Here is a 56,339-nt window from a genome sequence, read left to right as displayed (position 1 = left end):
TGCTCGATGTAGTCGAAGTCGAGGATCAGGTTGAACACCGCCAGGCCGACGCCGATCGCGGAGATCAGCAGCAGGAAGATCAGGTTGCCGCCGGAGAACAGGAAGCCCATGCCGAACATCGACAGGATGAAGTTGAGGAACAGCACGCCCGCATAGGCCATGGTGCCGATCATCACCATCTTGCGGAATTTGCTGGTGACCTTGATCCGGAAGAATTTGTAGGCCCCGAGCGTGGCCGCGGCGGTCACCAGGGTCGCCATCACGGCGGCCGGGACGATGCCGTTCCACGCGTACTCGTAGACCTTGCTGACCGCACCGATGAAGACACCCTCGATGGCGGCATAGGCGAGCACGGCACCGGGGTTGATCACCCGGCGAGCCGAGACCACCAGCACGGTGATGAAGCCGACGATCGCACTGACGATCAGCGCCGGGAACAGGAACCTCGCCGGCATGAACATGAAGGTGAGCGCCGCGGTCGCGATGACCGTGCCCATGGTGATCGCCGACTTGGTGATCACGTCGTCGATCGTCATGACCCCCTGGGCACCCGGAACGGGATCCTGCGGGTAGTACTGGCCGGGGTAGGGCTGGCCCGGCTGCTGGTAGCCGAACTGACCCTGCGGCGGCTGACCGTACTGCTGGTACGGATTCGTCTGCTGCTGCGGGGTGAAAGCATCCGGCCTCGAGAGAACGGGGTTGGAGCTACGCATGTGAGTTTCTTTCTCCTCGTGGATGTGGGTCCATACTAGGCAACGCATCCATCGCCGCGAAGCTTCCCGCCCCCCGTTCATCCCTGATTCGAAGCAAGCGCACAGGTTCGGACGCCTCGCGCACAGGCGCTTGGGCTCACACACGCGCAGCAACTCACCGCACTCGGCAATGGCGTAGTGCCCAGCCAGGCCGCATGCAGCCTGAAGGCTCTGGCTGAGGCGATGGCAGCGTAGCGCGAGAGGATGTCTTCGAGCCCTTAGCTTGGGGCACGCCGGAGTCGATCTCGGCTGGTCGGTGGCCGATCAGGGAAAGGTCTGCGCGACCCGGGCCAAGATGCTCTCGCGCCAGATTCGCTCGGCGGCCCGTGGCGAACCGAGCAGCCCGCGCAACTCTAGCGCGGCGTGGCCGTGCACGGTGGCCCACAGCCCCTTGGTGATCCGCTCCGCGGCGCGTACGTCGAGGTCGCGCAGCGCAAGCGCTCGGCGTACGGCGTCCATGACCCGTGCCATGCAACGCCACATCAGCGCAAGCAGCTCTTCAGGCGGTCGGTACGTCGGCACGCTGCGCTCATAGATCAGCCCGTAGCTCTCCGGGCGGGCCAGCGCCGCCGCGCGATAGGCAAGTGCCAGCGGCAGGATCTCGTCCGCACCATCGGGCTGGACCCGAATGGCCTCATGTCTGGCGACCATGTCCTCCGCACCGGCCCGGAACAGCTCGCTGAGCACTCCATCCATCCCGTCGAAGACGCTGTAGATCGCACGGGTTGTGGTGCCGACCTCTGCAGCCAGCCGCCGGGCGCTCAGCGCGCCGATACCCTCCTCATCGACCAGGTGGGCGGCTGCCGCGAGGAGCGCCGCCCGTGTGTTCTCGTCGTGCTCTCGGGGTCGTCCCATGCTGGACAGCGTATCAAAACAACGTTACGATACAATGTATCGTAACGTTGTGTCGAAAGGTACTCCCATGTACGACGTGATCGTGGTTGGCGGTCGAGTCGCCGGTTCGGCGCTGGCCCTCCGGCTCGCACGGGAGGGCGTGCGGGTCCTGATCCTGGATCGAAGCCACTTCCCCAGCGACACGCTCTCAACCCACCAGCTGCAGGTGGCCGGCGTGAGTCGGCTGGCCGAACTCGGCGTCCTCAACCGGGTGCTGTCCGCCGGAACGCCGCCCACCAGGCGGGTCCGGTTCCAGGCCGGGCGGTCGGTGATCGACGCCGCCATTCCCCGGTTCGGCGAGGCCGACTACATGATCAGCCCGCGGCGAACCGTGCTCGACGCCTGCCTGGTCGAAGCGGCCCGCGAGGCCGGCGCCGAGTTCCGCGAAGGCATCGCGGTCGAGGAGCTGCTGCGCGACGGCCAGCGTGTGGTCGGTGTTCGCGCGGTCGGGCGGTCCGGCGGAAGGGTCAGCGAGGAGCACGCACGGCTCGTCGTCGGGGCCGACGGGAAGCGATCGACCGTCGCACGGCTGGTCGGCGCCCGCGAGTATGGCGCCCGGCCTGCCGCGACGGTGGCGTCGTACGCCTATTGGGATGGGTTCCCGACACAGGATGGTGAGGTGCACACCGGCGCTGGATGGGCTGCCTCGGCCTGGCCGACCAATGACGGGCTTACCCTCACCTACTGCGCACGGCCGCTAGCCGAATGGAAGACTGTACGGCGAAACCCAGAGGCCGCCCTGCTTGAGACTCTCGATCGGGTCGAGGAGCTCGGCGAGCGCACGCACCAGGCAAAGCGGGTCGGCTCAGTGCGGAGCACCAACGACACTGGCGCGACGTTCCGACAGGCCGCAGGCCCCGGCTGGCTGCTCGCCGGCGATGCGGGGCTGGTCATGGACCCGATCACCGGGCTCGGGATGTCGCACGCGCTTCGCGATGCGGAACTCGTGGCCGCCGCGATGGCGACGATCCTGGGAGGTGGCGACGAGCGCCGGGCGGGTCGCGAGTACGGCCGGGCGCGGGATCGTGAGACTAAGGCGATTTACGACTTCACCGCCGGACTAGCGGCATTGCGCGGCACCACTCCGGCGGAGGAGCGACTGTTCTCAGCAATCGCGATGGATCCGATCGCGGGAACCCGGTTCCTCGCCGTGATCTCCGGGGCCGCTCCGCTAGCCGAGCTGTTCTCGCCACCAGCACTGGTCCGGCTGGTCGGAGTCCGCGGCTTCCTGTCGTTGGCTCGGTCGCGCCCTCGCTAGGAGGCCTTGCGAGGCTCCGTTTGCGGTGCTCCTCCTCATCGGCACCGCCGTCTGGCTCGTCCACCGCCGAGCGACGTAGGCACTGAAATGCTCATGCTCATCGACCTCCGACTCACGGGAAAGCGCCCCATCGACGATGACCTCGCCGCCCGTCTATGGGTCGCATCGTCTTGATTGATGGAATGGCCCACCAGTGCTGCTCGCGGGGACAGCCAATGACGGTGCCCGATGACCGGCTACGCCCCGCTACTCGCGCGAACGCAGGCTTCCCGTGTGGTGCGTGATGCTGCCAGGTGCGGTGCATTGGGTGCCCCCGGCGGGGTTCGAACCCGCACTGGGGCGGGTTTAAGCCGCCTGCCTCTGCCGATTGGGCTACGGGGGCACGGCCCTGATCCTAACGCCACGATGCCCCAGCCCGACCAGAACGAGCGGGCAATCGCCGGTCAGGCCTGCAGCAGGCCGAGGGCGATGCCGTCCAGGATGTCGGACTCGCTGACGGTGAGGTCGACGCTGACGCGGCGTCCGACCCGATCGGCGATCAGTGCCCCGGCGCAGATCACGTCAGCCCGCTTGGGATGCATGGACGGCAGCTCGCGCACCTCCGCGACGCTCGCGGCCAGCAGTCGCTGGGTCAGCGCGGCGAGATCGTCGCGGGTGATGGTCGAGGCATGCACCTTCGTCCGGTCGTATTCGGGCAGCCGCTGGTTCACAGCGGAGAGCGAGGTGGCGGTGCCGCCGACCCCGATCCAGGTGACGACATCGGCGAACGGCACACCAGAGCCGTCGAGCAGCGAATCGATGTAGGCGGACGCCTCGGCGATCTGGTCGGCGCTGGGCGGGTCGCCGGCCAGGAACCGCTCCCGCACCCGGACGCTGCCGATGTCGAGGGAGACTCCGTGATCAATGCGCGGGGTGGCACCGCCGCTGCCCAGGACCAGTTCGGTGGAGCCACCGCCGATGTCCATCACGAGCGCCGGCGTCGCCACGTCGGGCAGCGCCGTGAGCGCGCCGCGGAACGACAACGCCGCCTCCTCGTCGCCGCTGATGATCTCGGCGTCGATGCCCAGCAGCTCGCGGGCCCCGGCGAAGAACTCGTCGCGGTTGGACGCGTCCCGCGCCGCGGAGGTGGCCACCAGCCGCACCCGCTCAGCACCCAACGCGCGGATCACCCCGGCGTATTCGGCGAAGGCGTCCAGGGTGCGCGCCAAGGCGTCCGGGTGGAACCGGCCGGTGGCGTCCACCCCCTGCCCGAGCCGGGTCAGGATCAGCCGCCGTTCCAGGTCGACCAGCCCGCCGTCCGGGCCCGCCTCGGCCACCAGCAGGCGCACCGAGTTCGTCCCACAATCGATCGCCGCTACCTTCATCGCGCCCCCAGACATTCGCCGAACGGAAATTCTCGCAACAACTCCACCGCCTCGTCGCCGAGCGGGTTCACCCCTGGCCCGGCGGCGAGTGCGTGAGCGACCAGAACGTGCAGGCACTTCACCCGGGTCGGCATGCCACCGGCGCTGACCCCGTCGATCTCGGCCACCTCGCCCAGCGTCCGCCGATCGGCCAGGTAGGCCTCGTGGGCGGCGGCGTAACGTGCGGCCAGCTCGGCGTCCCAGCTCAACCGTCGGGTCATCTCGGCCATCACACCTTGTGCCTCCAGCGTCGAGCAGCCGGCGACCGCCTTCGGACAGGTGAGGTAATAGGTGGTCGGGAACGGGGTCCCGTCGGGCAGCCGCGGTGTGGTGACCACCACGCCGGGGTGGCCGTCCGCGCATCGCCAGGCAACCCTGATCAGGCCTCGGGGCAGGCGTCCCAGCTGCTCCTCGATCGTCGCCAGGTCGGCAGGATCGATCAGGGACGCGGGCATGGCTGTCATTCTGCCTGCTGGCCGGTGGGGCTGTCGAAGCGCCGCCCGCGGCCGGCATACCGCCATGCGCGACGAGCGGTACGAAAAGAACCGTCCCCGGCGTACCACGAGGGGACGGTCGTCCTGGGTATCGTCATCCCGGCGTCCGCCGGGATGACGGGGTTGTGATGACGGGGTATTGACGGGCGTGGGCCGGGATGAGGCAGGGCGCTGTCGGGTCAGCGGCCGACGCGACGGGTGGGGTTGTCGGCGGTCTCGACCGAACCCCAGAGCCGGTCGAACCACATCGCCGGATGCTCGCCGGGCGGCAGTTCGTTGCTGGAGTCGAGGACGACGCCGGTGCCGAGCGGTTTGCCGTCCGGGCCGATCACCCGGTAGCCGGTCTCGCCGGGCAGCAGCCAGCCGAGCCGCTCACGCGCCTGCGCCTTGACGAACGCCGGATCATTCCAGCGCTGCAACTCGTCTTCCAGTTGCCCGATCCGCTGGGTGCGCTCCTGGATCTGCTTATTGGCCTCGGCCAGGTCGCCCTGCTGATCGATGTAGATGCGCAGCGAGTTGGCGTACGACAACGCCAGCACCACCAGGACGCTGAGTACGGCCAGCGCACGTCGAGTCAGACCGATCCGGTTCGGCAGCCGGCGCGCCGCCTTCTGCTGACCGGCGTCGGTCGCGGACGCCGCGGACGACGGGGCGGCGTCCGAACGCGCTCCGGACGCGCGCGAGCCGGCCCGTGTGCGTGTGGAACGACCCGGGCCGGCTGGCGATGTACGTGCTGGCCGCCTCTCGCGAGCCATCAGACCTGATCTTTCATCAGGTCAATCGTACGGTCAGTTGGCGCTGAACCTCGGGAAGGCGGCGGCACCGGCGTAGCGTGCCGCGTCTTCCAGGTCCTGCTCGATGCGGAGCAGCTGGTTGTACTTGGCGACCCGCTCGGTGCGCGCCGGGGCACCCGACTTGATCTGGCCACAGCCCAGGGCGACGGCGAGATCGGCGATCGTGGTGTCCTCGGTCTCGCCGGAACGGTGGCTCATCATCGTGGAGTACTTGGCGTGATGGGCCATGGTGACGGCGTCGATGGTCTCGGTCAGCGAACCGATCTGGTTCACCTTCACCAGCAGCGCGTTGGCGGTGCCGGAGTCGATGCCCCGCTGGAGCCGCTCGACATTGGTGACGAACAGGTCGTCGCCGACCAGCTGCACCTTGTCGCCGAGCTCGTCGGTCATCTTCTTCCAGCCGTCCCAGTCCTCTTCGTTCAGCGGATCCTCGATGGAGACCAGCGGGTAGTTGGCGACCAGGTCGGCGTAGTAGGCGACCATTTCCTCCGCGGTCTTCGACTGGCCCTCGAAGGCGTACGTGCCGTCCTCGTTGAAGAACTCGGACGCCGCCACGTCCAGCGCGAGCGCCACGTCCTTGCCGGGGGTGAAGCCGGCGTTGCCGATGGCCTCGACGATCAGGTCGAGCGCCGCCCGGTTGCTCTCCAGGTTCGGGGCGAAGCCGCCCTCGTCGCCGAGGCCGGTGGCCAGTCCGCGGCCCTTCAGCACGGCCTTCAGGGCGTGGTAGACGCCGGCGCCCATCTCGAGCGCCTCGGCGAAGGTCTCCGCGCCGATCGGGGCGATCATGAACTCCTGGATGTCGACGTTGGAGTCGGCGTGCGACCCACCGTTGAGGATGTTCATCATCGGCACCGGCAGCAGGTTGGCGGTCGGGCCACCCAGGTACTTGTAGAGCGGCAGTCCGGCCGACTCGGCGGCGGCATGCGCCACGGCCAGCGAGACGCCCAGAATGGCGTTGGCGCCCAGCTTGCTCTTGTTGGGCGTGCCGTCAAGCTCGATCATGGCCTGGTCGATGGCGCGCTGGTGGGTCGCGTCGAAGACGTTGGCGATCTCGGCGGAGAGCTGCTGCTGAACGTTCTCGACGGCCTTCAGCACACCCTTGCCGCCATAACGGCTCTTGTCGCCGTCGCGCAGTTCGGCGGCCTCGAAGGCGCCGGTGGAGGCGCCGGACGGTACGGCCGCGCGTCCTTGCGAGCCGTCGTCGAGCTCGACCTCGACCTCGATGGTGGGGTTGCCGCGAGAATCGAGGATTTCGCGGGCGTCGACGAATTCGATGCTTGCCACGATGCAGTGCCTTTCGGGTGGTGGAAACGTCGTTTCTCACCCTAGCGGTCAACGCTGCCGAGCGGACCTGGGGAAACGAGGAACGAACGCCGATCTCACGCGGCAATGTCGCCGATCGCGAGATCGATCGGTCAGTCCGCCAGCTCGGCGGCCACGATGCGTTGTTCGAGACGGCGGACGGCCGCCCTGACGGCCTGTTCGGCGTCCACTCCGCGGGCATGAGCCTCCGCGGCCAGGGCGAGGATCCGGTCGCCGAGATCGTCGCCATCGGTCTCCAGCTGGACGGCGACGCCGTGCCGCTCGCTGCGGGCAATCACCTTCGCGGCGCGGGTCAGCGCGGACATCCGATCCGGGATGCCGTCCAGCGCCGACGTCCGTCTCTTCTCGGCGCGCTTGCGCTGCTCCCAGGTGGCCAGCATGTCGTCCGGCACCGGCTCGGACCCGAACACGTGCGGATGCCGGGCCACCAGCTTGTCGGCGATTCCGCGGGCGACGTCCTCGATGTCAAAACGTCCCTGCTGTGCTGCGATCTCGGCATGGAAGGCGACCTGCAGCAGCAGATCGCCGAGTTCCTCGACCAGGGCGCCGTCGGTGCCGGCCTCGACTGCCTCGACCACCTCGAGGGTCTCTTCGACGAGGTAAGGGACGAGGGACTCGTGGGTCTGCTCGGCGTCCCACGGGCATTGCCGGCGCAGGGTGTGCATCACCTCGATGAGGCGATCCAGGTGTGGGTGCGGCATCGGCTCAGGCGGGAGCGCTCGGCTTCGTCCAGGGCAGAGACAGCTGCCCGCCGGACTGGACGACGCCTGCCGACTCGGCCGACCACGAGCCGTACCGCGGGTTCACCTGCACCGATGTCGCAGCCACCCTTGCCAGGACGGCAGCCTGGCCGACCCGGCCGACCACCAGGTTCAGGTCGACGAAGTCGTCCACCAGGCTGGAGGCCTGCGGATTGTCGCCCAACGAGGCCAAGTCCTGGTCCTGCGCGAGCAGCGCCGTCCGCGGCTCACCAGTGAGTTGAATGCCCTGCTCGGAGGCCAGCCCGCGGGCGATCTCGCCAAGAATCGCGTAAGACAGCACCCTCGCGTTCACCTCGGCCACTTGCCCGCCGGCGCCGATCACCTGCGCCGGTCCTTCGACCCGATCCACCGGGATCGCCACCCCGTTCACCGTGGCGGCCACGTTGGCCCCCGGATTCGAACAGCCCGACAGCACCAGCAGACCAGCCACGATCGCAGCCAGCACCCAACGCACGCTCTTCATTTACCCTCCAGATTTCCCCAGCGATCCTAGTACCCCGGCCACCGTCCGTCCGATCACACCGATCTCGCCATCGGTGACCGCTGTCAGGTTCCGTGACTGCTTTCGTGTCATTACCCGAAAGTCGTCACCGAAGCTGAAGCCAGTCACCGATGGCGAGATCGGCAACCACGGACGAGCCCGAGCTCGACACGCTCGCCCGGTGTCTGAACGGGCCGGCGGAATCGCCCGTCCCCGAGGTCGACAGGCTCGACCAACGGTGAGGGTCAGAAGATGTCCTCCAGCACAGCCGTTGCCCATTTCAGCAGAGGCAGGTCGACGATCGGCTGGCCGGCAATCGGGCGGGTCATCGGACGCGGGATCAGCACGTGCCTGGCGGCCTTGCGGATCTGCGAACCGGGATAGAGCCGGTTCAGCCGCAACTGCTTCGATTCCGGAAGGTCGGCCGGAGAGAACCGGACGAAGGTGCCGGCCATGATGATCTCGGTGATGCCCTTGGACTTGGCCAGCAGCCGGAATCTGGCGACGGCCAGCAGCGCCTCCGCCGATTCCGGCACTGGGCCGTAGCGGTCGACCAGTTCGTCGCGCACCTCGGCGATGCCGGCCTCGTCCTTGACCAGCGCCAGCCGCTTGTACATCTCCAGCCGCAGCCGCTCGGATTCGACGTAGTCGACCGGCAGGTGCGCCTCGACCGGCAGCTCGATCTTCATCTCCGGCTCGGGCTCGGCCTGTTCGCCGCGGAAGTCGGCGACCGCCTCGCCGACCAGCCTGATGTACAGATCGAAACCGACCTCGGCGATGTGCCCGGACTGCTCGCCGCCGAGCAGGTTGCCGGCACCGCGGATCTCCAGGTCCTTCATCGCGATCGCCATGCCTGCACCCAGATCGGTGTGGGCGGCCATGGTGGCCAGCCGGTCGTGCGCGGTCTCGGTGAGCGGCTTGTCCGGCGGGTACAGGAAGTAGGCGTAGCCGCGCTCGCGACTGCGTCCGACCCGTCCGCGCAACTGGTGCAACTGAGAGAGGCCGAGCAGGTCGGCGCGTTCGATCAGCAGGGTGTTGGCGGTGGAGATGTCCAGCCCGGCCTCGACGATCGTGGTGCAGACCAGGACGTCGGCGCGGCGCTCCCAGAAGTCGACCATCACCTGTTCCAGGGCGTGCTCGTTCATCTGCCCGTGGGCCACCGCGACACGCGCCTCGGGCACCGCCTCGGCGATCCGCTTGGCGGTCTTCTCGATCGAGTTGACCCGGTTGTGGATGTAGAACACCTGGCCTTCGCGGGCCAGTTCGCGGCGGATCGCGGCCCGCACCTGGGCGGCGTCCCACGGTCCGGCGAAGGTGAGCACCGGATGCCGTTCCTCGGGCGGGGTCGCGATCACGCTCATCTCGCGGATGCCGGTGATCGCCATCTCCAGCGTCCGCGGGATCGGGGTGGCGCTCATCGACAGCACGTCGACGTTCAGCCGCAGCTTCTTCAGCGCCTCCTTGTGCTCGACGCCGAAGCGCTGCTCCTCGTCGACGATGACCAGGCCGAGATCTTTGAACTGGACGCTGCTGGCGAACAGTCCGTGTGTCCCGACCACGACGTCGACGGTGCCGTCGGCGAGCCCGGCGATCACCTTCGTGCGCTCGGCGTCGGTGGAGAACCGGCTGAGCGCCGCCACGGTCACCGGGAAACCGGCGTAGCGGTCGGCGAAGGTAGCGTGATGCTGTTGCACGAGCAGCGTGGTGGGCACCAGCACGGCGACCTGCTTGCCGTCCATCACCGCCTTGAACGCGGCCCGGACGGCGATCTCGGTCTTGCCGTAGCCGACGTCGCCGCAGATCAGCCGGTCCATCGGGATGACCTGCTCCATATCGGCCTTGACCTCGGTGATCGCCGCCAGCTGGTCGGGGGTCTCGACGTAGCTGAACGCGTCCTCGAGTTCGCGCTGCCAGACCGTGTCGGGTCCGAACGCGTGTCCCTTGGACGCCTGTCGCGCCGCGTACAGCTTGATCAGTTCGGCGGCGATCTCACGGACCGCCTTGCGGGCCCGGGACTTGCGGCGCGACCAGTCGGCTCCCCCCATCTTGTCCAGGCTGGGGTTCTCGCCGCCCACGTAGCGGGTGACCAGGTGCAGCTGGTCCATCGGCACGAACAGCCGGTCACCGGGCTGCCCGCGCTTGGACGGCGCATACTCCAGCACCAGGTACTCGCGGGTGGCACCCTGCACGGTGCGCTGCACCATCTCGACGTAGCGTCCGACGCCGTGGGTCTCGTGTACCACCGGGTCCCCGGCGGTCAGTTCCAGCGGGTCGATGGTGTTCTTGCGCCGCGCCGGCATCCGGCGGGCCGATTTGTCGACGTCGCGCTGACCGGCCAGGTCGGCGGCGGTGAACACGGCCAGACCGACGCCGGGCAGGGTGAAGCCGTGCCGCAGTTCGGCGACCACGACGGTGGCCAGGCCGGGTTCCGGCGGGGTCGTCAGGTCGATGGCGCCCTTGGCGGCGACCCCGCCCTCGGTGAGCACCTCGCCCATCCGAGTCGCCAGGCCGGGGCTGTCGGCGACCAGCAGCACCCGGTCGCCGGCGCTCACCCGAGCCCGGACGGCGGCCAGTCCGGCCTCGGCGTCGCCGCGGAACACCTCACCCTCGCGGGCCTCGACGGTGCGGGACTCGACCCCGGCCAGGTCGGCCTCGCCGATACCCAGGTCGATCGGCTCGTCCCAGTCGTCGGCCGGCGGTGCGGCCACCGGGTCGGGAGCGGCCGCCCAGGGCGACAGCGACCACCACAGCTGGCCGCGGTCCAGCGCCCGGGTCCGGACGTCGGCCAGCTCCCGGTAGGCGCCGGCGGCTAGGTCGATCGGCGCCTTTCCCCCGGACGCCGCGGCCGCCCAGGTCGCCTGCAGGAACTCCTGGCTGGTGGTGACCAGTTCCCGGGAGCGGGCCCGGACCCGGTCGGGATCGGCCACCAGCACCACGGTGTCGGCGGGCAGCACGTCGATGAGCAGTTCCAGGCCGTCGACCAGGGCCGGCGAGAGCGCTTCCATGCCGTCGACGGCGTGCCCCTGGGCGATCCGCTCCAGCAGCTCGGACAGGTTGCCCTCGATGCTGCTGGTCTGTTCGGCCAGTTCGGCGGCGCGGGCCTTCACGGTGTCGGTGATCAGCAGTTCGCGGCAGGGGGAGGCGACCACCTCGGCCAGCGGCTCGCCGAAGGAGCGCTGATCGGCGACCGCGAAGGTGCGGATCTCGTCCACCTCGTCGCCGAAGAAGTCGACCCGGATCGGGTGCTCCTCGGTGGGCGGGAAGACGTCCAGGATGCCGCCGCGGACGGCGAACTCGCCGCGCCGCTCGACCAGGTCGACCCGGACGTAGGCAGCATTGACCAGGGCTCGCGCCACCTCGCCGAGGTCATGCGAATCACCGGCCCGCAGCGCGACTGGAAGCAACTCCCCCAGCCCGCGCACCTGCGGCTGCAGCACCGAACGGACCGGGGCGACGATCACCCGGGGAGCCGGACGCTCGTCGTTGCCGGCCAGCCGGCGCAGCACCTCGAGCCGGCGTCCGACGGTGTCGGAGCGCGGACTCAGCCGCTCGTGCGGCAACGTCTCCCAGGCCGGGTAGTAGGCGACCTCGTCCTCGCCGAGCAGCGACTGCAGCGACGCAGTCGCGGCCTCCGCCTCGCGGTAGGTAGAGGTGATCAACAGCGTGGAGCGTCCCGACCCGGTCGCCAGCGCGGCCACCAGCACCGGCCGCAGCGCCTCGGGCGCGGTCAGATCGAGGGCCCGCGGACGTCCGAGCCGGGCGTCCGCGACGGCCGGAGCGATGGTGGGGTCGGAGGCGACGAGTTCAACCAGTCCCGACAAAGTCACCGGGCAACCTTAATACCCCTGCGGCAGCGCCTCCGCCCTCGAAGAAGTGCGGCGGTTCGCTGGTCGAGCTTGTGGAGACCTGACGTGGGTGCGCTTGCGGGGGTTTCGACACGCTCAACCAGCCCGCGTCCGGTCGTGCCTGCATGAGCTGCCGCAACTGCCTGCGCGGCAACCTGGCGTACTGCCTCAACGTGCAGCTGATGGCGTTCGCCTACGACGGCGACTGGGCGGAGTATGTGCTGTCGAACGCTCTCGGCACCACGCGGGTGTGCCCGACGTGGTACCGCTGGATCAGGCGGCAATCTCGGCTGATGCGGTCTCCACTTCGCTCGGCGCAGTGATGCGCACCGCTCAGGTCCACCTGGGCAACCCAGTGGGAGTCTGGGACGTGGGCGGCGTCGGCACGCATCTGGTGCAACTATCGAAGCTGGCCCGTGATCGCCGCGGACGTCCTGGACGCAGCCCTGGAGCGGGCGCTGCGCGTCGGCACAGACTATGCGTTCCGAGCCGACGATCCGGAGCTGACGGCCAAGATCACCGCCGCGACGGGCGGACGGATGATCGACGTCGCGTTCGACGCCGTCGGCATCGCCACGACCACACACCAGGGGTGGCCCACTTGGACAACAACGGCAATCCGATCCGGATCCTGGCACAGCCCTGAGCGCGTCGGTCGAGCTTGTCGAGACCCTGCCCATCACTGCGCTGATTAGGGGTTTCGACAGGCTCAACCAACGGTGGTTCGGTGCGCGTCGATCAGCACCTGCCTGGAGGGTCAGCTGTTGAAGGAGTTCTGTGCCGCTTCCAGGCCACTGTTGATGAGCGCCTCGACCGCGTCCGCGGCTCGGTCGATCTCGAGAGCGAGTTCTTCCCGCACTGAGGCAGGGAACGGCGACAGCACGAAGTCGGCGGGAGCCTGACGGCCGGGCGGACGTCCGATGCCGATCCGGACCCGGAGGAAGTCGCCGGTGCCGAGCGAGGAGCGGATCGACTTCAGCCCGTTGTGACCGTTGTCGCCGCCGCCGAGCTTGAGCCGGAGGCGTCCGAAATCGAGATCGAGTTCGTCGTGGACGGCGATCACCTGGGCCGGCTTCACCCCGTAGTAGGCGCACGCCTTGGCGACGGCGGCGCCGGAGTCGTTCATGTAGGTGCGCGGCTTCAGCAGCACCACGCGCTGGGCGTCCGCGCCGATGCCGCCGATGCCGGCGGCGGTCATCCGGGTCTCGCAGATCTCGCCGCGCATGCCGCGCGGCGCGGTGAAACCGGCAGCGGCGCGCCGAGCGAGTTCGTCGGCGACCATGAAGCCGACGTTGTGCCGGTGAGACGCGTAGGTCGGGCCCGGATTTCCGAGCCCGACCAGCAGCCATACAGCCATGCGCGGGTGTTACTCGCCGTCGGCGGCAGCTTCCGCCGGTGCGGACTCGCCGTCGCCGGCCTCGGCCACGGACGCGTCCAGCTCGGCATCGATCTGCGCCTGGGTCTTGGCGGCGGCGATGCTCAGGATCAGGTCGTCGGGCTCACCGGGGAACACCGCGCCCTCGGGCAGGTTCAGGTCCTTGGCGGCGATCGAGTCGCCGATCTCCAGGCTGGTCACGTCGATCTCGACGGCGGCCGGAATGTGAGTGGCCTCGGCTTCCAGGGTGATCGTCTGCTGATCCATCACCACGATGCGGTCGGGACGGTCGTCGGCGCCGAGCACCACCAGCGGCACCTCGACGGACACCTTCTCGCCCCGCTTCACGATCAGCAGGTCGACATGCTCGATGCTGCCCTTGACCGGGTTGCGCTGCACCTGCTTCGGCAGTGCCAGCTGCGGGGCGGCACCGTCGATGCTGATCGCCAGCAGCGCGTTCGCGACGCGCAGGGCCAGCAGGGTCTCGTGGCCCGGCAGCGACACGTGCACCGGATCGGCGCCGTGGCCGTAGAGCACGGCCGGGACCTGGCCGGCGCGGCGCGCACGGCGGGCGGCACCCTTACCGAATTCGGTCCGGGCGATCGCGGGAATCTTGACTTCAGCCATGGATGGCCACTCCTCTTTACCTCGTCTGCAACTCGAAAAACTCGGACGAGGGAGGGCGCGCACATCGCGCACACCTTGTCGATCACGGGCCCTGGGCCCCTCGCCGAGGCAACCTGGCGATCCTACCGCGGTGGACCTAGCGGCACGAAATCGGTCACGGACGACGGACTCAGTTCGCGTCGTCCAACAGGACCACGCGGCCGTCCCGGACGCCGACCGGGATCGGGTCGATGATTCCGCTCAGGAAGTCGCCGTCCGGCCCGTCGTGGCGGAAGGCCAGGAACATCTGCTGCCCGGACCGGTCGGCGAGGATGCGTCCGACGTAGTGGCGCCGGTCGGCGAGCAACTGGGCGCCGGCGATGTCGTAGGGACCGAGCGGTCCGGCGGACGGCGCCAGCCAGACTCCGCCCGGCGTGCCGGTCGCCCGCCGGGCGTCCGACACATGCGTGTCGAGGCAGTTGAACAGCAGGTAGTTGCGTCCCTCGATCACCACCGGGACGGGCACTTCGAGCTGGCCGAAACCCTGGCCGGGCTCGGACAGCGGCGGCTGCGGCGTCCAGGTGCGCAGGTCCGGCGAGGTGGCATGCCCCACCACGCCGCGCTCGTCGGCCGGGCCATGGTTGGCCCGCGCCGTGATCAGCAGGTGCCAGCCATCGCCGTCCGGGTCGCGGAGCAGGTACGGGTCGCGAAACGCCTCGTCGCTCCACAGGCCGTCGGAGAGCCGTTCATACCAGCGCGGATCGGCCCTGAGCACGGGTCCGGGCGCCTTCGTCCAGTCGTACAGGTCGGACGAGGTGGCGTACGAGATGGTCTGCACGTTCGACCCGTCGGGGGCCGCGGTCGCCGAGGTGTAGAACATGTACCACTGCCCGTCCGGACCCTTGGCCACCGAGCCGGTCCAGGTGGCCAGGTCGTCCGCGGCCGGCGGGTCCGAGCGGACCAGGGCGTCCGTCACCCGCGTCCAATCGGTCAGGTCATCGGAGAGCGCATGGCCCACCGACGCGCGGTAGTGCCGTGCCTCGGGATCCTTCAACGCACGTGAGGCGTAGAGGAAGAACAGGTGATACCGGACCCCGTCGTCCACGATCCAGAAGTCCCAGACCCAGGCCTCGGGAAGAACGAACATGACGATCAGCGCTTCCTAAAAGGGGAAATCGAACCGAACCCGGCTCGAACGGTGCTAAACGCATTTAGCTATTCGAATCTACCATCGCCCGACCGGCCCGGACAAGCGTCCGGACGGCTGTGGCCGGCAGCGAACCGCCCAATCCCGGAACGGGCATGGAAGACTGAGGGACGGGATTCGAGGAGGCATACCTGCTGTGACGAGGCGCGTGACGTTGGCCGACGTGGCCGCCCTGGCTGGGGTGTCCCAGACGGCCGCCAGCCTGGTGCTGAACAACCGTCCGGGGAGCCGGCTCTCGGCCCAGGCCGCCGGACGGATCCGCGCCGCGGCAGAGCAGCTCGAATACCGGCCGAATCCGGCGGCCCGCAGCCTGCGCAACGGGAAAACCCACATGGTGGCCTTCGTGTCCGACGACGTCACCGTCACCCGGTACGCCTCGGCGATGATTCGCGGCCTGCTGGACGTCGCCGAAGACTACGGTCGCACCGTCCTGATCGCCGAGACCGGAAGCAATCCGCGCCGGGTCGACGACGCCATCCGCACCATTCTCGACCGGCAACCCGACGCGCTGCTGTTCGGCCGGATGAGCGCCCGCGAGCTCGACGTCCCCCGGCTGCCCACCGACATGCCGGTCGCCCTGATCAACGCCACCAGCCCGAACGGCCACCCGAGCGTGCTTCCGGCCGAGTTCGACGCGGGACGACAGGTGGCGCGGACGCTGCTGGAGGCCGGGCACCGCGATATCGCGGTGATCGGGGTCGACCGGGAGGCCGCCGCCGACCCGCAGACGTCGGTCACCATCACCGCCCGCTACGACGGGGTCTTCGCCGCGTTCGACGCGTTCGACGTCGGCCCGAGCTGGGTCTATCCGAGCCTGCGCTGGGAGCCGGCCACCGGCTACCAGGCGATGCGCGAACTGCTGGCCAGCGACGTCCGGCCGACCGGCCTGATCTGCCTCAACGACCGGCTGACCTTCGGCGCCTACCAGGCTCTGGCCGAGGCCGGCATTCGCATTCCCGACGATCTGTCGGTGGTCTCCTTCGACGACGAGGACGTGGCCGGCTACCTACGGCCGGGGTTGACCACCGCCGCCATCCCCTACGAAGAGATGGGACGCCGGGCGATGACGATGCTGCTATCCGGCGGCGAGCCCGGCCATCAACTCGTTCCGATGCCGCTGCGGGTCCGGGAATCCGTGCGGCAGCTCGACTGACCCGGAACCTGCCGCGTCCTACTCGACGCCGTCGAACAGCGAGGTCACCGAGCCGTCCACAAAGACCTCCTGGATGGCCTTGGCCAGCAGCGGGGCGATGGAGAGCACGGTCAGCTTCGGAATGTGCAGATCGTCGCGGATCGGCAACGTGTTGGTGACGATGACCTCTTCGAAGGCGGACGCGTTGAGCCGCTGCGCGGCCGGCCCGGACAGGATCGGGTGGGTGGCCGCCGCGATCACCTGGGCGGCACCGTGATCGCGCAGCGCCGCCGCGGCCTGACAGATGGTGCCGGCGGTGTCGATCATGTCGTCCACCAGCAGACAGACCCGGCCGCGGACGTCGCCGACCACCTCGCCGACCGCCACCTCATTGGCCTTGTTCGGGTCGCGCCGCTTGTGGATGATGGCCAGCGGCAGACCCAGCCGGTCGGACCAGTTGTCGGCCAGCTTGACCCGTCCGGCGTCCGGGGAGACCACCGTCATGTTGTCCAGCGGGTAGTTCGCGGCCACGTAGTCGGCCAGCACCGGAATGCTGAACAGGTGGTCGACCGGCCCGTCGAAGAAGCCCTGAATCTGCGAGGCGTGCAGATCGACGCTCATCAGCCGGTTGGCGCCGGCCGTCTTGTATAGATCGGCGATCAACCGGGCCGAGATCGGCTCGCGTCCGGCGTGCTTCTTGTCCTGCCGTCCATAGGGGTAGAACGGCGACACCACGGTGATCCGCTTGGCCGAGGCCCGCTTAAGGGCGTCGATCATGATCAGCTGTTCCATCAGCCATTCGTTGACCGGTGCCGGGTGGCTCTGGATGACGAAGGCGTCCGCGCCGCGCACCGACTCTTCGAAGCGCACGTAGATCTCCGAGTTGGCGTAGGTCACCTGCCGGGTGGGCACCAACTCGACGCCGAGCAGCTCGGCGACCTCTTCGGCCAGCTCCGGATAGGCCCGGCCGGTGCACAGCATCAGGTGCTTCTCGGTGGGCCGCTTGATCCCACTCACTGGGCGTCCTCCTGCGCGGCGCGCAACGCGGCCTCGGCGGCCGCGGCCGTCCGGGTTCCCGGACGCTTGCGCACCACCCAGCCTCGGATGCTGCGTTGTTGCCCTCGCGCCACCGCCAGCTCGCCGGGACCGACCGCCGAGGTGATCGTCGAACCGGCGGCCACGTAGGCGCCGTCGGCGATCTCGACCGGGGCGACCAGCACCGAGTCGCTGCCCACGAAGGAGCCCTTGCCGACCGTGGTGTGCGATTTGTGGACGCCGTCGTAGTTGGCGAAGATCGTGCCGGCGCCGATGTTGGCGCCCTCGCCGACGGTGGCGTCGCCGCAGTAGCTCAGGTGCGGCACCTTGGCGCCGTCACCGATCTGTGCGTTCTTGGTCTCCACGAAGGCGCCGATCTTGCCCTTCGCGCCGAGCTGGGTTCCCGGCCGCAGGTAGGAGAACGGGCCGACCTCGGCTCCAGCCCCGATCACCGCCAGGGTGCCGTGGGTGCGGACGATGTGGGCGCCCTCGCCGACCTCGACGTCGACCAGGGTGGTGTCCGGGCCGATCACCGCCCCGGTCGCCACCGATGTCGCGCCCTCCAGCGAGGTGCCGGGCAGCAGCGTGACGTCGGCGGCCAGGTCGACCGTGTCGTGCACCCAGGTGGTGGCCGGGTCGAGAACGGTGACACCGGCGGCCATCCAGCTGCGCAGGATGCGGCGGTTCAGTTCAGCGCTCAGCGTGGCCAGCTGAATGCGGTCGTTGACCCCCTCGGCCTGCAGCGAATCGGCCAGCACCGTCCCGCCCACCCGGCCGCCCTGGTTGCGGGCGAAGGCGATCACGTCGGTCAGATACAGCTCGCCCTGGGCGTTGTCGGTGCCCAGGGCGGCGATGCCGGCGCGCAGCATCGCGGCGTCGAAGACGTAGATGCCGGCGTTGATCTCGGTGATCTGCCGCTCGTCGTCGCTGGCGTCGCGTTGCTCGACGATCCGGGCCACCTCGCCGCCCTCACGGACGATCCGGCCGTAGCCGGTCGGATCGGGGACGATGGTGGTCAGCACGGTCACGGCGTTGCCCCCGTCACGGTGGGCGGCGAGCAACTCGTGCAGCGTCTCGCCGGTCAGCAACGGGACGTCGCCGCTGGTCACCACCACTTCGCCGGTCAGATCGCCGAGCACCGACAGCCCGGAGCGGACGGCGTCCCCGGTTCCCCGAGGCTGCTCCTGGACGGCGGTGACGACCTGCGGCGCGATCTCCTCCAGATGGGCCTGGACCTGGTCGCGTTGGTGTCCGATCACCACCACCAGGTTCTCCGGCTCGAGCGCGCTCGCGGCTTCCACGGCGTAGCTGAGCATCGATCGTCCGGCCAGCGGGTGTAGCACCTTCGCGGTGGCGGACTTCATCCGAGTGCCCGCGCCGGCCGCCATGATGACGACAGCGGCCACGCCCACACGGTCTGCGTTGGACACGAATTCTCCCTGAGGTCGCGAGTCGCGTGGGCTGCCGGACCGGTGACTCGCAGCACGGCACGTCCCGACGCATTCCAGGCGTCAGCCTAATGGACATCCCGATGGCCGAAGCACCACGAGCGGACGCCGGTCAGTGCCGGACGCCGGTCAGTGCCGGACGCCGGTCAGGCGTCGCCGAGGGTCACCGCCTCGGCCTCGGTCACCGAGTTCACCGGTTCGGCGCCGTGCGCCGGCTGTTCGTCGATACTGCGGATCCGGTCCCGTGCCAGGGTCAGGACGCCGATCGCGGCGACCACAGCGACGGCACCGACCCAGAACGGCAGGTGGATCGAGTATTCGCCGATCACCCCGGCCAGCCACGGCGCCACCGCCCCGCCGGTGAACCGGACGAAGCTGTAGGCGGCCGAGGCGGTGCTGCGCTCGGCGTCGGAGACCTTCATCACGGCTTCGGTGATCAGGGTGTTGTTGACCCCCAGGAAGGCGCCGGCGAGCACGACTCCGATGGCCAGCACCGCCTTGTTCTCGGCGAACAGCGCCATCGTGGCCAGCACCAGGGCGAAGCCGGTGAGTGCCCCGACGATGCCGCCGAAGGTACCGATCCGGCGCTGCACCCAGGGCGCCAGGAAGACCGACGCGACGGCGAGCAGAATGCCCCAGCCGAAGAAGATCAGACCGATCTCCAGCGCACCCATCGCCAGCGGGAACGGGGTGAAGGCGAGCAGGGTGAAGAAGCCGAAGTTGTACAGCAGCGCGGTAACGCCGACGGTCAGCAGGCCGCGGTCGCGCAGCGCCAGCAGGGGCGCCGCCAGCGAGGTCGCCTGCCCGGACGGCCGTTCTGCAGGAAGGCTGACCCAGGTCGCGATCAGCGCGATCGCCATCAGCACGGCGACCCCGAAGAACGGCAGTCGCCAAGACACGCTGCCCAGCCAACCGCCGAGCAGCGGTCCGGCGGCAATGCCGACGCCGAGCGCGGCCTCGTAGAGGATGATCGCCTGTCCCACCGAACCGGTGGCGGCCCGGACGATGGTGGCCAGCGCGGTCGCGATGAACAGCGCGTTGCCGAGGCCCCACAAGGCCCGGAAGGCCACGATGCCGGCAACGCCGGCCTGCATGCCGGCCGCCGCGGAGCCCGCGATGATCAGGGCGAGGCCGAGCAGCAGCGTCCATTTGGCGCCGATCCGGCTGCTCACCCAGCCGGTGCCGAGCATCGCGACGCCCATCACCGCCATGTAGCTGGTGAACAGTAGCGAGACCTCGGAGGGTCCCGCGCCGAGCTCGTCCGCGATCGGCTTCAGGATGGGGTCGACCAGGCCGATCCCCATGAACGAGATCACACAGGCGAATGCGACGGACCATACGGTCCGCGACTGACGCAGCATCGGCGTCATTCCTTTCCGGTCACCCCGCGGGTGGCCTGCAACAGTTGATCGAGCAATTCGACGGCGCCCCTGACCCGTTCGTCGGGCAGGCCGGCCTCCGCCAGCAGCCCCGCGAGCGCTTCCCCACGAGCCCGGCGCGCCTCGGCCAGGGCCTCGCGCCCGGCGTCGGTGACCGCCACCAGGGTGGCGCGGGCGTCCTGCGGGTCGACAGTGCGCTCCACCCAGCCCAGTTCGCACAGCCGCGCCGCCTGGCGGGTCACCGCGGGCTGGCTGGTGTGGTCGGCCTGGGCCAGGTCGCCGATCCGGATCGGGCCGAGGTCCTCGGCGAGAGCCAGCAGCCGGAAGACTCCCGACGGCGCGCCGAGGCCGGCCTGACTGCTGGCCCAGCGGGACAGCGCCGCCGCCGCCCGAAGCAGGTCGTCGGCGACGGACGGCGTATTCATGCCTCGGTTATATACCGTCTGCATGCATCCATCAACTTCAGTCGATCGGGGAGGCGCCCCACCCGCACCCGTCCGGCGACAGACCCAATCGGGCACAACCGGGCTCAGTCGGGCACGACCGAAGCCCTTGACGACCCGCGGCACCGTTGATAGCTTTCGCTTGCTAAACCGGTTCAGCGCTGAAGGTACACCGATTTAGCCACCCTGAGCTCGGTCGCCGACCGAGGTGACTTCGAAGACCAGAGGAGTTCTTTGTCATGCCGAAAATCGGGCATCTATTCAAGAACGGCGCCTATCTGCAGAGTTCGACCACGCTGTTCATCTTCTTCGCCTCGTGGGGCATCTGGTGGTCGTTCTTCTCGACCTGGCTCGACAAGAGCCTGGGGCTTACCGGCGCCCAGATCGGCACCGTCTACTCGGTGAACTCGTTCACCACCATCGCGGTGATGTTCCTCTACGGCATGGTCCAGGACCGGCTCGGCCTGAAGCGCCATCTGGTCATCTTGTCGTCGGCGGTGATGGCGAGCCTGGCACCGTTCGTGATCTTCGTCTACGAACCGCTGTTGAAGAACAACTTCGGCCTGGGCGTCACCGCCGGCGCCATCTACCTGCCGTTCGGCTACACCGCCGCGGTGGGACTGCTGGAAGCCTTCTCCGAGCGGATGAGCCGCACCTACGGCTTCGAGTACGGCCAGGCTCGCGGCTGGGGCTCGCTGGGCTACGGCGTGGCCGCCCCGGGCACCGGGTTCATCTTCACCATCAACCCGCAGATCAACTTCTACCTCGGCTCGCTCTTCGGCATCGTCTGCCTGCTGATCCAGATCTTCTGGAAGACCGACCACGTCCCGCTCGCACCCGGTCACGTAGCGCACCCGCACACTCCGGGCCTGCGCGAGATGGTCGCCGTCCTCAAGCTCAAGAACCTCTGGGTCGTGATCGGCTTCGTGATCTTCAGCTGGACGTTCTACAACCTCTACGACAACCAGATGTTCCCGAACTTCTACCGCGGCCTGTTCGAGAACGAGGACATCGGCCTGCACACCTACGGCATCTTGAACTCCGTCCAGGTGTTCGCCGAGGCCTGCTGCATGATGCTGGTGCCGATCATCATGCGGAAGGTCGGCGTCCGGACCACACTGATGCTGGGCGTCTCGGTAATGTGCCTGCGCATCCTCGGCTCGGCGGTGTTCACCGATCCGGTCATCGTCTCGATCGTGAAGATGTTCCACGCCATCGAGGTCCCGCTGTTCATCCTGGGCATCTTCCGCTACCTCACCCTGCACTTCAACGCAGCCCTGTCCGCCACCCTGTACCTGGTGGGCTTCGAGGTCTCGGCCCAGGTCGGCAACACGATCTTCGCCATCCCGTTCGGTGCCATCCGCGACGCGATCGGGTTCCAGCACACCTTCTTCGTGATCGCCGCAGTGGTGGCCTGTGCCGGCGTCTGGGGGTACTTCGCGATCAAGAAGGACGACCAGGACGTCGAGGGCGACCCCTTCGTCCGCGACTCCGAACGCAAGGCCGCAGAGGCCGCCTGAGCGGTTCGTCGCCGACCCCGAGCTAAGCAGAGCAGCGTCCCCACCGGGGGCGCTGCTCTTGCCTGTGCAGTCGACAGCGGTGGGCTCGACGATGCCGGCGTCCCCGAATAGCCAGGCTAGAATGCAAGTCTTGTTGCCCATCCCTGCACCGGCCCGCGCAGTACGCCGCCGATATCCTGTCTTTGGCGTTCCCGCGGATGCCACGCGGAGCACACCGAACCACCCGGAGGCCCCTTGAGACTCGCCAGCTTCATCGTTCCCGCACACAATGAGTCGACCGTGCTCCCGGCCACCCTGGACCGGATCGCCAGCGATCCGTTGGCTGCCTCCCTCGAGGTCGTGGTGGTGGCCAACGCCTGCACCGACTCGACCGCGGCGAAGGCGCTTGAGTTCGCCGATCGGCTGCCGGGACTGACTGTGATCGAGACGGAGATCCCCGGCAAGGCGAATGCCCTGAACCTCGGCGACCAGGCGGCCACCGCGTTTCCGCGGATCTTCCTCGACGCCGACATCGTCCTGGGCCCCGGCGCGCTGGAGGGGATGGTCTCGGCGCTGTCGATCGACGCGCCCGTGGTGGGTTCGCCGGCCATCCGCTTCGACCTGACCGGTGCCGATCGCTGGGTCCGCGACTACTACCGCGTCTTCGAGCGGCTGCCGTACCTGAGCGAGGGCCTGGTCGGTCTCGGCGTCTACGGCGTCTCGGAGCTCGGCCGGCGACGATTCGAGCGGTTCCCCGACCTGATGGCGGACGACCTGTACATCCAGCGTCTGTTCGAACCCGCGGAACGGATCCGGACGCCCGGCGAGTTCGTCGTACGGACGCCGCGCCGCTGGGCCGACCTGGTCCGGGTCCGCACCCGCGTGGATCGCGGCAATGCCCAGATCGCGGCGGCGGCCGACAGTCTGGAGGCCGGCCACGACTATGGGCGGACCTCCGCTTCGTCAGTGCGCAGCCTGGTCGACCTGGTCGCCGCCCGGCCGAAGCTTGCCCCGTCCGCGGTCGTCTACGTGGCCACCACCGTGACCGCGAAGATTCGCGCCCGGATGAGCGGCGATCACTGGGGCCGGGACGAGTCGAGCCGCGTGGCCCAGGAGGGAGCCGCCGATCCGGACCCCGAACCGACCGCACCGCCCCGATCTACAGCCGGGGCCGCCCACGAACCGGTGGCCTACCTGATCAGCCAATACCCCTTCGTCTCGCACACGTTCGTCGAGCGCGAGATCGAGGGACTACGGCGGTTGGGCACCCCAGTGCATTCGTTCAGTGTCCGATATCCGGGAGCACTGCTCAGCGAGACCATGCGGTCCGAGGCGGAGCGCACCCTCGTGTTGCAAGAGTCGGTGAGCGCGCTCGCCGGCGTTGGCCTGCGTGAGGCACTCGCCCATCCGACGGCCGTTCTCGGCGCGCTCGGACGCGCCGTCCGAACCGGTGAGGGGCGCGTCCGAAGCCGGGTGTGGCAGCTGTTCTACGCCGGTGAGGCGATGCGCTTGCTGGCAGAGATGCGCCGCTTGAACGTCCGCCACGTTCACGCCCACTTCGCCAACGTGAGCGCCGACATCGCTCGCGCGGCGGTCGCCTACGCCCGCGGCGTGGACCCGGACGGCGGGTGGCAATGGTCCTTCACTATGCATGGACCGACCGAGTTCGACGCGGTCGATCATTACGATCTAGCCGGCAAGGTCGCGGCTGCCGACGGCGTGGCCTGCGTCTCCGACTTCACTCGCAGCCAACTCATGCGGCTCAGCGATCCGGCCGATTGGGAGAAGCTGCAGGTCGTGCACATGAGTGTCGACACCGAGAAATTCGTGCCGCCCGCGGAACCGCGCCCGGTGGACGGCCCGCTGCGAATCCTTGATGTCGGCCGGCTGGTGCCGGAGAAGGGTGCATCGATCCTGCTCGATGCGGCCGCTCAACTCGCCGAGAGCGGCGTCGATTTTCAGGTGCGGCTGGTCGGCGGCGGGGAACTCGAAGCCGACCTGCGCCGCGCGATCGCGAAGCGTGGCCTCAGCAATCGGGTCACGCTGACCGGCCCGTTGGGTCAGGACGACATCCTCGCCGAGTACCATTGGGCCGACGTGTTCTGTCTGCCCAGCTTCCAGGAGGGCCTGCCGGTAGCCCTGATGGAGGCGATGGCGACCGGCCTGCCCGTGGTGACCACCCCGATCAGCGGAATCCCGGAGCTCGTCCGGGACGGCCACAACGGCCGCCTCGTCGCCCCGGGACGGGCCGATCTGCTGGCCGACACCCTGGCCCAGCTGGCATCGGACGCCGATATGCGGCATCGGCTGGGCGCCGCTGCTCGCGAAGACGTGGTGGCCGGCTTCGCCCTCGATGCCTGCGCCGCAGCACAACAACGGTTCCTCGATCAGATCGGACGCCACACTCCGACCCGATCGATCGGTCGACGCAGATGACACCGGTCCCGTCAACCGACCACACGATCCAGCGCCCCTTCGGCAGGCGGGCACTGCTCGCTGCCGGAATCGGCATCGCCACATCGCCGCTCATCGCGAGCTGTCAGGCACCCGCCCCTAACCGTTTCGAAGCGGTGGACGGCGTCATCCGCGGCCTCGACGGCAAGACCTTCACGCCACTCGGAGCAAACGTCGGCACCTTCAAGACCTTCGATTGGAAGGGCGACGCTCGCGGGCATGCCGCCGATGCCGTGGAATGGGGATGGAACACGATCCGGCTCAATGTCATGGTGACCGACGCGGCGAAGTGGTCGTACGTCGAGATGTACGGTCAGCCGGCACTTGTCGATCTGGTATCCGAGATAGTGGACGAGTACACGGCTGCCGGCCTAGTGGTGATCCTCGATGCCCACGACAACCCGCGGACCCAGGGCTACGACCAAGGCGCCATGGAAGAAGCAATCACCACCTGGTGGCGCGCGGCCGCCACTAGATTCCGCGACAACCCACGTGTGTGGTGTGGCCTGATCAACGAGCCGAACTACGCCAACGCCGAATGGGTGCGGATTATAGACACCTTGGCAACAGCGGTCCGCGACACCGGCAACGCCAACCCGATTCTCGTCGCCGCACCGTGCTGGGGCCAGGATGTCGGATACCAACAGCCGTACTTCACGGACACCAAATTCAGCTACGAGCCGGACATGGCCCCGACGATCAGCAAGCGACATGGAAACGTCATCCTGGAGCAGCACAACTACGGCGCCTTCGGCATGTACTCGAGTGCGGACAAGCTGGCCGGCTACGTCGCCAAGGTGCGCGACGCGGGCCTCACGCCGCTGATCGGAGAGTTCGGCTACACCATCGACCGATCAAGCACTTCAGGAAACTTCAACGCCAACTATGACGGCGCCCAAGCGGTCTTCGAGACGACCCGTCCGCTGGAGGTTGGGGCACTGTGGTGGCACGGGACCCACGGCGACAATTACTCACTCAAAGCGAGCGGCGCGGCCTTCTGGGACGGCGGCGCCGGCAACGGACTGTCCGAGGCAGGCACCAAGCTCTGGTCGCTGGCCCACTAGGAACCCCAACGGGGAGCCGGCGGCTACGGCTTTCGCTCTCCAACCTGACGTGCGGGCGATCCAGCGACGATCGCATTCTCCGGCACTACCCCGCGAACAACGGAGTTGGCCGCGACGACAGCACCGGAACCGATCCGGGCTCCGGCCACCACGACGCAGCCAGCACCGATCCACACGTCGTCGCCGATCTCGACCCCGGCACCCGACCAGTCTTGATCGACGATCGGCAGCCCGGCTCGAGTGCCATGGTTGCTGCCGACGATCGTCACCTGCTGCGCGAGCAGACACTTGACTCCGATGACGATCGGCGCCCCGGCCGATCGGATGTTCGCGAACTCGCCGACGTACGTATCGGCGCCGATTTCCAGCCGAGCGCCGGTGAGTCCGCCCCCATTCATGACCACGATGCTGCTCGGTCCGGCAATGCTGACTCGCTCGCCGAACTGGACACGAGAGGGGTCGCCCACGATGGTCACCCTGCGACTGATCGCCGAGGTCGGAGAGTCCAGTCGCACGGCGGTACGGGTGCGCAACGCCGTGATATCAGCCAACAGATCACGGGCGAGGGACTTCGCGAACCCGATCATCGAACGAGGAGTTGGTGCCACCGCACGGATGCTAGCAGCACACCTGCACCCGACGCCCTCCTTGCGGGGACGGGCCGGGCGGGGACGGGCCGGGCGGGGACGGGCCGGGCGGGGACGGGCCGGGCGGGGACGGGCCGGCGGGGACGGGCCACGTCCAGAGTGCGATACGGCCGTGACCGATTTGTGACCTACAACGCAATTGGGGCATACTAACGAGGGTAAGTATCCTCGGGGGAGGGCAACAACGGGGTCGCGCCCAGTCAAATGGGCGCGACCTCTGCATAGGCCATGAATGCGCGTGGTCCATTCCCCGTTCCGACCCCAGAACGAGAGGAACCCGCTCCATGAATGATCTTTACCCTCCAGTCGCACCGTCGTCGGCGAAGTCCTTATTGGTCTGCTCGACCGGTGGCCACCTGTCCGAATTGATCCGTCTTGAACAGCGTTTGGGCATCCATCCCGACTCGCTGTGGCTGACGTTCGACACGCCCCAGGCACGGCAGTTGCTGCGTGGACGGCGCGTTCATCACCTGCCGTACGTAGGCGCCCGCGACCTGAAGGGCACCTTGTCCACGGCTCCGGATGTGATCCGGATCCTGCGCTCCGAGCGTTTTGAGGTCGCACTCAGCACCGGGTCCGCAATCGCCGCGGCGGCGCTCCCGATCGCGGCCATGCACCGCATCCCGTCTGTGTTCGTCGAAAGCGTGTGCCGCGTACGCGGCCCCTCGACCACCGGCCGGATCCTGCAGCGGATCCCCGGAATCTCGTTGTACACACAGCATCCGGGCTGGGCCGGAGGACGGTGGAAGGCCTGCGAGTCGGTGTTCTCCGACGTCCGCAGCGAGCCGATCGGCGCCCCGGATCGCCCCGAGCGGATCTTCGTCACCTTGGGCACGTTCCGTGGGTACCGTTTCGACACTCTGGTCGATTCGGTCTTGGCGAGCGGATACGCGAACGAGAACACGATCTGGCAGTTGGGTGACACGGAGCGGAGCGATCGGCTTCCGGGAGAAGTCCACCAGTACATGTCGCCCAGCGAATTCACCGCGGCGGCGAAGGCGGCCGATGTGGTGGTGACTCATGCCGGCGTTGGAACGCTGCTCGAGATGCTCGCGATGGGCAAGTACCCAGTGTTGGCCACCCGCCGCGCCATTCGTAACGAACACGTCGACGATCATCAGACCGAGATCGCCGAATGGGTCAATCGCGCCGATCTCGGCATCGCCGTGGACGGCCCGGAAGTGACCGGCTCGGTCATCGAACGCGCTTCTCGGCGACGCATCCTAGACGGGGCCGCGTCGACGGACCATCCACAGTTCGCTCGGTAGTCCGCGGCGACAGGCAATCGAGCTAAGATCGCACAGTAAGCCGACCACACTCGCTGACCACCACCCCCGGCAGCCTGCGGACAGGCCAAGAACCCGCGCAATCATTCGCTACCCTCAGTGAGGCGTTTGAACCACGGGTTCTATCTTGTGTCCGGCCGCACGCCAATGTCTATTCGCCGAAAACATAGGGGGAAACGATGAGTAGCACCGAGTCTCGCGAGAGCGAACCATTCGCTCGAGCGGCGGGAGGGCCGCTGGACGCGTGGCGGCGGCATTGGCTGATGGGCACCGTCGTCGCGCTTGTCGGCGCGGCGATCGGCATAGGAATTGGATTCGCGTCCCCGGTCACCTACACCGCCGAATCGCGCGTGGCTGTCGGCGCGGGCGACCTCAGCGCAGGCGCCGTGGCAGGCTACCCGGTGGCCGCCGAGTCGCTTGCTTCCAACTACGCTCGTTATGTCAACGATCGCGGCGTGGCGCAGACCGACGTGCCAGAAGGTGTCACGCTCTCCGCCTCGCAGATCCCCGAATCGAATGTCATCCGCATTGAGGCTGCCTCTGCCGACCCTGAGGCGGCGACGTCCGCTGCGAACACAGCCGCCGACCAGCTGGTTTCCGTGGTGAACGACGGTGGCAGACAGACCACCGAGTCCGTGTTCGAGGAGTTCACCGAGGCGGCTTCGGACGACGCGAAAGCTCAGACCCGGCTCGCTGCCGCCGAGAACGATCTGAACGACCTGCTGCTGGACGAAGACAGCCCAAAGAGTGACATCCAGGACGCGCGGAGCGCGGTGACCAAAGCGACCGCAGCCGCCGCAAACACGGCCGCAAAGGCCGCGGCACTGCGCCAGAAGTACACCAACCTGGTCGACGGCAGCGCAGTCGCGGGCAATCTGCTGGTCATCCGGACGGCGGGCGACCCGACGTCCAACCAGATGAGCGCGATGTCACGGCTGGGGCTGCTCGGTCTGGTCGTCGGCGCGGCCGCTGGACTGGTGATCGCCTCCACACTCGAGCGCCGGGCCCACCCGGCCCCGCAGCCCCAGCGGCAGAAGGCGTCCGAGGCCGGACAGTGAGCGACGCATTGGCGTCCGCGCCAGGCAGGATGACCACAGCAGATGCGGCCCTGCCTGGCGTCGGGGGCCGCGAGCCCGCCTACGTGTGGCTCTTCCTCGCTGGACTGGTATTCACCATGTTCAACGGTCACAGCGCGGAGATGGGCCTGCCGATTCCTCCGGACCGCCCGCTGCTCGCTCTGGCCGCGTTGCTGTGGTTCCTGGAGCCGGCCCGCGAGCGACTTCGGGTGCGCGCGTTTTTCGCGATCGCCGCAGCCACCATCGTCTGGACCACGCTCTCCTGGATGTCGACCTGGCCAACGGCGGACAACAGTGCCTTCTTCGCCCTGCTTGACCGGATCATCGTCCCGTTGGCGATGTTCCCGCTGGGCGCCGTCATCTTCGCGACCGCTCACCGTCGCGAACTCCTGCTGCGGACTGTGGCGCTGATGGGCATCTACGTAGGATTCACGGGCTTGGCGGAGTACCTCGACCTCAGCGGGCTGCTGTACCCCCGGTACATCGCCACCGCGCTCAGCCTGACCCCCACCGCCCGCGTCGGCGGCCCCTGGCTCAGTCCCGAGCCCGTGGGAATGGTGTCGATTCTGGCGATCTGCATGTCCGGCCTGTTGGTCCACATCACCCGATCCCGCCTCTGGCGGGCGATCGGCGTGATCGGCGTGATCGGCGGCATGATCGGGACGGTGGTGTGCTTCACCCGGTCGACTTGGCTCGCCGCGGTCGTCGCCGGCCTGGCGGTGTCCCTGCTCGTCCCGCGCCTCAGGCGCCGGCTACCGGTGACACTGCTGGTCCTGGTGGCCGTGGCGGCGGCCCTGCTCTTCGTCCTTCCCGAAGTCCGCGACGAACTGGTCAGCCGCCTCCTCTACGGCCGGTCGGTCTTCGACCGGCAGAACACCAACGCAGCCGCACTGCGGATCATCGAACAGCTTCCGCTGTTCGGCATCGGATGGGGCCAGTTCCTCCAGGAGAACATCTTCTGGGTCCGGCAGGCCGACGACTACCCGGTTACCTCGGTGGTGATCGAGGTACACAACGTATTCCTCTCCCGCGCTGCGGAGACCGGTGTGCTCGGTGCGCTGCTCTGGGCGCTGTGCTTCGCCACCGGTCCGCTGCTCGGCCTGCTCGCGAAGCCCAATGCGGCCTGGTCTCGCCATTGGAAGCTCGTCGGTCTGGCCGCCTTCCTGGCCTGGGTGGTTCCCTCCATGACCAGCCCCAACCCCTATCTGACCCCCAACTATCTGGTCTGGCTGATCTGGGGCATCGCCGCCCGCGGAATCCTGATCGATCTGCCGCAGAGCTCCAGCGACGGCTCGACCGGCCTGCCAAGCCGACAAACCAATCGCACTGGCGAGCCGCATTGACAGGAGGGCGTTCAGCCCCCTACCCGAAGCGCAAGCGCTTCCTCATTCGAGCTCAAACGCCATCCCACCCGAACCGTTCCCGATGGAGCGGCAGGTTTCGACCTCCAACAGCCGGGCGAGCCGGCCCATCCGGCGTCGGCATGCCCACGCCCGAGCCCGCTCGAACCTGGGACGATTTCAGGAAATCCTCAGATTGTTTTAAGCTTTCCTGGCACGACCTTCCATACCGACGAACCGGGACCGCACCGGGTCACCCCTCACGATTGGATGTTCCACCCTATGCATTACCTCAGCCGAGCAGCACTCGCGGCGCTCAGCGCGACAGCCGTGCTAATGACCGTTCCGACGGCCGCCCAGGCCACGAGCAAGTCGGGAACCGACAGCCGACCCGTCTCCTCGCGGATCCTCTCGACGAGTTCGCCGTTCTACCAGACCCTGCCGGCCTCGACGCCGGCGGCGTCCGACTCCGCAACGATGGTGGCGAGCCTGAAGGCGCAGGCCCACAAGTACTACGGGACCTCCACCACCCCGAACATCGCGATCAACACGACCAAGTACTCCACGCCGCTGTACGTGGCCCGCAACTCGGACCCGGTCTACGACATCACGGCGTGGAGCTGCCAGAGTCACACGGCCAGCGTGGCCAAGTACCTGAACGCAACGTTGAAACAGGTCCACGTGCCCGCCGACATGCAACCCGATTCCTCGTCGGACGGCAGCGTGTCGATCTACAACCCGGACAGCAACGAGCTCGTCGAGCTGTGGAAGGCTCGTAAGTCGGGCAGCAGCTGGCAGGCGTGTTGGGGCGGCCGGATCACGAACGCCAACCAGTCCCTCGGAATCTTCAGTGGCACCTTCGGCGCGTCCGCCAGCGGCATGGCAGTGTGGCCCACGATGATCCGCCAGCAAGAGTTGTTGAACGGCCGCATCGACCATGTGGTCGGGCTGGCGATCCCCCAGACCAAGAAGGGCAGCTACTCCTGGCCGGCCGTCCGCGGCGATGGCTGGTTTGCCGGCACCGAGTTGTCTATCGGTCAGATGCTCCGACTGCCAGCCAGCCTCGACATCGACGCGATGAATCTATCCCCGGTGGCGAAGACCATCGCCAAGGCCGCGCAGCAGTACGGCATCATCATCACCGATACCTCGGGATCCGTTAGCTTCTCCGCCGAGAACCCCATCGCCCTGGCCACCGACAAGTACTCGACCATCTTCCGTGGACGTGCCGGCTGGGCAGAGATGGCCGGGGACAAGACCAAGGGCGAGGTGGCCTTCCCACTCGAGAAGCTGGTTGCCCTGCCGATGAACTACCGCGCGCCGGTCAGTTCGACCACGGCGACCGCGACCGCGACCGCGACCGCGACCGCGACCGCCGCATCGAGCACCGGCAACACCGCGTACCCGGCAGCGGTGAAGAACGCTAACCCGTGGTTGTACTGGCGGCTATCGGACACCAGTCGAACCACAGCCGCCGATGCCAGCGGCCATGGGAACACGGGCACCTTGCTCAACGTGATCACGGGACGAAGCGGCGCGATCGCGGGAGACAACGCCATCGGAACCTACGGCAACCGCAAGTCGTTCGCCGCGAGCGGCGGGACGACCCCCGCGAAGGCGTTCAGCGTCCAACTCTGGTTCAAGACCAACAGCACGGGCGGCGGCAAGCTCGCCGGCTTCGAAAACACGAAATCCGCCCTCGGCACGCGCTACGACCGCTCGCTCTACCTGACCAACAAGGGCAAGCTGATCTTCGGTACCAACCCCGGCACGATCTCCACGGTGAGCAGTTCCCGCTCGTACAACGACGACGCCTGGCACATGGTGACGGCAACGCAGAGTGCCGCAGGCACGCGTCTCTACGTGGACGGCGCGCTGGTGGCCAGCAGCGCGCAAACCGCCGCTCAGGCTGGTTCGGGTTACTGGCACCTCGGCGGGGGCAACATGAAGGGTTGGCCGAGCGCTCCGGGTAGCTACTTCGTCCGGGGCTCCCTGGACGAGTTCGCGGTCTACAACACGGCGCTCAGCGCCGCGACGATCGCCGCGCAGTACAAGGCCGCCGGCTGATCGACTCCCACCCACCGACCGAAGAGGGCTTCGGAATCGGACATCCGTTCCGATTCCGGAGCCCTTTTCAGCTGCGCTGGGGGTTGCCCACGGCACCCTCTCAGCGGTTCCTCTTAAGACGACAGCATCCGGTCGAGGACAGCGAAGTGCTCGTCGGCCCGCCGAGCCAGATCGCCCGGCGGACTCGCCTCGAGCGTGGTGGCGCGCCGGTACCGTTCGGCGCGGCTGGCGCCGACGAACTCCTCGATGCTCCAACCCAGGTCACCGAGGCCGAGGTCCCGCAGCACGTTGGCCACCTTGTCGCTGTACTCCACACAACTCACCCGACAGCCGAAAGCAAGCCCGAGCACCATTGCGTGAAAGCGCGTCGCGACGACCGCCTCCGCCTTCCGGAGCACAGTGAGCGCCGCGTCGATGTCGCCGCGGTAGAGGTATGTCGTGACAGACGCACGTGCTTCCTGAGCGATCAAGGAGTTGACCCGCTCGACGGCCGCTTCGTCACCCTCGGTGGCGCAGAAGCTCATCAGCGTGACATGGTGACCGTTCGCTGCCAGATCATCGACCAGTTCGGCCATGGCTCGCTCGTACCCGTGACGATGCTGGCTGAGCCCAGCGCGTCCGTCGAGATCGATCAGCGAGACGACGACGCCACCGCGCTCGGCCGCGTCGGGGGTGGAGGACATGGTGAATATCAGGTCGGGGGCCATCCGGATTCCCGGCACCGCGGCCAGCTGCGTCAGCGAGCTCTCGTCCCGCACCGTCACATCGCGGGCCTCGGAGAACAGCGCGACGTAGGTCTCCAAGAATTCCTGGGTCTGCCATGGGCCGAAGTTGCCGTTGATGAAGACAGCGCCACCGGGGCAGGCGAGCAGGGTTCGGTCCCGGTGTACGTTCTCCCGCCACTCGCCCTTCTCCATGTACAGCGAGCCACCCAGCCGGACGGCGTGCCGAGAGCGCCGGATGATCCACTCCCGGTACGTCTGGTTCAGCCTGAACGGAATCCGCAGCCGGCGCAGCACTCCATCGATGTACGGCACTCGCCGTATCCGTCGCACGTTCGGCAGCGGGAACGTCTCCGGCGTCGAATGATGCGCGATATAGCTGAACCGCACATGCGGGTAGCGCTGGGCAAGGACGAAGAACAACAGATCGTCACCCAGGTTCAGATAGTCGTAGAACTCGACGTAGACCTCGCGCGAGGCGTCCACTTGTCAGCGCCGTCCTTTCGATCGGACCTGTACGAACATGGAGCGCAACCGAGAGAAGCCCACGATATGGATGAGGTACAGCGCGAGGGCGGGTGCCGCGGCGGCTCCCATCGTGAGCAGGGCCAGGGCGCCATGCGGCACGATGCTTCCCACCACGTAGTGCGCGGTGGCCCAGCAGCATGCCGCAGCCAGGGCGCTCGCCGCCAGCACCGACAGCCAGGGCACCTCGCTCCACGGCGTCGGCAACGGTATCTCGACCCGCCGCTGGCCGACCCAGGTCAGGTAGCCGGCAGCGCAGATCGCTGCCGCCAGGGTTGCGCTGATCGTCCCCGCCACCCCGAACGAGAGAATCAGCGGGAACGTCAAAGACAGGTTCAGCACCATGTTGATCACGTCGTAGGAGAGCGTCAGCCCTGACCTGCCCAGTCCGTTCAGCCATAGCCGCTGGACCAGCATCGACAGCGATACGCCATAGGCGAGCAGGACGACCGCTGCCACCTGACCGGGCAGGTCGGTCCCGAGATTCAGCCAGACCGTCACGCCGAAGCCGGCCGCCGGAGCACCCACGGCGATCCAGCCAGCGATCAGCCGCACCCACAACCGCTGAATCTTGGCCACCTGGTCGACCGCGCCTGACGGCCCGTGCTGTCCGATTTCCCGGACAATATTGGCGTCCATCGGAACCATTCCGTTGAACGGAATTCCACGCATCGTATTCGCAAAACTGGCGCCCGTGCCGAAGGCTGTCATCTGCGGTGCCGCAAAGCGTCCGACGAAGAGCGAGTCGCCGTAATCGGCCAACAGCGTCAAGGTCCCCGAGATCTGAATCTTCCAAGAATAGCGGAAGAAGTCTTTGACCAGGCTGCCGGGGGCAAACCGGATCGCCCCCCGCTCCAGCCGCCCCAACGCGGTCGGCACCACCATCAAGGTCGGAAACACCTGCTGGGCGATGAACGCCCAAGCGATTCCGACCAATCCCAGTTGGAACTGCACCGCCAGGATCATGCCGGTGGCATAGGCGAAGAAGCCGAGGAGGTCGCCCAACGCGGTGAACCGGAACAGGTTCGCGGTGAGCAGCACCTGCGTGAAGATGCCGCGTACCTGAGCGAGCCCGGCCAGGACGATCATCACCCGCAGCAGGTAGACGGACCCGTCGAGGTCTTCTGCGGCACCTGGAAAGAACGACATGATCGCCGGCGCCGCGAACCACAGCAAGGTGCAGAGCACTGCTGAGGCCACCGAGGTGATGACGAACAGCGAGGTCAGCAGCGAGGTCATGCCGGCCCGGTCACCACGACCGGTCAGGATTCCGAAGTAGCGTCGCGCACCGCCGCCCACGCCGCCGTCCATGCTGGCGATGAACCGCTGGATCACCGCGATCAGCAGGAAGACGCCGTACAGCCCGATCCCGAACCCACGGATCAGGTAAGGGGTCAGCGCGAGATTGAAGACCAGCGGCGACATCTGGGCAAGCGCCTGCCAGCCGGCACCGCCGGCGAGCCGGCGAAAAAGGCCGGGCTCCGCCCGCTGCTGCTGGACGCTGCCGCCGGCTGAATCGGCGCTGCGCTCGGGGGACGCATCGGGTGCCCCATCCGCACGGTCCCCGGCCGCTTTCGGGTGCTGGGTGCTGCCGGCGCCGGTCACATCCGCTCCTTCGCCCACCGGCGAATCGGCATCCAATCGGGCAACAACTCCAGAACCGGTGCCGCCAAGCCGGTCGCCAGCGCCTTGCTCCGCAACCCGCGGTACTCCGGGAAGTCCGCAGCCGTGACCCGGAGCAGCGACGCGGCTTCGCGGAAGTCACCGGCGGCCCAGGCCTCCCTTGCCCGCTGCCGCTGCCGCGGCGGAGAGCCGTACGACGCACGGGCCGCCAACAAGGCCTGCTCTCGCTCGGTGAATGTGCTGGCGAAGCGCTTCGCGATCCCCGCGAACATCTCCTCCTCGGCGTCAATCATCGCGGCCGGGTCGGCCGACTGGCTGGCGCCCTGCTGGCGGTACATGGCGGCGGAGTCGGGCTGAAAGGCGACCCGCCAGCCGGAGAAGATCGCCCGCGCCCAATACTCCCAGTCTTCGCAGCGGTGCAACTCCTCGCTGAACGGGCCGATCTCGTCGGCCATCCGGCGCGGGAACACCGAGAAGATCGAGACGAAATTCACCTGGAGAATGGCCTCCCGCTGCCGTTCTGCGGGAAACTGGCCGAACGGGGACACCCCGTAATCCCTCAACCCGTGGTCGGTCAGCGCCGTGGCGGCGCAGGTCACCCAGGTGCGATCCGGGTGCCTCTCCAGCACCGCAAGCGCATCGGCCAGGTAGTTCGGCAGCCAGAAGTCATCGGAGTCGCACAGCGCGATGAGTTCGCCGGCAGCAGCCCGGATGCCCCGGTTGCGCGCGGCGTTCGGACCGGCATTCGCTTGCTGGAGCACGGCGACCCGGTCACCGAAACCGGTCGCGATGCGATACGTGTCGTCGGTCGACCCGTCGTCGACGACGATCAACTCCAGGTCGGAATAGCTCTGCGTGAGCACGCCGCTGATCGCTGCTCCGATACGTGCGCCCGCGTTGTACGTGGGCATGATGACGCTTACTCTGGGCAAGATTCCCCCTCCACCTGCCGTCACTCGAGATGGCCCGCTACACCCCCGCACGCGGCCACCCGGGCGATGTTATCAGGGCCCGCTTGTCTCCATTGAATCGGCCTCGCTGAGCGAAACCCCGGCCCCACTCGTCGTTCTGCGAATGCGTGGAACTTGCGCGGAATCGCGGAGGTGCCGCCAGCATTAGGGCGAACCGAAATCGGCGCCCATCGGAGCACTTCGGCATCCGCCCGTCAAGACAGCGATAGCATGTCACCGCCGTATGTCACGGTGCCTCTTGAGGGGAAGCGCGAATCGGTGGCCAGGTCACCGACGCCGACGCATCGCCCGGCCCTTTGGCGGCACCGGACCCCTCCGGAGTGCCGAATCCGACGGAAGTGAGACCAGTGGCCAGATTGGCGTATGTCGACCGCTTGCGGGTCGCGGCGGCCGCCGCCGTCGTGATGGTGCACGTGGCCGCGATGGCGTGGAACGACATCCCGCCCGCTTCCGCCGACTGGCAGGCGATCAACGTCTACGGGTCACTCAGCCGGTGGTGCGTGCCGATCTTCTTCATGATCTCCGGCGTCCTCTTCCTCGCACCGGGACGCCAGGACGCCCCGAAGCGGATCTGGACGCACTACATCCTGCGCCTGCTGGTGATGTACGTGTTCTGGAGCGCCGCCTACGCCGCCGCGAACGCCACCTTCGAGAGCAAATGGAATCTGGACTTCCTCGCCCGACAGTTCTGGGAAGGCTACTACCACCTCTGGTACCTGCCGGCGATGGCCGGCGTCTACGCACTCATCCCGCTGCTGCAGCAGATCGCCACCAGCCCGGTGCTCACTCGCTACCTGCTGGTGCTCATCGGCACCGCGAGCGTGCTGTTGCCGACCGTGGCACTGATCCCCGTGGCCGGCCACCTGTCCACCGACCTGGTGGCACGGGTCGCGCCCTTCCTGGTCGCGGGCTTCCCGTTCTACTTCGTGCTCGGCCACGTCCTGCATGAGCATCGTGCGGAGTTGCCGTCGTGGGTGCGTCCGGCGTCCTACGTCGGGGCCGTTCTCGGCGCGGCCGTCATCATCGGCATGACGTCGTGGCTGTCGGTGGCCAGGAATGAGCCCGTCAACGGCATCTACAACTATCTCTTCCTCGGCGTCGTGCTGATGTCCGTGGCAGTCTTCCTGTTGTTCATCGACCGCAGCGACGAAGCCACCACCAGCCCACGGCTTGCCGTCATCGCGCGTTGGACCCTGCCGATCTACCTGATCCATCCGGCCTTCGTCCGGCTCACGGAAGAGATCAACCTCTCCCCTGGGCTCCTGCCGACGGCGGTGGGCATCCCACTCATCTGGATCGGGGTACTGGCGGTCAGCGCCCTGGCCAGCGCCATCCTGGTACGGATTCCGTTCGTCAACTCCTGGCTGGTCTAGGAGACTCCGCTAAGCCCCTGCGGCCATACGCTCCCCGGGTAGGAGTCGAACCTACTTCGCTAATCCTGATTCAAAGTCAGGCGGGCCCTGCCGGAAGACCAACCGGGGATCGAGCCACACTCTACGGTGCCCGGCCGCGCCTCGCATCCCGCCGGGTTGGCGCGCCGCCACAGCTACCGTCAGACTGGGCGGGTGCCAACCTCGTCTGCACCCGCCGGTCGCGCCCGGCGGGTGCGTGTCCGGATGACCCGTGCAGAGCGTCGCGAGCAGCTGATCGAGGTGGCCCGCGGACTGTTCGCCGAGCGGGGCGTGGACGGCACCTCGGTGGAAGAGATCGCGGCACACGCCGAGGTCAGCAAGCCCGTCGTCTACGAACACTTCGGCGGCAAGGAAGGCCTGTATGCGGTGGTCGTCGATCGCGAGGTGAGGGCGTTGCACACCTCGATCCGGTCGGCGCTGACCACGCCGCGCGCCGGTGCCCGCCGGCTGATCGAATTGGGCACCCTGGCCCTGCTCGACTACATCGACGCCTGCCCCGACGGCTTCTTGATCATCTCGCGCGGGTCGTCCGCCACCTCACCGGAAGGCTCTTTCGCGACCATCCTGTCCGATGTCGCCGGACATGCCGAAGACCTACTGGCCGATGAGTTCTCCAAGACCCAGCTCGACCCGGCGCTGGCCCCGATGTACGCGCAGATGCTGGTCGGGCTGGTCGCACTGACTGGGCAATGGTGGCTCGACAACCGGGAACAGGGCCTCGACAAGGACGTGGTCGCTGCGCACGTGGTGAATCTGGCCTGGAACGGCATGCGCCACCTGCAGCCGGCGCCACGGCTCGACCGTCCTCGCGGCACTGCGACCTCCACTGAATAGGCGGTTTCCGCTGAGCGCCCTCAAGGGATCGGCACCGGTCGCGGCAGCTTGCCCTCCTCGGCGCGACGCAGCACGTGCTGGCGGAAGAGTTCCGCCGCCGGGAGGCGTCCCCGGCGACCGTTCCAGGACAGGCCTACCTCGCGCACCGCGTCCGGATCGGCCAGTTCCAGGTAGTGCACCCGCGGCGAGGAGGGCTCGATTGCGCCGGCGTCCCAGCGCGCCGGGATGATCGCGACCCCCAGCCCGGACGCGACATAGCCACGTAGCGTCGGCAGGTCGTCGGCGACCAGCGCCACCTCGACCTCGATGCCGGCTCGCGCACACAGCTGATCAAGGGTGGCACGCAGCAGGGACGCCTGGCGGAGCGTGATGAACAGGTCGTCGGCCACCTCGGCGATGCGTGCCCGTCGCCGGTCCGACAGCGGATGGCCCTGGGGCAGCAGCAGCCGGATCGGTTCGCGGAGCAACAGGTGCCAGACCACGTCGTCCTCGGTGGCGTGCAGAGTGGACAGCTCGAGATCGACGGTGCCGCGCGGACCGACCGCCGTGGTGTTCTCGTCCGCCTTGGCGCGCAGATCGAACCGCACCTGCGGGAACCGCGCCCGGAAGCTGCCGATCAGGTCGGGCACCAGCCAGGTGCCCAGCGACGCCTGGAAGGCAACGCTGACGGTCCCGGTCTCCGGGCTGACCAGCTGCTGGACCGCGGCGATGCCGTCATCGAGGCGATGCAGAGCCGCGCCGACATGCCGGTGGAAGGCGGCACCGGCCGGGGTCAGCGAGAGCAGGCGTCCGGACCGCTGGAACAGCGCCGCGCCGACCTCTTCCTCGAGCCGGGCGAGGGCACGGGAGACGCCCGGCTGCGAACGCATCTCCAACTCGGCGACCTCTGTCACGGTCGCGCCGTCCGCCACCATCTCGAACCATCGCAAGGCATCGCTGTCCATTCCCACACCTCCCTCCGACAACAATATATGCGGGATATGCATGATTTACATGTCGTTCCGTTATTGGACGCATCGAATGCGGTGCCGAAGACTTGATGGCGCACCGATCACACATTCAGGACTGAAGGAGAAAGCCATGAGCTTCCGCACGATCGTCGACACCCTGGGCCCCGTGGTCCGCCGTGGTTCGGCCGCCTTCCTGGCCTTCCCGGTCGCCGGCGTCGTCGCCCCGTCGTACGCCGCCGTCCAGCTGGCCGCGGAGATATACCTGGACGACTCGGCCAAGTAGGTACAGCCTCGCCACCGGTTCCGCTCAGGTGGTGATCAGCCGGGCACCCGCAACGGGACCGGTGACCCGGCGGACGGCACGGCACAGGCCTTCGCCGGAGAACCGCACCGACAGGTCGACGGCGTTGGCCTCGTTGGCGGCCAGGAAGGCGCAGGTGGGTCCGGCGCCCGACACGATGGCACCCAGCGCGCCGGCCTCGCGTCCGAACTCGAGCACCCGGACCAGTTCGGGACGCAGCGACGCAGCGGCAGGCCCCAGGTCGTTGACCAGGACGCCGCCCAGTGCCCCCGCGTCGCCGGCCACTAGGGCATTCATCACGTCGGTGGGCATCGCGAGCTCGTCCGGGGCGTCCGGGTTGAGCTCATCGAACCGGTGGAACACTGCCGGGGTGGAGAGCTCGTCGGCACTCAGCGCGAGCACCCAGTGGTAGGTGCCCCGACTCAGCACCGGCACCAGCTCGTCGCCGCGTCCGGTGCCCAGCGCAGTGCCTCCCATCAGCTGGAACGGGACGTCGGCGCCCAGCCGGGCGCCGAACACCCGCAGTTCGTCGGGGGAGATGTCGAGATCCCACAGCACCGAGCAGGCCAGCAGAGCACCGGCGGCGTTGGCCGAACCGCCGGCCATGCCGCCGGCGACCGGAATTGTCTTGCGAATCGCCAACTCGGCGCCGAAACGATGCGGGCCGTACTCGTCGGCCAGCAGCTTGGCGGCCTTCACAGCGAGATTGCGTCCGTCGGTCGGGACCAGCGCGGCCTGGTCGCCGGTCACCGTCGCCGAGAAGCATCCCGGCGCGGCCCAGCGGACGCCGACCTCGTCGAACAGCGACACCGATTGAAACACGGTCGACAAGGGGTGATAGCCGTTCGGGCGGACAGCACCGACCCGGAGAGCCAGGTTGATCTTTCCGGAGACCCGGACGCGGACCCAGTCGGTCTCGGGGGCTAGGGGTGACGCCACGTCCGCAAAGCTAGCCGATGCGCAGCACGTTGGCATTCCTCACACCTGCCAACCGCGCGAAGTCGCCGACATCGAGCACCTCTCCCCTGGCCTGCGGATCGATGCCGGCCTCAATCAGGGCGTCCGAGGCTGCCGCGGACGACCCGAAGACGCCGGCGAGCGCGGAGCGCAGCATCTTGCGGCGTTGCGCGAAGGCGGCGTCGACAAGGGAGAACACCTGTTCCGGTCGCGCGCTCGGGACTGGCGGGTCGCGCCGCTCCAGCCGGACCAGCCCGGAATCGACGTTGGGCACCGGCCAGAACACTGCGGGCGACACCGAACCGACCCGGCGGGCGGCACAGTACCAGGCCAGTTTCACCGAGGGGACGCCGTACACCTTCGAGCCCGGTGGCGCGACCAGCCGGTCGGCCACCTCGGCCTGCACCATCACCAACCCGTGCCGGATGGTCGGGAATCTGGCCAGCACATGCAGCAGGACCGGCACGCTGACGTTGTAGGGCAGATTGGCCACCACGGTGGTCGGCTGCGGCCCGGACAGCCGGTCGACCCGCAGGGCGTCCGCCTCGATCACGGTGAGCCGGTTCTCATCGCCGGGCTGCCGTTCGGCGACGGTGACCGGCAGCCGGCGGGCAAGCCGGTCGTCGATCTCCACGGCATGCACCCAGGCGGTGGCGTCGAGCAGGCCCAGGGTGAGCGAACCCAGCCCCGGCCCGATCTCCAGCACGACGTCGTCGGCGCTCAGCTGGGCGGCGGTGACGATCCGGCGCACCGTGTTGGCGTCGTGAACGAAGTTCTGGCCGCGTTGCTTGGTCGGTCGCAGGTCGAGTTCCGCCGCCAGTTCGCGGATCCGGCGGGGGTCGAGCAGTCCGTCAGCCATCGTGTCCCCCATCCGCTGGTCGAGCTTGTCGAGACCTCTCAGCCATCGCGTCCCCAGTCTCCGAACAGTGCGGACGCGTTCGCTGCCAGCAGCCCGCAGAACTCGGCCAGATCGGCGTCCCGCCGCTCGGCCAGGAAGCGGACGGTGTGCGGCAGCAGGTAGGGCGCGTTGGGCTTGCCGCGCAGCGGGACGGGGGTCAGGTAGGGGGCGTCGGTCTCGACCAACAGCCGGTCGTCGGGGGTGAGGTCGAACGCCTCGCGGAGCGCCTCGTTGGGTTTGAAGGTGACCGTGCCGGGGAAGGACAGCCAGGCGCCCCGGTCGAGGCACTGCCGGGCGAACGCGGCGTCGCCGGAGAAGCAGTGCATCATGAAACGCTTCGGCACACCTTCGGCGTCCAGCACGTCGAGGACGTCGGCATGGGCCTCCCGGTCGTGGATGACAATCGCCAGATCGTGCTCTCGAGCCCAGGCCAGGTGGGCCGCGAATGACTCCCGCTGTCGCCGTTTCCCCTCGTCATCGCGGGTTCGGAAGTAGTCGAGCCCGGTCTCGCCGACTCCTCGGACGCGGTCGCTGGCGCCGACCAGCGCGGCCAGGGCGGCCAGTTCGCTCCCCAGCCCGGCACCGGCACGGGCGGCGTCGTTGGGGTGCAGCGCGACGCACGCGATCACCTCGGGGTGGGCGTCGGCGATCTCGATCGCGGCCCGCGAACTGGCCACGTCGCAACCCACCTCCACCAACCGGGTCACGCCCACTGACCGGGCCCGTGCCACCGCGTCCCCGATCGCCAGCCCGGAGAACTCGCTGGTGCTGAGCAGGTGGGTGTGGGCGTCGGTGGTGGGCGCCGGCAGTGGCTCGGGGGCGGGGGGCAGTTCACGACTCATCGGCTCGGTCCTTCAGTGCGGCGTCGTACAACTCGCGGCGGGAGACGCCGTGCGCAGCGGCCGCTTCGGCGACCGCCTCGGACAGCCGCCGGCCCGTTCCGGTGGCGAGCCGGACGCTGGCCAGGGCCTCGGGCAGGCTGCCGCCGGCGCCCGCCGCGCCCTCGACGACCACGGTGATCTCGCCGCGGACCTCGCCTTTCGCCCAGTCGGCCAGCTCGCCGAGCCCGCCACGCAGGATCTCTTCGTGGATCTTGGTCAGTTCCCGGCAGACCGCCGCCCGCCGCCCTGCCCCGAACGCCGCGGACGCGTCGTCGAGGAAGTCGGCCAGCCGGTGCGGGGCCTCGAAGAACACCATGGTGCGCCGTTCGGCGGCCAGTCCGGCCAGCCGCGCCCGTCGGTCACCGCGCTTGCGCGGCAGGAAGCCCTCGAAGCAGAACCGGTCGGTGGGCAGCCCGGACACCGCCAGTGCGGTGAGCACCGCGGACGGTCCCGGCACCGCGGTCACCCGGACGCCGGCGGCGGCCGCCGCGGCGACCAGCCGGTAACCGGGGTCGGAGACCGCCGGCATGCCGGCGTCCGAGACGACCACCACGGTGCGCCCATCGAGCAACTGCCTGACCAGTCCGTCGACCCGTGCGGCCTCGTTGCCGTCGAAGAACGACACCACCTGTCCCGCCGGAGCCACCCCGAGCCGACGGCACAGGTCGCGGAACTTCCGGGTGTCCTCGGCGGCGATCAGGTCGGCGTCGGCCAGCGCCGCGAGCAGGGCCGGGGCGGCGCCGGCGGCGTCCCCGATGGGGGTGCCGGCGAGCACCAGCACACCCGGTCCGTCCATGCCTCCCACCCTTCCACATTGCCGTTCGGATCACCGTCCGGAACCTCCTAGGATGGCTCGATGACCGACGCCACCGCAACCGACAGCCGTCCGGACGCCGACCAGTCGACGGCCGACGTCCCGGCCGGGGCCAACGCGGGGCAGACCAACTGGCTCCCGCCGTCCGCGGCGCCGCGCGGCAGGTGGCGTCCGCCGACCTCCCGCGACGATTTGAGCACCGTCGAGCGGCTCCGCGACGGCACCATGACCGACGCCGCAGCGGGCTGGGTGGTGTCGCTGGCCATCACCCTGCTGGCCTTCCTGATCCGCATCCAGAACCTGGGCTATCCGCGCGGCCTGATCTTCGACGAGACCTACTACGCCAAGGACGCCTGGACGCTGCTGCACTTCGGCTATGAGCGGAACTGGCCCGACCAGGCCAATGACGCCATCGTCGCGGGCAATGTCACCGGCTGGTCGGACACCCCGGCGTTCGTCGTCCACCCACCGCTGGGCAAATGGCTGATCGCGCTCGGCGAGCAGTGGTTCGGGATGAACGCCTTCGGCTGGCGGTTCATGGCCTGCGTGTTCGGGTCGCTGCTGGTCTTCGCCACCACCCGGCTGGCCCGCCGACTGTCGCGTTCGACGCTGATCGGCGGCATCTCCGGCGTCCTGCTGACCCTGGACGGCCTGGCCTTCGTGATGAGCCGCACCGCCTTGTTGGACATCTTCCAGGCCACCTTCCTGGTGGCTGCGGTCGCCTGCTGCGTCGCCGACCGGGACTGGTACCGACATCGGTTGGCCACCATTCTGGAGCGCACCGGACGGCACGATTTGGGCGGCAGCTTCGGACCGGTGGTGTGGCTGCGACCGTGGCGGTTCGCGGCCGGGGTGATGTTCGGCGCCGCACTCGGGTGCAAGTGGAACTCGGTCTTCGTGCTGGCCGTCTTCGGCGTCCTGTCCGTGCTGTGGGACGTCGGGGCGAGGCGGCTGGCCGGCGCCAACTGGCGCTCGTGGCTGGCGGTGCTGGTCGACGGCATTCCGGCCGTGGTCCGGATGGTCGTGGTGGCCGTCGCCGTCTACCTGTCGACCTGGACGGGGTGGCTGCTGACCACCGGTGGCTACGACCGCAGCTGGGGCGAGGACAATCCCGACCACCCGTGGGTGGCCGCCTTCGGCGAGCGTTTCGCTTCGCTATTGCAGTACCACAAGCAGATTTACGAGTTCCACACCGGCGACTACATCAACAACGCCACCCATCCCTACGACGCCCACCCGGCCGGCTGGCTGTTGCTGCTACGGCCCACTTCGTTCGACGTGGTGAACGACATCCAGTCCGGAACTGACGGCTGCACCGGCACTGAGACCTGCATCCGGGAGGTGATGGCGATCGGTACCCCGGTGCTGTGGTGGATGGCTGCGATCGCCTTGGTGGTCTGCATGGTGTGGTGGATCGGCGGACGCGACTGGCGTTTCGGCGTCCCGGTACTCGGTGCACTGGCCAGCTATCTGCCCTGGTTCAATTACACCGACCGCCCGCAGTTCTTCTTCTACGCGATCACCCTGGTGCCGTTCACGGTGATCGGGTTGGCCCTGGTGATGGGGCTGATCCTGGGTCCCGCCGACAGCCCCGGACGCCGGCGCGGCGCGATCCTGGTCGGCGTCGCGGTCGCTCTGGTCGCACTCAACTTCGCCTGGATCTATCCGGTGCTCACCGACGGTCTGCTGCCCTATTCACAATGGCTGTCCCGGATGTGGCTGCGGTCCTGGATCTGATCGGGCGGGCATCCGTCAGGGCCTCGTGCGCTCATGCCGCGGCGGCTTGGCTCCTTGTGTTGACTGGAGCCACCACGAGCCGAGGCGGCCTAGCCGACGCGCCGGCCACCGCCACAATCTGGTCGCGACTCGTGAACGTCCCTTAGCGTCTGTAATGTGCTAGAGCGGTCGCAGGCGGCGACTTTGTCGCCACCGGCCTGTGACCGCTAACCCGATCCACGGTGGCGAGCGAATTGAGAGGTATGCGACCAACCCAGACCGAATCCCCCGACAGACACCCGTTGCGTGCCGCAGTCGTAGGAACGGGGGACATCTCCCGGCAACACCTTGCCTTTCTCTCCAATTCGCCGCTTGCCCAACTCGTGGGCGTATGCGACCTGTCGCCGGTCGCGCGCCGATGGACGGCCGATGAGTACGGCACAACCCCCTTCGCTTCATTGGAGGAGATGCTGGAGCAGTCCCGACCCGATGTGGTGCACGTGCTCACCCCTCCGACCACCCACAGTCGACTGGCTCGAACCGCACTCGCCGCCGGCGCACACGTGATCTGCGAGAAGCCGATCGCGCTGGATGCCGATGAACTCGTGGCTCTGCTGGACGAGGCCGACCGGCAGGGGCGGGTGGTGGTCGAGAACCACAACTACCGCTTCAATCCCGAGATTCAGCAGATCGACGAGCTGATCGCCGACGGGGCACTCGGCGACATCGGCGAGGTGGAGATCCGGATCGGTCTTCCGGTGACCGACCCGGCTGGACGCTTCGGCGACCCGAATCTGCCGAGCCCGATTCACGACCTGCCCGCCGGCGTGATTCACGACTTCATCACCCACATGGCCTACCTGGTCGGCCACTTCGCCCCGAACGTCACCTGGCATCGCGTGGTGAGTGCGTGGAGCAAGCACAGTCCCCTGGCGCACATCCCGGTCGACGACCTCGACGCCGTGCTCGTCGGCGAGGGAGACAATGGTCCGGTTCACGCCCGCATTCGATTTTCTGCCCTGCTCGCGCCCGATTGCTTCGAGATTACCGTGCGAGGGTCACGGGGTTATGCGCAAGCCGAGCTCTTCTCGGGCCGGACGACCACGATCGCGGGTCAGCCCGGAGGCAAACAGCTCGGCCCGATCGTCAACATGATGAAGGACGGCGTGCACCAGTTCATCGGCGGGCCCCGCTCGTTGAAGCGCAAGATCCTGCAGCAGGGCCCGTACGCCGGCCTCTCCAATTACCTCGATCTCACCTACCGCGCACTAGCGTCCGGTTCGCCCACCCCGGTGACTGCTGACGACATGCTCGCGGCGAGTCGCCTGATCGATCGTCTTGTCGCCGGCCGCTCCCTTCAGGAGGAGACAGCATGAAGGTCTTCATTACCGGAGCCACCGGTTTCGTCGGCGCCTATGCGGTCGCGGACGCGCTCGCCGCCGGACACGACGTAGCGGCGTTGGCGCGGCCGGCGTCGGCGAATCCGCTGGCGTCCATCGCCCGTCATCCGCGGCTCAATGTGGTGCGGGCCGACCTGCGCGATCGCCGCACCCTGGCGGGCGCGCTCGATGATGTGGATGCCGTCATCCATCTCGCCGCCGCGAAGTCCGGCGACTTCTCCACGCAATTCGCCGGGACCGTGCTGGCCACCGAGAATCTGCTGAACGCGATGGCAGATTCGCCGGTCAGGCGGCTGGTCGCCATCAGCACCTTCTCGGTGTACGACTACTCCAGCCTCCCCGCCGGTTCGCAGATCGACGAATCGACGCCTCTGGAAAGCGTGCCGGCGCGACGCGACGAATACCCCCGGACGAAGCTGATTCAAGAGACCTTGTATCGCGAGGCGGCGTCGGATTTCGAGGTCGTGATCCTTCGGCCGGGGATGATCTACGGGCGAGACAACCTGTGGCATTCGCTGCTGGGCTCGCCGCTCGGTCCCCGATTCCTCAAGGTCGGCGGACATTCCGTTCTGCCGATGACGTATGTCGAGAACTGTGTCCAGGCCATGACGCTCGGGTTGACCAGCGACCGGGCGGCCGGCACCACGCTCAACCTCGTCGACGACGATCTGCCCACCCAGGCCGAGTACATACGCGCACTGGCTCGCTACCAGGAGATCCCGTCATCGGTCACGGTTCCCTGGCCGGTGCTCCGCCTCTTGGCCAGCAGCCTCGCCTATGCGAACAGGCGCCTGGTAGGTGGACGCGCAAAGTTCCCGGGAATCGTCGTGCCGGAGCGTCTCGACGCGCGCTTCAAGCCGTTCGTGTACACGAACCGAGCAGCGAAACAGGTGCTCGACTGGCAGCCTCGCTATTCGCTAGAGGAGTCGTTCGCCCGTTCCGTGAGCGACATCGATCTGGTCGCCGAGCGGGCCTTTGCAAGCCTGGCCGGGGCGGAGGACCCTGCGGCATGAAGATCGCATACCTCACCGGTGAGTACCCGCGCGCCACCGACACGTTCATCCAGCGCGAGATCCTCGCCGTCGAGCGCGCCGGCGTCGAAGTCGAGCGCTTCTCTGTACGCCGAACGGGCGACGAACACATGGTCGGCCCCCAGCAGTTGAGCGAACGGGCCGCCACTACCTATCTGTTGTCGTCACCCCTGCCCTCGATCCTCGGCGACCTGCGTGCGGCGGCGCGGCGGTCCCCAAAGAGGTTCTTCTCGACGCTGAAGCTGGCCGTGAAGACACGTCGCCTGGGACTGCGCGGCACCGCTAAGCAGGCGGCATATTTCGTCGAAGCGGCACATCTTGCCGAAGAGATGCGCCGCCGCGGTGTGACGCACCTGCACAACCACTTCGCCGATGCCTGCTGCACCGTCGCAATGCTCGCCTCGGAACTCTCCGGAATCCCGTTCAGCTTCACGCTGCACGGCCCGGGAATCTTCTTCGAGGCGCACGAATGGAAAGTCGGCACGAAGATCGGAAAGTCGGCGTTCTGCGCCACGATCAGCTCGTTCGCCCGTGCGCAGGCGAGCATTCTCTGCTCCCCCGCGGATTGGCATCGAGTGCGCATCGTCCACTGTGGCGTCGAACTCCCTGAGATCGATCTCGACGCCGTTCGCGAGGCAGGCCCGCCACGACTGCTGTTCGTCGGCCGGCTCGACAAGGTGAAGGGCGTGACCGTGCTGTTCGACGCGGTCGCGGAACTGGCGACGTCCGGCGCGAAGCTCGAGCTCACTCTGGTTGGCGACGGCCCGCAGCGGGCAGAACTCGAGGCACGCGCGGCCGCACTCGGCATCGATGGCGCGGTGCGCTTCACCGGATACCAGAGCCAGCCCGCTGTCCAGGAACATCTGCGACGTTGTGATGTGTTCGTGCTGCCGAGTTTCGCCGAGGGCGTCCCGGTATCGCTCATGGAGGCGATGGCACAGGGCAAACCGGTGATCGCCACGAACGTGGGTGGGGTGACCGAATTGGTCACCGACGGTGTGAATGGACGCGTCGTGATTCCCGGGAACGTCGCCGCCCTCCGCGACGCGATCGCAGAATTGGTCGCCGACGAACAAAAGCGGAAACGGTTCGGCATCGCCGGCCGCTCGCGGGTGGCCGAAGAATTCGCGTCCGACATCGAAGCTCGGCGTCTCGTCACGCTCTTTCGTGCGGTCGCGGACGGTCCGCTCAGCGACGAGTCCGATGACTCATGGTCGGAGCGACCGGTTCCCGCGACGGTCTAGGGAACAGCTTCCCTAGGAGTCCGGTCAGCCCGACGCCGTGCGCTCAGTGCTGGCCGTAGACGTTCTGGTAGCGGTCGTAGAGCCGTTCGACGAGTTCCTGCGGAATCGAGATCGGCTCACCCAGCTGCATGGCGATGTGGACCGTGCGGGCCACCTCTTCGCACATCACCGCCGCCTTGACGGACGCCTCGGCATCCTTGCCGATGGTGAACGGGCCGTGGTTCTGCATCAGCACCGCCGGGGAGCGGGAGCCGCGCAGGGTCTCCACGATGCCGCGTCCGATCGAGTCGTCGCCGATGATCGCGAACGGCCCGATCGGGACGGGTCCGCCGAACTCGTCGCCCATCATGGTCAGCACACACGGGATCTCCTGGCCCCGTGACGCCCAGGCGGTCGCGTAGGTGGAGTGCGTGTGGGTCACCCCGCCGACCTCGGGCATGTGCCGGTACACGTAGGCGTGTGCCGCGGTATCGGAGGACGGCGCCAGCCGCTCGGGCGTTCCGTCGTCGATCTTCACCCCGTCCAGGGTGCAGACCACCATCGTCTCGGCGCTCAGTTCGTCGTAGGACACCCCGGACGGCTTGATCACCATCAGCTCGGCGCCGGGCACTCGTGCGGATACGTTGCCGGCGGTCCACACCACCAGCTGGTAGCGGGTCAGTTCGGCGTGCAGCGCGGCGACCTCTTCGCGGGTGCGCTGGACGGCGGCCTGCACCTCTGCGGGCAACTCGGTCAAGCGGATCGTCATCGGTGGCTTCCCTTCTTGCAGGGGCGAAACGGGCACTGCGGCGTACGAACAGACTGGCTCAATGCGGCATTTCGCCGGTTGAGCTTGTCGAAACCCCCCTTGCGAGAGGTCTCGACAAGCTCGACCGGCGAAATCAGCGCTTACCGGGTCAGTGACCCATTGCCTGGCGCTTGATGTCCTTCAGGCGGTACATCACCTTGTTGCCGCCCCGACCGAAGTAGTCGTGCAGCTCCTTGTACTCGGCGTACAGCTTGTCGTACTGCACGGACGCCTCTTCGTTCGGCGTGTAGACGTTCGGGATCTTCTTGCCCATCGCCGCCGCGGCCGCGTGGACGTTCGGGTAGACCCCGGCCGCCACCGCACCGTGGATGGCCGAACCGAGCGAGCCGGCGTAGCCGGTGTCGGCCACCGAGAGCGGCTTGCGCGTCACGTCGGAGTACATCTGCATCAGGAATTTGTTCTTCAGCAGACCACCCGCGGCGATCACCTCGGTGATCTCGACGCCATTGGAGGTGAACGACTCGATGATCGTCCGGAAGCCGAAGGCGGTCGCCTCGAGCAGCGCCCGGTACTGGTCCTCCGGCGTGGTGGTCAGCGTCTGACCGAGGATCAGGCCGGACAGGTTGGTGTCGACCAGGATGGAGCGGTTGCCGTTGTGCCAGTCGATGGCGACCAGGCCGTGCTCGCCGATGTTCTGCTTCTCAGCCTTCTCGGTGAGCAACTGGTGCAGGGAGATCCCGCGTCCGGCGGCCTCGTCGTGGTAGGACGGCGGGACGCAGTTCTTGACGAACCAGGCGAAGATGTCGCCCACCGCAGACTGCCCTGCCTCGAAGCCCCAGGCACCCTTGACCAGGCCGCCGTCGACGACGCCGAACATGCCCGGCACCTCGCGCAACTCGGGACCGGAGACCACGTACACCGCGGAGGTGCCGAGGCTGGCGGTGAGCTGACCGTTCTCCACGCCCTGCACCGCCGGGGTGGCCACGTGGGCGTCGATGTTGCCGACGGACACCGGCGTCCCGGCCTTCAGACCGGTCCAGGCCGCCGCCTCTTCGGTGATCTCGCCGGCCTTGTCGCCGAGCTGGCCGACCGGGGCCTCCAGCTTGTCCAGCGCACCGGCGAACTCCGGATCGAGATCGGCGAAGAAGTCACGGGACGGGAACTTGCCGTCTTGGTAGAGCGCCTTGTAGCCGGTCGCGCCGGCCGAGCGGACGTAGTTGCCGGTCAGCTGCCAGACGATCCAGTCCACGGCGTCCACGAAGTAGACCATCTTGTCGTAGATCTCGCGGTCCTTGTGGAAGGTCTCCAGCAGCTTCGGCAGCATGAACTCCGACGACAGGGTGTCGCCGTAGCGGGGCAGCCAGCTCTCGCCGCGCTTGCGGGCCACCTCGATGATCTGGTCGGCCTCAGCCTGGCCGCCGTGGTGCTTCCACAGCTTCACGTAGGCGTGCGGACGGTCGGCATACTCCTGCCGCTGGCACAACGGCCAGCCGTTCTCATCGGTCGGCATCACGGTGGCCGAGGTGAAGTCGGTGCCCACGCCGACGATGTCCTCGGGCTTGACGCCGGAGTTCCGGATCGCCTCGGGGATCGCGATCTTCAGCACCTCGATGTAGTCCTCGGGGTACTGCAGGGCGAACTCGGGCGGCAGCGGCTCATCCTTGTGCGCGCTGAGCACCCGGTCCATGACCGCGTGCCGGTATTCGTGGACGGCGGTGCCCATCTCTTTGCCGTCGCTCACTCGGACGATGATCGCCCGGCCGGAGAGTGTGCCGTAGTCGATACCGCACACATACTTCTCGTCTGACATCCTGCGTGTTCCTTTCTCGGCCGCCACGTCGCGGCCAGGGTTCTTGGGGTCGGGCCCGCGCTCAGAAGCGTTCGGCCCAGTAGCCGCCGGGCGCGAACAGCTCATCGACCAGCGGGTCGATGATGTTGGCCTCGGTCAGCAGATCGGTGAGCACATACCGCGACCGGATCCAGCGAGCCCGGTGGTAAGTGTCGCGGAAGCGGTCGCGGTCCATCCCGATCTGATCGGGGTGGGTGATGGCGCCGACGATGTCCAGCTTCTCTTGCAGCACCTTCGCCGGCAGCAGCTGGTCGCGCAGCCGCGCCGAGATGGACGGCCAGCGCTCGACCACCAGGTTCAGCCGGGCGCGCAGGGCGTCCGCGTCGAGGTATTTGCCCTTGGCCTGGCCGATCGCCGCCTCGTGCAGATCGGGGGTGAGCGCGGCCCGCACCTTCGCCTCGGTCTCTTCCCAGCTGGGCCAGGCGGCGACCGCGGCGTCGATGTCGATCATCGCCGGAATGTCCTTGGCCAGCACCACCTCGTACAGCGCGGCCACCGAGACGGTGCCCAGCCCGACCTTGAAGCCGTGCGAGAGCGGCGGATCCCAGTCCAGCCCATAGTGCTCCATCTCCCACAGGTGGCTGAAGTGGTGGCCGCCGCCGGAGGCCGGACGGGAGGACGCGAACGCCTGCATCGCCAGACCCGACATGATCAGTCCCTCGGCGAGACCGCTGAGCGCGTCCGGGTTGCCGTCCTTGCAGCCCTGCGGGTCGGACAGCGCGTCGCGCAGCGGCCCCTGCACCAAGTCCCAGACGGCCGGGTCGATCCGCTCAATGCCGAGCTCGTCGGCGATGATCCAGTCGCCGCCGGCCGGCACCTTCTCGATCAAGTCGCCGAAGCCGGTGGCGGTCAGCCGCTGCGGCGCTCCGGCCATGATGTCGAGGTCGGCGACCACCGCGGCCGGGGCCGGGCAGCTGAGGGTCTGCTTGAAGCCGTCCTTGGTGATGGACGCGCCGAACGAGGCGTAGCCGTCCATCGAGGCGGCGGTGCCCACGCACATGTAGGGCCGGTTTAACTCGGCGCAGGTGCGCTTGGCGATGTCGTTGAGGGTGCCGGACGCGACCGCGACCACCACCGCGTCGATGTCGGCGATCGAGTCGCGCAACGTCTCGATGTTGTCGTAGCTGGCGTACAACGTGGGGGTGCCGGGGAAGATGTAGGGCGTCGCCTGTGGAACGCCGGCAGCGGTCAGCGAGGCGACCACCTGCTCACCGGCCACCCGCCAGTGATTCTCATCCGCGACGATGATCGCGGTGCGTCCTGGGAACAGGCGGGCGAACACCTCGCCGGTTCGGCTGACCACACCACGTCCCGCCTCGATCGCCTTGGTATCGGTGGCGGTGCGAAGCGCGCGTTCGATGAGACTTTCCGGCATGACACTCCTACGGGTCGATGCTGCACGGTTGGCTGTGAGGCTAGCTCACCCACACCCGTTGTGGGGATTTCCCACCCGAACTTCTCACCGGGACGCCTCGCGTGGGGCGTCGGGCGCACCCTCAGACGTCGTGACGACCAGGCTCGGCCTCGTCGGCTTCTTCTGTCAGCGGACGACTCGCCAGCCGCGCTGGTTCTCGACGAGGACTCCACGACGAGCCATGGACGCCAGCAGTGGCGCAACCTTGGCGCGGTCCTCCTCGTAGGCCGCCTCGAGACGGGCCGTGGGCACCGCGAGGTCATACGGCCTCCCACCGGACAACGTCGCCAAGACGATGGCGAGATCAGCCTCGTCCTCCGACAGCATCCGCATCATCCGCAGCGCACGTTGGAACCCCGACACCACCGCGCCGGTCACCGGCGAACCCCGCTGTCACCGAACTCGAGCTGGTGGTCGAACTCGACCGACTCATCGGGCACCCCGATCTCGAGCAAGACATGCAGATGCTGGACCAGACCCGCCGCGCTCGCGACGAACAACGCACGTCGGGACTCTCCTCCGGTGAGGCGCGGTGATCATCGACGGCGAGACCTCAGCCGCCGACAGCCTTCCGGGCGTCAGCCAGCAACAGGTACAGGTGCAGCGGGTCAGTGGGTGACCGCTTGAAGCCCAGCTTCTCGTAGAAGGTCGCCGCCCGCTCGTGCAGTGCATGGACGAGCAGAATGCGTGCTCCGATCCGGTCGGCTGCCGCGAGCGTGGAGAGGATCGCCTCGCGAACGAGGAACCGGCCCAGCCCGGTGCCCTGCATAGTGACGTCAACGGCGAGGCGTCCCATCAGCACGGCGGGCACGGGATTGGGCGCGTTTCGACGCACCCTGCCCGGCAGGTCGGCGTGCTCGACCGCGACGGCGGACAGCGTGTAGTAGCCGAGAATCGTGCCTGCGTCGGCGTCCACACAGACGTAGCAGCGCCCGAGGTCGGCGAGGTGGTTGGTGAGCGCTCGATCGGCAAGGTATCGGTCGAGTGACTCCTCCCCCGAGTCGAAGCCAGCCGTGTTGTCGGACGGTTCGATCGGACGCGGCCGCTGCGGGTTCACTCGTCCCAAGGTGCCGGCTCGTCGAGCAGTTTCACTAACTCGGGGATGCGCCGGGCCGGGCGGTCGAGGATCGCAGTGAACTCGGCCCAGGCAGCGTCGTCGAGGCGGAACACCCGACGGTCGGCCAGGGTGTCCTCGGCGCGGGTCACGGCGGCCGTGGTCACGAACTCGGTCAGGGACTGGCCGGTCACGGCGGCGGCGTCGCGGATCAGCGCGTCCTGATCCGCGGTGAGGCGCACGGCGAGGCGCGCATCCTTGCGGCGCGTTGGTTCTGATGTCACGGTCACGCCGTCAGTGTACGCCTGTTGTACGAACATAGCCCTCCCTCAGGCACAGTCCGGCACCTGGCACAGGACACGGTCTCGCCGCCCATGTCTCACCGAATTCGCAACCCTCGGGGTCGCGGCGACCGCTCGGCGTAGGGTGCTGTCGCCGCGCCTGAGACGAGAGGGACCGCCATGCCGCTGTGGACATTGCACGGGGACGGAAAGCTGAGGCCCGGCGAGGTGGTCGCTCCGCACGAGCGGCTGTCCTGGGGCAAGACGATCGGACTGGGCGCCCAGCATGTGGTGGCGATGTTCGGCGCCACCTTCGTGTTCCCGCTGTTGATGGGCCTGAATCCGCAGTTAGCGGTGATGATGTCCGGCGTCGCGACACTGATCTTCCTGCTGGTGGTGCAGGGCCGGGTGCCCAGCTATCTGGGCTCATCGGCGTCCTTCGTCGGCGTGGCCACCGCGATCTACGGCGCCGGCGGGAATCCGGCCGATCTGAGCGGCGCGATGCTGTGGGTGGGAATTCTGCTGTTCATCGTCGGCGTCATCATTCATTTCGCCGGTTCGCGGGTGATTCACCACATGCTGCCGCCGGTGGTGACCGGCGCGGTGGTGATGCTGATCGGCTTCAATCTTGCCCCGGTGGTGGCCGGCACCTATTGGCCGCAGGACCAATGGATCGCGTTGTTCGTGATGCTCGTGGTGGTGGTGCTCAGCGTCGGCGTGAAGGGGTTCCTGGGCCGGATCGCGATCTTTCTGTCGCTGGTGATCGGCTATCTGGTCAGCTGGCTGGCGGACGTCCTGACCGGCCCGATCACGTCATTCAGCCCGGCAGCCGGCGAAGCCACCACCCATCTGCGGGTGGACTGGAGCGCGGTGGACGCCGCTCCCCTGTTCGGCTTTCCGCCGCTCACCGACCTGACTCACTGGCAGTTCAACGCCGCCACCAATGTGGTGGGCTTGCACGCGCCGAACTTCAACGTCGCATTCACCCTGATCGCACTGCCGGTGGTGATCGCGCTGATCGCCGAGAACACCGGGCATGTGAAAGCGGTGGCCGAGATTACCGGCTCGGACCTCGACCGGTATATGGGTCGCGCGATTGCCGCGGACGGTGTCGGTTCGGTGATCGCGACCGCGGTCGGCGCCGGTCCGACCACCACCTATGCCGAAAACATCGGCGTGATGGCGGCCACTCGTGTCTATTCGACGGCCGCCTATGTGGTGGCGGCGGTGGTCGCGATCCTGTTCGGCTTCTCACCTAAATTCGGCGCGATCGTGTCGGCGACGCCCGGTGGTGTTCTGGGCGGCATCACCGTCGTGCTGTACGGGATGATCGGCCTGCTCGGCGCCAAGATCTGGAAGGAGAACCGGGTCGATTTCGGCAATCCGATCAACCTGGTTCCGGTCTCGGCCGGCATCATCATCGGCATCGGGAACGTGTCGCTGGAGATCACTCCCGACTTCGTGCTGAGCGGCATCGCCCTGGGCACCATCGTCACCGTCGGCGTCTACCACCTGGCCCACGCGTTGGCGCCGAAGGAATCCGCGCACGGCGCCGTCCTGATCGTCGACGAGCCGGGTGCCTGGACCGATACCGACGACGGTCCCGCCGGCCGATGACGTCCCGGCAGGTCGCCTTCTTCCGGAACATGAACCTGGGCCAGGCACGCAGCCACAGCCCGAGCCGTCCCGTGCTGGAGGACGCCTTCACCGCCGCCGGGGCGGTCGGCGTCCGATCGTTCCAGACCAACGGCACGGTGCTGTTCGAACCGCAGACGATTCCGCCGACTGCGCTGATCGAGCGGGTGCGGACGACGCTGGCCGAGCGGGTCGGCTACACCGACATCGCTCCGATTCAGCCGCTGACTACGCTGGACGCGCTCGTGCGGGATACCCGCGAGCTTCTGGACGCCGTCGACCGGTCCGTCTACGCCACCTTCTTCGACCCGGACGCAGCCGGCGACTGGGCCGTGCCGGGCGCCGAACTGGACGCCCTCGGCACCACAGTGGTGGCGTCCGGTCCCGGCTGGGTGGTCACCCAGATCGCTCCCGGCGGGGATCCGACGACCGCCGTCCAGGCCAAGCTCGGATCGAAGGCGACCACCCGCGGCTTCGGCACCATCGAACGCCTGCTCCGCGCCGCCGGAATCGCTCCGGGGCAATAGAGTGCCGCGGGTGCCCCGCCTCACTCCCGCCGTCCGCTCCGGGCTGTCGATCGCTGCCGCGGTGGGCATCTACGGAGTCTCGTTCGGGGCGCTCGGGGTGGCGTCCGGACTGAGCGTGGCGCAGACCTGCACCCTCAGCCTGCTGATGTTCACCGGCGGCTCGCAGTTTGCCTTCGTCGGCGTGATCGGCGGCGGTGGCACCGGGCTGAGCGCCCTGGCGACCGCGACTCTGCTCGGGCTGCGCAACGGCGTCTACGGCATGCAGTTGGAGGCGTTGCTGCGGCCGCGGCGTCCGATGGCTCCGTTGTTCGCGCAGTTCGCCATCGACGAATCGATGGCGAACGCGACCGCTCAATCCGACCCTAAGAGCCTGTCAGCTATTTAGTTGGCGTGTTGTGGGTGTCGAGTTCGGTTCTGCCCTGGTTGACGGTGTTGTGGTCGACTCCGGCGGCACGGGCGATGATGTCGATGCCGTCGGGGAATCCGTGT

At 68.0% G+C, this 56,339-nt stretch carries 51 protein-coding genes, 2 tRNA genes and 1 pseudogene (1 of these 54 running past the window's edge); 21 read left to right on the top strand and 33 right to left on the bottom strand.

Annotated features, from left to right (window positions below; genetic code table 11):
* Positions 1-713 carry the 5' portion of a Bax inhibitor-1/YccA family membrane protein gene (locus QM619_RS08635; RefSeq protein WP_415106856.1) on the bottom strand. Its footprint begins 121 nt before the window's first position, so only the first 713 of its 834 coding nucleotides appear in the window; the start codon lies at positions 711-713; the stop codon falls past the left edge of the window.
* Between the two features lie 303 nt (positions 714-1,016).
* Complete coding sequence (locus QM619_RS08630) at positions 1,017-1,607, bottom strand: TetR/AcrR family transcriptional regulator (RefSeq protein ID WP_415106853.1); 591 nt, start codon at positions 1,605-1,607, stop codon at positions 1,017-1,019.
* Between the two features lie 67 nt (positions 1,608-1,674).
* On the opposite strand from QM619_RS08630, the gene QM619_RS08625 reads away from it, so the two are divergent.
* Entirely contained in the window at positions 1,675-2,904 is a 1,230-nt protein-coding gene (locus tag QM619_RS08625; RefSeq protein ID WP_415106850.1) for an FAD-dependent oxidoreductase, read from the top strand.
* Positions 2,905-3,212: 308 nt separating this feature from the next.
* On the opposite strand, the gene QM619_RS08620 is transcribed toward QM619_RS08625, so the two are convergent.
* The 8 genes from QM619_RS08620 to mfd all read right to left on the bottom strand — a co-directional run bounded on the left by QM619_RS08620 (position 3,213) and on the right by mfd (position 11,987).
* Positions 3,213-3,286, bottom strand: a tRNA-Leu gene (locus QM619_RS08620).
* 61 nt (positions 3,287-3,347) lie between these two features.
* Complete coding sequence (locus QM619_RS08615) at positions 3,348-4,268, bottom strand: exopolyphosphatase (RefSeq protein ID WP_415106848.1); 921 nt, start codon at positions 4,266-4,268, stop codon at positions 3,348-3,350.
* Positions 4,265-4,762 carry a DUF501 domain-containing protein gene (locus QM619_RS08610; RefSeq protein ID WP_415106845.1) on the bottom strand — a complete coding sequence of 166 codons (498 nt, stop codon included), beginning with the start codon at positions 4,760-4,762 and terminating at the stop codon, positions 4,265-4,267. The genes QM619_RS08615 and QM619_RS08610 overlap by 4 nt, the downstream gene beginning before the upstream one ends.
* Before the next feature lie 218 nt (positions 4,763-4,980).
* Entirely contained in the window at positions 4,981-5,556 is a 576-nt protein-coding gene (locus QM619_RS08605) for an FtsB family cell division protein (RefSeq protein ID WP_415106842.1), read from the bottom strand.
* Positions 5,557-5,589: 33 nt separating this feature from the next.
* Positions 5,590-6,879 carry a phosphopyruvate hydratase gene (gene eno / locus QM619_RS08600; protein WP_415106839.1) on the bottom strand — a complete coding sequence of 430 codons (1,290 nt, stop codon included), beginning with the start codon at positions 6,877-6,879 and terminating at the stop codon, positions 5,590-5,592.
* Positions 6,880-7,010: 131 nt separating this feature from the next.
* Entirely contained in the window at positions 7,011-7,619 is a 609-nt protein-coding gene (locus QM619_RS08595; RefSeq protein WP_415106836.1) for a MazG family protein, read from the bottom strand.
* A 4-nt stretch (positions 7,620-7,623) separates the two neighbouring features.
* The gene (locus QM619_RS08590) at positions 7,624-8,142 is read right to left on the bottom strand and encodes a hypothetical protein (RefSeq protein WP_415106834.1); all 519 of its coding nucleotides are present in this window, start codon (positions 8,140-8,142) and stop codon (positions 7,624-7,626) included.
* Between the two features lie 263 nt (positions 8,143-8,405).
* Entirely contained in the window at positions 8,406-11,987 is a 3,582-nt protein-coding gene (gene mfd, locus QM619_RS08585; protein WP_415106831.1) for a transcription-repair coupling factor, read from the bottom strand.
* Between the two features lie 122 nt (positions 11,988-12,109).
* On the opposite strand from mfd, the pseudogene QM619_RS08580 reads away from it, so the two are divergent.
* Positions 12,110-12,586, top strand: a pseudogene (locus tag QM619_RS08580) (zinc-binding dehydrogenase); the annotation flags it as partial.
* A gap of 176 nt (positions 12,587-12,762) precedes the next feature.
* On the opposite strand, the gene pth reads toward QM619_RS08580, so the two are convergent.
* From pth to QM619_RS08565, 3 genes are all read right to left on the bottom strand, one after another.
* Complete coding sequence (pth, locus tag QM619_RS08575) at positions 12,763-13,362, bottom strand: aminoacyl-tRNA hydrolase (protein WP_415106828.1); 600 nt, start codon at positions 13,360-13,362, stop codon at positions 12,763-12,765.
* A gap of 9 nt (positions 13,363-13,371) precedes the next feature.
* Entirely contained in the window at positions 13,372-14,007 is a 636-nt protein-coding gene (locus QM619_RS08570) for a 50S ribosomal protein L25/general stress protein Ctc (RefSeq protein ID WP_415106825.1), read from the bottom strand.
* Between the two features lie 169 nt (positions 14,008-14,176).
* The gene (locus QM619_RS08565) at positions 14,177-15,133 is read right to left on the bottom strand and encodes a family 43 glycosylhydrolase (RefSeq protein ID WP_415106822.1); all 957 of its coding nucleotides are present in this window, start codon (positions 15,131-15,133) and stop codon (positions 14,177-14,179) included.
* 196 nt (positions 15,134-15,329) lie between these two features.
* On the opposite strand from QM619_RS08565, the gene QM619_RS08560 reads away from it, so the two are divergent.
* Positions 15,330-16,346, top strand: coding sequence for a LacI family DNA-binding transcriptional regulator (locus QM619_RS08560; RefSeq protein ID WP_415106819.1), 1,017 nt, complete (start codon positions 15,330-15,332; stop codon positions 16,344-16,346).
* Between the two features lie 18 nt (positions 16,347-16,364).
* On the opposite strand, the gene QM619_RS08555 is transcribed toward QM619_RS08560, so the two are convergent.
* From QM619_RS08555 to QM619_RS08540, 4 genes are all read right to left on the bottom strand, one after another.
* Entirely contained in the window at positions 16,365-17,306 is a 942-nt protein-coding gene (locus tag QM619_RS08555) for a ribose-phosphate diphosphokinase (protein ID WP_415106966.1), read from the bottom strand.
* Positions 17,307-17,338: 32 nt separating this feature from the next.
* A complete protein-coding gene (gene glmU, locus QM619_RS08550; RefSeq protein WP_415106964.1) occupies positions 17,339-18,748 on the bottom strand; it encodes a bifunctional UDP-N-acetylglucosamine diphosphorylase/glucosamine-1-phosphate N-acetyltransferase GlmU in 1,410 nt (469 codons plus the stop codon).
* A 206-nt stretch (positions 18,749-18,954) separates the two neighbouring features.
* A complete protein-coding gene (locus QM619_RS08545) occupies positions 18,955-20,169 on the bottom strand; it encodes an MFS transporter (protein WP_415106816.1) in 1,215 nt (404 codons plus the stop codon).
* A 5-nt stretch (positions 20,170-20,174) separates the two neighbouring features.
* The gene (locus QM619_RS08540) at positions 20,175-20,612 is read right to left on the bottom strand and encodes a MarR family winged helix-turn-helix transcriptional regulator (protein WP_415106813.1); all 438 of its coding nucleotides are present in this window, start codon (positions 20,610-20,612) and stop codon (positions 20,175-20,177) included.
* 257 nt (positions 20,613-20,869) lie between these two features.
* Here QM619_RS08540 and QM619_RS08535 point away from each other — a divergent pair, with 257 nt between their 5' ends.
* The 3 genes from QM619_RS08535 to QM619_RS08525 all read left to right on the top strand — a co-directional run bounded on the left by QM619_RS08535 (position 20,870) and on the right by QM619_RS08525 (position 25,647).
* Positions 20,870-22,150, top strand: coding sequence for an oligosaccharide MFS transporter (locus QM619_RS08535; protein WP_415106810.1), 1,281 nt, complete (start codon positions 20,870-20,872; stop codon positions 22,148-22,150).
* Positions 22,151-22,384: 234 nt separating this feature from the next.
* Entirely contained in the window at positions 22,385-24,565 is a 2,181-nt protein-coding gene (locus QM619_RS08530) for a glycosyltransferase (protein ID WP_415106807.1), read from the top strand.
* Positions 24,562-25,647 carry a cellulase family glycosylhydrolase gene (locus tag QM619_RS08525; protein WP_415106804.1) on the top strand — a complete coding sequence of 362 codons (1,086 nt, stop codon included), beginning with the start codon at positions 24,562-24,564 and terminating at the stop codon, positions 25,645-25,647. Before QM619_RS08530 ends, QM619_RS08525 begins: the two co-directional genes overlap by 4 nt.
* Positions 25,648-25,670: 23 nt before the next feature.
* Here QM619_RS08525 and QM619_RS08520 read toward each other — a convergent pair whose 3' ends face one another.
* Complete coding sequence (locus tag QM619_RS08520; RefSeq protein ID WP_415106801.1) at positions 25,671-26,234, bottom strand: acyltransferase; 564 nt, start codon at positions 26,232-26,234, stop codon at positions 25,671-25,673.
* A gap of 344 nt (positions 26,235-26,578) precedes the next feature.
* On the opposite strand from QM619_RS08520, the gene QM619_RS08515 reads away from it, so the two are divergent.
* The 4 genes from QM619_RS08515 (at position 26,579) to QM619_RS08500 (ending at position 32,063) form a co-directional block, all read left to right on the top strand.
* On the top strand, positions 26,579-27,562 hold the full coding sequence (locus QM619_RS08515) for a glycosyltransferase (protein WP_415106799.1): 984 nt from the start codon (positions 26,579-26,581) through the stop codon (positions 27,560-27,562).
* Between the two features lie 281 nt (positions 27,563-27,843).
* Complete coding sequence (locus QM619_RS08510; RefSeq protein WP_415106796.1) at positions 27,844-28,638, top strand: hypothetical protein; 795 nt, start codon at positions 27,844-27,846, stop codon at positions 28,636-28,638.
* 29 nt (positions 28,639-28,667) lie between these two features.
* A complete protein-coding gene (locus QM619_RS08505; protein ID WP_415106793.1) occupies positions 28,668-29,999 on the top strand; it encodes an O-antigen ligase family protein in 1,332 nt (443 codons plus the stop codon).
* 639 nt (positions 30,000-30,638) lie between these two features.
* Positions 30,639-32,063 (top strand): LamG domain-containing protein, encoded by a 1,425-nt coding sequence (locus QM619_RS08500; RefSeq protein ID WP_415106790.1) that lies wholly within the window; start codon positions 30,639-30,641, stop codon positions 32,061-32,063.
* 113 nt (positions 32,064-32,176) lie between these two features.
* On the opposite strand, the gene QM619_RS08495 is transcribed toward QM619_RS08500, so the two are convergent.
* From QM619_RS08495 to QM619_RS08485, 3 genes are read right to left on the bottom strand one after another with little or no spacing between them, the layout of a single operon-like run.
* Positions 32,177-33,271 carry a polysaccharide pyruvyl transferase family protein gene (locus QM619_RS08495; RefSeq protein ID WP_415106787.1) on the bottom strand — a complete coding sequence of 365 codons (1,095 nt, stop codon included), beginning with the start codon at positions 33,269-33,271 and terminating at the stop codon, positions 32,177-32,179.
* 3 nt (positions 33,272-33,274) lie between these two features.
* A complete protein-coding gene (locus tag QM619_RS08490) occupies positions 33,275-34,915 on the bottom strand; it encodes a lipopolysaccharide biosynthesis protein (protein ID WP_415106784.1) in 1,641 nt (546 codons plus the stop codon).
* Positions 34,912-35,889, bottom strand: a complete 978-nt coding sequence (locus QM619_RS08485) for a glycosyltransferase family 2 protein (RefSeq protein WP_415106781.1) — start codon at positions 35,887-35,889, stop codon at positions 34,912-34,914. Before QM619_RS08485 ends, QM619_RS08490 begins: the two co-directional genes overlap by 4 nt.
* Before the next feature lie 362 nt (positions 35,890-36,251).
* On the opposite strand from QM619_RS08485, the gene QM619_RS08480 reads away from it, so the two are divergent.
* A complete protein-coding gene (locus QM619_RS08480; protein WP_415106778.1) occupies positions 36,252-37,277 on the top strand; it encodes an acyltransferase in 1,026 nt (341 codons plus the stop codon).
* A 30-nt stretch (positions 37,278-37,307) separates the two neighbouring features.
* On the opposite strand, the gene QM619_RS08475 is transcribed toward QM619_RS08480, so the two are convergent.
* Positions 37,308-37,386: transfer RNA gene (locus tag QM619_RS08475), tRNA-Gln, on the bottom strand.
* 134 nt (positions 37,387-37,520) lie between these two features.
* Here QM619_RS08475 and QM619_RS08470 point away from each other — a divergent pair.
* Positions 37,521-38,150 carry a TetR/AcrR family transcriptional regulator gene (locus QM619_RS08470; protein WP_415106962.1) on the top strand — a complete coding sequence of 210 codons (630 nt, stop codon included), beginning with the start codon at positions 37,521-37,523 and terminating at the stop codon, positions 38,148-38,150.
* Between the two features lie 20 nt (positions 38,151-38,170).
* Here the strand turns inward: QM619_RS08470 and QM619_RS08465 are convergent, their stop codons facing one another.
* Positions 38,171-39,094 (bottom strand): LysR family transcriptional regulator, encoded by a 924-nt coding sequence (locus QM619_RS08465; RefSeq protein ID WP_415106776.1) that lies wholly within the window; start codon positions 39,092-39,094, stop codon positions 38,171-38,173.
* A 136-nt stretch (positions 39,095-39,230) separates the two neighbouring features.
* On the opposite strand from QM619_RS08465, the gene QM619_RS08460 reads away from it, so the two are divergent.
* On the top strand, positions 39,231-39,383 hold the full coding sequence (locus QM619_RS08460) for a hypothetical protein (protein ID WP_415106773.1): 153 nt from the start codon (positions 39,231-39,233) through the stop codon (positions 39,381-39,383).
* A gap of 24 nt (positions 39,384-39,407) precedes the next feature.
* Here QM619_RS08460 and QM619_RS08455 read toward each other — a convergent pair whose 3' ends face one another.
* The 4 genes from QM619_RS08455 to rsmI are packed head-to-tail and all read right to left on the bottom strand — an operon-like array spanning position 39,408 to position 42,933.
* Entirely contained in the window at positions 39,408-40,340 is a 933-nt protein-coding gene (locus QM619_RS08455) for a 4-(cytidine 5'-diphospho)-2-C-methyl-D-erythritol kinase (protein ID WP_415106770.1), read from the bottom strand.
* A gap of 10 nt (positions 40,341-40,350) precedes the next feature.
* Complete coding sequence (gene rsmA / locus QM619_RS08450) at positions 40,351-41,217, bottom strand: 16S rRNA (adenine(1518)-N(6)/adenine(1519)-N(6))-dimethyltransferase RsmA (RefSeq protein WP_415106767.1); 867 nt, start codon at positions 41,215-41,217, stop codon at positions 40,351-40,353.
* A 38-nt stretch (positions 41,218-41,255) separates the two neighbouring features.
* Positions 41,256-42,098: a TatD family hydrolase gene (locus tag QM619_RS08445; protein ID WP_415106764.1), complete on the bottom strand. Its 843-nt coding sequence runs from the start codon at positions 42,096-42,098 to the stop codon at positions 41,256-41,258.
* Positions 42,088-42,933, bottom strand: coding sequence for a 16S rRNA (cytidine(1402)-2'-O)-methyltransferase (gene rsmI / locus QM619_RS08440; protein WP_415106761.1), 846 nt, complete (start codon positions 42,931-42,933; stop codon positions 42,088-42,090). Before rsmI ends, QM619_RS08445 begins: the two co-directional genes overlap by 11 nt.
* 210 nt (positions 42,934-43,143) lie before the next feature.
* On the opposite strand from rsmI, the gene QM619_RS08435 reads away from it, so the two are divergent.
* The 4 genes from QM619_RS08435 to QM619_RS08420 all read left to right on the top strand — a co-directional run bounded on the left by QM619_RS08435 (position 43,144) and on the right by QM619_RS08420 (position 48,342).
* Entirely contained in the window at positions 43,144-44,688 is a 1,545-nt protein-coding gene (locus QM619_RS08435) for a dolichyl-phosphate-mannose--protein mannosyltransferase (RefSeq protein WP_415106960.1), read from the top strand.
* A gap of 221 nt (positions 44,689-44,909) precedes the next feature.
* Positions 44,910-46,043, top strand: a complete 1,134-nt coding sequence (locus QM619_RS08430; protein WP_415106758.1) for a Gfo/Idh/MocA family protein — start codon at positions 44,910-44,912, stop codon at positions 46,041-46,043.
* On the top strand, positions 46,040-47,080 hold the full coding sequence (locus tag QM619_RS08425; protein ID WP_415106755.1) for an NAD-dependent epimerase/dehydratase family protein: 1,041 nt from the start codon (positions 46,040-46,042) through the stop codon (positions 47,078-47,080). Before QM619_RS08430 ends, QM619_RS08425 begins: the two co-directional genes overlap by 4 nt.
* Positions 47,077-48,342 (top strand): glycosyltransferase, encoded by a 1,266-nt coding sequence (locus tag QM619_RS08420; protein ID WP_415106752.1) that lies wholly within the window; start codon positions 47,077-47,079, stop codon positions 48,340-48,342. Before QM619_RS08425 ends, QM619_RS08420 begins: the two co-directional genes overlap by 4 nt.
* 43 nt (positions 48,343-48,385) lie before the next feature.
* Here the strand turns inward: QM619_RS08420 and QM619_RS08415 are convergent, their stop codons facing one another.
* From QM619_RS08415 to QM619_RS08400, 4 genes are all read right to left on the bottom strand, one after another.
* Positions 48,386-49,090 (bottom strand): L-ribulose-5-phosphate 4-epimerase, encoded by a 705-nt coding sequence (locus QM619_RS08415; protein WP_415106749.1) that lies wholly within the window; start codon positions 49,088-49,090, stop codon positions 48,386-48,388.
* A gap of 148 nt (positions 49,091-49,238) precedes the next feature.
* The gene (locus QM619_RS08410) at positions 49,239-50,900 is read right to left on the bottom strand and encodes a ribulokinase (RefSeq protein WP_415106746.1); all 1,662 of its coding nucleotides are present in this window, start codon (positions 50,898-50,900) and stop codon (positions 49,239-49,241) included.
* 61 nt (positions 50,901-50,961) lie between these two features.
* A complete protein-coding gene (locus QM619_RS08405; RefSeq protein WP_415106743.1) occupies positions 50,962-52,314 on the bottom strand; it encodes a sn-glycerol-1-phosphate dehydrogenase in 1,353 nt (450 codons plus the stop codon).
* Positions 52,315-52,479: 165 nt separating this feature from the next.
* Complete coding sequence (locus tag QM619_RS08400) at positions 52,480-52,731, bottom strand: hypothetical protein (RefSeq protein WP_415106740.1); 252 nt, start codon at positions 52,729-52,731, stop codon at positions 52,480-52,482.
* Positions 52,732-52,763: 32 nt separating this feature from the next.
* Between QM619_RS08400 and QM619_RS08395 the strand changes: the two genes are divergently transcribed.
* Complete coding sequence (locus QM619_RS08395; protein WP_415106737.1) at positions 52,764-52,889, top strand: hypothetical protein; 126 nt, start codon at positions 52,764-52,766, stop codon at positions 52,887-52,889.
* Positions 52,890-52,906: 17 nt separating this feature from the next.
* Here the strand turns inward: QM619_RS08395 and QM619_RS08390 are convergent, their stop codons facing one another.
* Entirely contained in the window at positions 52,907-53,410 is a 504-nt protein-coding gene (locus tag QM619_RS08390) for a GNAT family N-acetyltransferase (RefSeq protein ID WP_415106734.1), read from the bottom strand.
* Positions 53,407-53,727, bottom strand: coding sequence for a DUF1778 domain-containing protein (locus QM619_RS08385; protein WP_415106731.1), 321 nt, complete (start codon positions 53,725-53,727; stop codon positions 53,407-53,409). The genes QM619_RS08390 and QM619_RS08385 overlap by 4 nt, the downstream gene beginning before the upstream one ends.
* 141 nt (positions 53,728-53,868) lie before the next feature.
* Here QM619_RS08385 and QM619_RS08380 point away from each other — a divergent pair, with 141 nt between their 5' ends.
* The 3 genes from QM619_RS08380 to QM619_RS08370 are packed head-to-tail and all read left to right on the top strand — an operon-like array spanning position 53,869 to position 56,235.
* Positions 53,869-55,305, top strand: a complete 1,437-nt coding sequence (locus QM619_RS08380) for a uracil-xanthine permease family protein (protein WP_415106728.1) — start codon at positions 53,869-53,871, stop codon at positions 55,303-55,305.
* A complete protein-coding gene (locus tag QM619_RS08375; RefSeq protein WP_415106725.1) occupies positions 55,302-55,850 on the top strand; it encodes a DUF1697 domain-containing protein in 549 nt (182 codons plus the stop codon). Before QM619_RS08380 ends, QM619_RS08375 begins: the two co-directional genes overlap by 4 nt.
* 10 nt (positions 55,851-55,860) lie before the next feature.
* Positions 55,861-56,235 (top strand): AzlC family ABC transporter permease, encoded by a 375-nt coding sequence (locus QM619_RS08370; RefSeq protein WP_415106722.1) that lies wholly within the window; start codon positions 55,861-55,863, stop codon positions 56,233-56,235.
* Positions 56,236-56,339: the final 104 nt, after the last annotated feature.

The organism is Micropruina sp. (assembly GCF_047606665.1).
Lineage (GTDB): Bacteria > Actinomycetota > Actinomycetes > Propionibacteriales > Propionibacteriaceae > Micropruina.
This window is presented reverse-complemented; position numbering and strand designations above follow the sequence as displayed.

What these genes read in the sequence shown, in the direction of transcription:
- QM619_RS08465 (WP_415106776.1), bottom strand. Translation starts at nt 39,094, where the DNA reads ATGGACAGCGATGCCTTGCGATGGTTCGAGATGGTGGCGGACGGCGCG.
- QM619_RS08420 (WP_415106752.1), top strand. Translation starts at nt 47,077, where the DNA reads ATGAAGATCGCATACCTCACCGGTGAGTACCCGCGCGCCACCGACACG.
- QM619_RS08445 (WP_415106764.1), bottom strand. Translation starts at nt 42,098, where the DNA reads ATGAGTCGTGAACTGCCCCCCGCCCCCGAGCCACTGCCGGCGCCCACC.
- QM619_RS08405 (WP_415106743.1), bottom strand. Translation starts at nt 52,314, where the DNA reads ATGCCGGAAAGTCTCATCGAACGCGCGCTTCGCACCGCCACCGATACC.
- QM619_RS08590 (WP_415106834.1), bottom strand. Translation starts at nt 8,142, where the DNA reads ATGAAGAGCGTGCGTTGGGTGCTGGCTGCGATCGTGGCTGGTCTGCTG.
- QM619_RS08570 (WP_415106825.1), bottom strand. Translation starts at nt 14,007, where the DNA reads ATGGCTGAAGTCAAGATTCCCGCGATCGCCCGGACCGAATTCGGTAAG.
- QM619_RS08625 (WP_415106850.1), top strand. Translation starts at nt 1,675, where the DNA reads ATGTACGACGTGATCGTGGTTGGCGGTCGAGTCGCCGGTTCGGCGCTG.
- QM619_RS08610 (WP_415106845.1), bottom strand. Translation starts at nt 4,762, where the DNA reads ATGCCCGCGTCCCTGATCGATCCTGCCGACCTGGCGACGATCGAGGAG.
- QM619_RS08385 (WP_415106731.1), bottom strand. Translation starts at nt 53,727, where the DNA reads ATGTTCGTACAACAGGCGTACACTGACGGCGTGACCGTGACATCAGAA.
- QM619_RS08375 (WP_415106725.1), top strand. Translation starts at nt 55,302, where the DNA reads ATGACGTCCCGGCAGGTCGCCTTCTTCCGGAACATGAACCTGGGCCAG.
- QM619_RS08505 (WP_415106793.1), top strand. Translation starts at nt 28,668, where the DNA reads ATGACCACAGCAGATGCGGCCCTGCCTGGCGTCGGGGGCCGCGAGCCC.
- QM619_RS08510 (WP_415106796.1), top strand. Translation starts at nt 27,844, where the DNA reads ATGGGCACCGTCGTCGCGCTTGTCGGCGCGGCGATCGGCATAGGAATT.
- QM619_RS08540 (WP_415106813.1), bottom strand. Translation starts at nt 20,612, where the DNA reads ATGAATACGCCGTCCGTCGCCGACGACCTGCTTCGGGCGGCGGCGGCG.
- rsmI (WP_415106761.1), bottom strand. Translation starts at nt 42,933, where the DNA reads ATGGACGGACCGGGTGTGCTGGTGCTCGCCGGCACCCCCATCGGGGAC.
- QM619_RS08605 (WP_415106842.1), bottom strand. Translation starts at nt 5,556, where the DNA reads ATGGCTCGCGAGAGGCGGCCAGCACGTACATCGCCAGCCGGCCCGGGT.
- QM619_RS08545 (WP_415106816.1), bottom strand. Translation starts at nt 20,169, where the DNA reads ATGCTGCGTCAGTCGCGGACCGTATGGTCCGTCGCATTCGCCTGTGTG.
- QM619_RS08380 (WP_415106728.1), top strand. Translation starts at nt 53,869, where the DNA reads ATGCCGCTGTGGACATTGCACGGGGACGGAAAGCTGAGGCCCGGCGAG.
- QM619_RS08520 (WP_415106801.1), bottom strand. Translation starts at nt 26,234, where the DNA reads ATGATCGGGTTCGCGAAGTCCCTCGCCCGTGATCTGTTGGCTGATATC.
- QM619_RS08615 (WP_415106848.1), bottom strand. Translation starts at nt 4,268, where the DNA reads ATGAAGGTAGCGGCGATCGATTGTGGGACGAACTCGGTGCGCCTGCTG.
- QM619_RS08460 (WP_415106773.1), top strand. Translation starts at nt 39,231, where the DNA reads ATGAGCTTCCGCACGATCGTCGACACCCTGGGCCCCGTGGTCCGCCGT.
- QM619_RS08595 (WP_415106836.1), bottom strand. Translation starts at nt 7,619, where the DNA reads ATGCCGCACCCACACCTGGATCGCCTCATCGAGGTGATGCACACCCTG.
- QM619_RS08565 (WP_415106822.1), bottom strand. Translation starts at nt 15,133, where the DNA reads ATGTTCGTTCTTCCCGAGGCCTGGGTCTGGGACTTCTGGATCGTGGAC.
- QM619_RS08630 (WP_415106853.1), bottom strand. Translation starts at nt 1,607, where the DNA reads ATGGGACGACCCCGAGAGCACGACGAGAACACACGGGCGGCGCTCCTC.
- rsmA (WP_415106767.1), bottom strand. Translation starts at nt 41,217, where the DNA reads ATGGCTGACGGACTGCTCGACCCCCGCCGGATCCGCGAACTGGCGGCG.
- QM619_RS08425 (WP_415106755.1), top strand. Translation starts at nt 46,040, where the DNA reads ATGAAGGTCTTCATTACCGGAGCCACCGGTTTCGTCGGCGCCTATGCG.
- QM619_RS08525 (WP_415106804.1), top strand. Translation starts at nt 24,562, where the DNA reads ATGACACCGGTCCCGTCAACCGACCACACGATCCAGCGCCCCTTCGGC.
- QM619_RS08555 (WP_415106966.1), bottom strand. Translation starts at nt 17,306, where the DNA reads ATGCTGTGCACCGGCCGGGCCTATCCGGAGCTGGCCGAAGAGGTCGCC.
- QM619_RS08415 (WP_415106749.1), bottom strand. Translation starts at nt 49,090, where the DNA reads ATGACGATCCGCTTGACCGAGTTGCCCGCAGAGGTGCAGGCCGCCGTC.
- pth (WP_415106828.1), bottom strand. Translation starts at nt 13,362, where the DNA reads ATGGCTGTATGGCTGCTGGTCGGGCTCGGAAATCCGGGCCCGACCTAC.
- glmU (WP_415106964.1), bottom strand. Translation starts at nt 18,748, where the DNA reads ATGGCGGCCGGCGCGGGCACTCGGATGAAGTCCGCCACCGCGAAGGTG.
- QM619_RS08470 (WP_415106962.1), top strand. Translation starts at nt 37,521, where the DNA reads ATGACCCGTGCAGAGCGTCGCGAGCAGCTGATCGAGGTGGCCCGCGGA.
- QM619_RS08515 (WP_415106799.1), top strand. Translation starts at nt 26,579, where the DNA reads ATGAATGATCTTTACCCTCCAGTCGCACCGTCGTCGGCGAAGTCCTTA.
- QM619_RS08410 (WP_415106746.1), bottom strand. Translation starts at nt 50,900, where the DNA reads ATGTCAGACGAGAAGTATGTGTGCGGTATCGACTACGGCACACTCTCC.
- QM619_RS08535 (WP_415106810.1), top strand. Translation starts at nt 20,870, where the DNA reads ATGCCGAAAATCGGGCATCTATTCAAGAACGGCGCCTATCTGCAGAGT.